A 57,671-nucleotide genomic window follows, 5' to 3' on the forward strand; every position below is an offset into this window, starting at 1 on the left:
GACTATCACTTATTTAAGTGATATTGGTTGTCTGGAGATTCAGGGGGCCAGTCTACACTATTTATTCTTATATGATAAAAAAAATACAACATAAAAGATATCTCATTGAAAAACAAAAAGCCATCATGTTAAAAACACAACACATATACGCCCACAAGAAAACACACAATATAAACATTGGAGCAATATTCATGAACAAATACATTACAATACCTGCATTGCTAATAATAAATATCAGCATCCCTACTGCCAATGCTGACAGCATTTCCTTATCATTAGCTAATGATGATGCTGGCTTCTTTCAATCTACGCTCAACAAGATTTATAGCCATAAAGATGAAAAACGCGACGATTATACACAGGGGCTTTTCATTGGCTATAGCCATAATGTTACAGAGTCAGGTCAGCTATCGTTTCATCTTGCACAAGATATTTATTCTCCATCCGGTACAAATAAAAGGCACCCAATAGCTGTAACCGGGGACAGAGCCTTTAGTGCATATCTTCATACGGGAGTTGAATGGAGCGATGTCATTACAAACTGGTTTCGCTATCGTTTTGGTACGGATTTTGGCGTAGTAGGACCTGATGCCGGTGGACAAAAAGTTCAGAATAAAGCACATACAATTATTCATGCTGAAAAATATCAAGCCTGGGATGATCAAATTGAAAATCGCTACGGTTATACAGTTAAAGGTATGGTATCTCTTACACCCAATATTGAATTAATGGGTACAAACATTGGAGTTTACCCTGAACTATCAGCAGTAAGTGGTAACTTGTTTCAGTATATTGGATATGGAGCAACATTTGCCATTGGAAATGATAAAATATTTAACTCAGACAATGGTTTTGGCCTGCTTGCGAACAGGGGATTAATCCACTCATCCGGGAATAGTGGATTAATATACAAAGTATTTGCCGGTATTGAACGACGCGAAGTCGATCGCAACTATACTTTGCAAGGAAAAACACTTCAAACAAGGAGTGAAACTGTTTCGCTAAACAGAACTGTTGATGAATATCGTGTCGGCACAACAGTAGGTTATTCTCCGGTTGCTTTAACCTTGTCGTTAAATCGTGTATCACCAGAGTTTAAAACGGGTAAAGATTACTCTTACATTAATGGCGCAATCACTTTCATTTTCTGATTGTCAACCTACCACCGCCCCTTCCATAATTTCATTATGTGACTCTGAGGGTGCTTTCTGGCATATACAGAGATATTACTCAGAGTCAATTTTATCAGGCACACCGTAAAGCCCACCATTCCTGACATCCTCACCCATCTTCGCACTTCATTACTCTAGTGGGGTAGATATCAGGAGAATATTTTTACAAAAGATTATTAAGAATATCGACAACATCGTCAAAAAGACCAGTCCAGAAGAGTTAGTAAGCTTATAAGTATATTTTCAGATGGAACAACTGGATGTATTTTCTAACATAATCCATCCTCCCCAATAAATTCCAGACTGGCGGCGTTGATAAACTCACAACTGCATATTTTCACAGGTCAAGCATGGGTCATTAAGCCTGTCTCTGATAGACCTACTGCTTTTGCGCAAAGCAGTAGAGCTGAGGTTTGCTTATGACCCCAACGCATGAGAATATAGCTGGTAGGTGCTGCTAACACCCACCAGCCCCGCCCATTACCCCAAATTAAAGAGTCTTCTCTGCGTAAGGCGTCTATAACAACCGAACTGATAATCTGCGAGAGCCGCCATAACAAGCTGGGTCAGTATAAACCGGCTGCGTTCGCGTGAAAGGTAAGTATTCTGCGCAATTTCCCGACATCGCCGGCCGGTGGAGCTTAATTCATTAAACACCACTTTGTCAGCTTCAGTCATATCCTGCTGTTTTAGCATGTCTTTTCCCTTTTCCTATTAACGTGGCACACTAATAAGTCTTGTCTGAAAAGCCAGCAAGATAAAAGCACTATTCACGACCACCAGCGTCTTTACCGTACTACACCAAGCCTACGGGCACAAAAAACCGCTCAATGGCGGGAAATAAAAATTCTTTGTTACTCAGGAAATTTTAACGCACTCTGATTTCATTAATTTCAAAGTCATCAATATGCCCTCTATTAAGTATGACGAACTTCATACTCACACTCCTGTACGATTTCGATAACACCAGACGTTCATCATAGCGTGCAATAACGTAATACCAGACATTCTCATAGTGGAGCGCCTGATATTCCTGGTTAAACTGGGGTTTGTACCAACCGGCAATAAGAGAGAATATCCAGAAATAAATCATAAATCCGACCATCATGAATTCAATCCGGTGATGACGAATAAAAGACACTTCCGAAATACATTTGTCTGAGATAAGCCTCCTGCCTGACCTGACAAGAAGTGTGATTATTAAAACTGTAATAACACATAAAGCCAGTGCATCTGACGCAAGGTGCTGATGAATTACCGAAAACTCCAAAACAGGCGGAACAAAAAGCAGCAATATTGCCAGAAAAAGCCTGATAAAACTCAAATTCTGTATATTATTTTTTTGTTTTATGCCTAAAAAGAAAACAATACCAACTCCCCATCCAACAAGAAATATAACGATAACTGTAACAGCATAAAACAAACTGCGGGCCACATCATCAACGCCAGCCCCAACAACTCACCATGGAAATCCATAGTAAAAGGAAGTACCCCATCCATAGAAATAAGCACTTCCCCACCCAAGACACAGGCAGAAGCTATTGCAGCAGGAGCGAACAGCCGTCTTGCCAGGCAACAAATGGAACAAATGCTCAGCCTGCAGGAGAAAATTATTAATGATACCGGTGGTTCATCAACCATTTCCGTTTTTCTGAATAGTTACAGAAAAATTCAACAGGAAAGATATGAAAACGGAGAGATCACTCAACACACTGAAACAGAAAGCGCCCCCTCTCAGGGTATTTGATGAACGTTTTGGCACCAGGCCATTAGATGCCATAACCGTAAAAGATGTGGTATCGGTGCTGGAAGATTACAAGGCAAAAGGACATAACAGAATGGGACAAATTTTCAGGAAAGTACTGATCGATGTTTTCCGGGAGGCTCAGCAAATTGGCGATGTCCCGCCAGGCTTTAACCCTGCAGAATCGGCAAAAAAACCACAGGTACGGATATCAAGGCAACGACTGACCTTTGATGAGTGGATGATGATCTATAATGCAGCGGAAAAGGATGGTTACTTTTTACAACGCGGTATGCAACTGGCTCTGATGACGGAGCAGCATCTTTCCGATATTTGCAAAATGCAGTTTTCGGATATCAGAGATGGCTACCTCCATGTCGAGCAACAAAAAACAGGAGCCCGGATCGCCATCCCTCTTGCCCTGCGTTGCGACAAATTAAGTCTTACTCTGGGTGATGTGGTGTCATCCTGTCGTGACTGCGTTCTAAGTCCGTGGTTATTACATCATCATCACGCTAAAGGGACAGGTAAACATGGCGGGATGGTTAAGCCAGCAACGTTAACAATTGCATTTAAAAAAGCCAGGGATTCTGTGGATTACAACTGCCGTGCTAATGGCACCCCACCCTCTTTCCATGAGCAGAGCTCTCTATCAGAACGATTGTTCAGAGAACAGGGAATTGATACCAAAATTTTGCTGGACCATTCGAATCAAAAAATGACCGATATTTACAACAACGCACGCGGTAAGGAATGGAAAAAACTGGTCATTTGATGACCAGTTTTGCAGAGGAGTTTTGCAGAGGTTTTGCAGAGAAAATTAAAAACGATATCCTGCTGAGAACATAAACACCCACGGATCGAGGCGTACGCTATCGTGTTGCTGTGCACCGCCCAGCTTATAATTGGCGGTAGTATCGATATCCATGTACCAGACTGACATGTTAACCAACCAGTCACGGTTAATCAGATAATCAACCCCCACCTGCCCGGCTGCTCCCCAGGAATCTTTCAGACTGAGATCGGAAAGCCCGGCCTCTTTGCCATGATCGTTAAATCCATTATCAAAGAACGTGGTGTAGTTAATACCGGCACCAACGTAAGGACGGAATTTGCTGCTGGCATCACCAAAATACCACTGCGCCATCAGTGTTGGCGGCAGATGATGGACTGTTGCAATATCACCGGTCGCGCGAGTACCAATTTTATGGCGGAAAGGCGTCGCTGCCAGTAATTCAACACCGATATTGTCAGTCGCCATATACGTAAACGTCAGGCCCAACTGAGTGTTATTAGTCACACTAAACCCACCCAAACTTCCTAATGTACCACCAGCGCCTTCTGTCGGACGCACAGTCGCAGAACCTGCACGCATAAAAAACTCGCCTGCTTCATGCGCAAAGGCCGTGCCAGAGAGAAGAGTTGTTACTGCCAAAGCCGCCACTGTTAATTTTTTCATATCCGCTCCGTCGTTATGGTTATAAAAACGTGACAAATATACCTACATTGGAGTAACAAATGATCCTACACAGATCACACTACATTCTCTAAATCACCATTTATTGATCTGGATTAATTTAGAAGTTGCATCAAAAATCCTGGTTAACGTGATTTAAATCAATTTTTATATATTTTCGCTGCGCAAATATTAACGCGCTCGCCACTTGCTCCTGTCTGCACACATAAATGCCAACAATTACCTCCGCTTTACAAAGATATGCTTTTCCATACATGACCTGATGCTGCCACTGAGAGGCTAACCAGGGTACAATTGCCCGCTAATTAACACCTGCATAAAACTCAAGGAGAGTGCATGTCTATCACGGCGCAGTCCGTATACCGTGACACCGGAAATTTCTTCCGTAATCAATTTATGACCATTCTGTTGGTATCGTTGCTTTGTGCATTTATCACAGTGGTGTTAGGACATGTTTTCTCACCCAGTGACGCTCAACTTGCGCAGCTCAATGACGGTGTACCCGTTAGTGGCGGCGGTGGGTTGTTCGACCTGGTACAAAATATGTCCCCGGAACAACAGCAGATTTTGCTGCGTGCGTCTGCCGCTTCTACCTTTTCAGGATTAATCGGTAACGCCATTCTTGCGGGCGGCGTATTATTAATGATCCAGCTAGTGTCCGCCGGTCAGCGGGTCAGCGCATTACGGGCAATTGGCGCGAGCGCTCCGGTATTACCGAAGCTATTCTTGCTAATCCTCCTGACGACATTGATTGTGCAAATAGGCATCATGCTGGTGGTCGTTCCTGGTATCATCATGGCCATCCTGCTGGCGTTGGCTCCCGTGATGCTGGTCCAGGATAAAATGGGCATTTTCGCCTCCATGCGCAGCAGTATGCGGCTGACATGGGCGAATATGCGTCTGGTGGCACCTGCGGTATTGAGCTGGTTACTGGCAAAAACTCTGTTGTTGCTGTTTGCCTCTTCGTTTGCCGCATTAACCCCAGAAATTGGCGCTGTACTGGCGAACACCTTGAGCAACCTGATTTCAGCCGTATTGCTCATCTATCTGTTCCGTCTGTACATGTTGATTCGCCAATAACCCTAAGCATTTGATTACGGAATCGTAAAATGAAGCAGTTTCTTGATTTTCTACCGCTGGTTGTCTTCTTCGCGTTCTATAAGATTTATGACATCTATGCGGCAACTGCGGCGCTGATCGTCGCCACAGCGATTGTGCTTATTTATAGCTGGGTTCGCTTTCGTAAGGTTGAGAAGATGGCCCTGATCACCTTTGTTCTGGTGGTCGTCTTCGGCGGTCTGACGCTTTTCTTCCACAATGATGAGTTTATTAAATGGAAGGTCACCGTTATTTACGCACTGTTTGCCGGTGCCCTGTTGGTTAGCCAATGGGTAATGAAAAAGCCGCTGATTCAACGTATGTTGGGTAAAGAGCTTACCCTGCCGCAGCCAGTATGGTCGAAGTTGAATCTGGCCTGGGCAGTCTTTTTTATCCTTTGCGGGCTGGCAAACATCTATATCGCTTTCTGGCTGCCACAAAATATTTGGGTCAACTTCAAAGTGTTCGGTCTGACCGCCCTCACCTTAATCTTCACGCTGTTAAGCGGTATCTATATCTACCGCCACATGCCACAGGAAGATAAATCATAACCAGACAGCCAGTCCTTCGGGGCTGGCGCTGTATCTCCTCTGTTCTCCTCAGGAAAATCATAGTAGCATCGCGCCTGTGATTTTCCTTTTTAGTCGGTTTTACCATGTCAACAACACATAACGTCCCCCAGGGCGATCTGGTTTTACGAACTTTAGCCATGCCTGCCGATACCAATGCCAATGGCGATATTTTTGGTGGTTGGTTGATGTCGCAGATGGATATTGGTGGTGCCATTCTGGCAAAAGAAATTGCACATGGTCGCGTCGTGACCGTTCGCGTGGAAGGCATGACTTTTCTGCGACCTGTAGCAGTCGGTGATGTGGTGTGCTGCTATGCGCGCTGTGTCAAGAAAGGGACAACATCTGTCAGCATTAATATTGAAGTGTGGGTGAAAAAGGTAGCGTCTGAACCACTTGGGCAACGCTATAAAGCGACGGAAGCATTATTTAAGTATGTCGCGGTTGATCCTGAAGGAAAGCCTCGCGCCTTACCTGTCGAGTAATAGTCAAAAGCCTCCGGTCGGAGGCTTTTGACTTTTTGCTTACTGAATTTCGGTGGTGCCGTTAATTTTAAACAGAATATTTACCACAATCCCACTTCCTGGCTTACCCGACTCGTAGCGCCATCTACGCATCGCGTTTTTCACTTCGCGCTCAAACATGTTCGCGGGTTTGGCAGAAAGAATTTGTACGTTATCCACGCGACCATCCGGTGTAACGTCAAACTTAACTTTAACCTGCCCTTCAATGCGCAATGCCTGCGCGCGCGCTGGATACTGCGGCTGATTACGGCTTAATGCGCGTGGTCCTGAAGCCACACTTGTAACCGGCTTGCTAGTTGCAGCCGTTGCCGTACTTGATGTCGGGCGTGCGGGTGCCGTATTTTCAAACGGTGATGCCGGACGCGACTCCGCTGGTTTAACATCGCGCTTTGGCTGTTCCTGCACCTTTTTCACTGGCTTCGGTTTTGGCTTAGGTTTCGGCTTCGGCTTTTCAATGACCACCGGCGCTTCTTTTGGCGGTTCTGGTAATGGTTCAGGTTCCGGCTCTGGCTCCGCCACCGGCTCTGGTGGCGGTTGAACAGCTTGTGGCGGTTCAAGATCGGCTGGCGCAACCATGGTGACAGAAATCGGCTGCGCGGGCGCAGGTAGTTCAATAACCTGATGTACCGAGGTATAGAGTAGACCCGCCACGACAGCACCGTGAATGCAGACTGAAAGTAACGTCGGCCAGGGGAAGCGGCGAGGTAAATCAAGGGTCATTGAAGTCATAATCATTTCAGTAGAAAAACCAGGCCTCGATTTTAAATGCAAATAGCAATCATATTCAATAACGCAAAACGATCAGGATCAGTGAAAACGCAATTTTTGGCGTAATTAGCCTGACTTTATCCAGACTCTTAACAAAGACATCATCTTTCCGTTGCAGATCTTCGCCCTTTCAAATAACGTACTTTACAACTTTTCCGAACAAGGAGTTGTGCCCGTGTTGTATGTAATTTACGCTCAAGACAAAGCCGATAGTCTCGAAAAACGCCTTTCCGTTCGTCCGGCACATTTAGCGCGTTTGCAGTTACTGCATGATGAAGGTCGTTTGCTGACTGCGGGACCCATGCCAGCAGTTGATAGCAATGATCCTGGTGCCGCTGGTTTTACCGGTTCGACGGTGATTGCTGAATTTGAATCTCTGGAAGCAGCGCAAGCCTGGGCCGATGCCGATCCTTACGTGGCGGCCGGAGTGTATGAACAAGTTTCAGTAAAGCCCTTTAAGAAAGTGTTCTGAATAGAGGCTCCACATCTTAGAACACGGTTTTAGCAACCGTGTTCTTGTTTGGCCTTTCCTTGTAGGTATGCCATCGCAGCCACCATCACAAACAGATAATAACTTTATCTGTATTTCTTTATACGATGTCAGCATATTCAGGAAAAATGCCCCTCCCGGACAAGGTATTGCTCAATCAAATCCTTTGATTACTGCGGATAAAGTCATCTACTATTGTTTAACATATTCACGCGTCGCATGTATGTTCACATTATGTACGCGCAGAGATAATTAAACAAAATTGTGGTTACAGAGGTATCAGTGAGTCACTGGGCTACATTCAGGCAAACAGCAGTAAATTTATGGGTGACCCTGCGGCACGATATTATCGCGCTAGCCGTCTTTTTAAATGGATTGCTTATTTTTAAAACAATCTATGGTATGTCGGTCAATCTGCTCGATATTTTCCATATCCAGGCATTTTCGGAACTTGATCTCTCCTTGCTGGCCAATGCGCCGCTGTTTATGCTCGGCGTCTTTCTTGTTCTGAATTCGATCGGCTTGTTATTTCGGGCAAAACTGGCATGGGCAATCAGTATTATTTTGTTGTTAATAACACTGATTTACACCCTTCATTTTTATCCCTGGCTGAAATTCAGCATCGGTTTTTGCATCTTTACGCTGGTAATTTTACTGGTGCTGCGCAAAGACTTCTCACACAGTAGTGCCGCAGCCGGGACAATTTTTGCTTTTATTAGTTTTACGACGTTACTGTTTTACTCCACCTACGGCGCGCTGTATTTAAGTGAGGGTTTCAATCCACGAATAGAGAGCCTGATGACTGCCTTCTATTTTTCGATAGAAACTATGTCAACCGTGGGCTATGGCGATATCGTCCCCGTTTCTGAATCGGCACGCCTGTTTACTATTTCCGTCATTATTTCTGGCATTACCGTTTTCGCCACCTCCATGACCTCTATTTTTGGTCCCCTTATCCGAGGAGGATTCAATAAACTTGTGAAAGGAAACAAGCATACGATGAATCGTAAAGATCACTTTATTGTTTGCGGTCACTCCATTCTGGCAATCAACACGATTCTACAACTGAATCAACGCGGACAAAACGTAACTGTTATCAGTAACTTGCCAGAAGATGACATCAAACAACTTGAGCAACGCTTAGGCGACAATGCTGATGTTATTCCCGGTGACAGCAATGACAGTTCGGTATTAAAGAAAGCGGGAATCGATCACTGTCGGGCTATTCTGGCGCTCAGTGATAACGATGCAGATAACGCTTTTGTCGTCCTGTCAGCCAAAGATATGAGCAAAGATGTCAAAACAGTGCTTGCGGTCAGTGATAGCAAAAACCTGAACAAAATTAAAATGGTACATCCGGACATCATTCTTTCGCCGCAGCTTTTTGGCAGCGAAATTCTGGCGCGGGTTTTAAATGGTGAAGAGATTAATAATGATATGCTCGTCTCAATGTTGCTGAACTCCGGGCATGGTATTTTCAGCGATGACGATGAAACGAAAACTGGCAGTAATGAATCGGCACAAAAATAGATTATAAAGGCCGAAGGCAAACTTATCGGGCACCGCGATGGTGCCCGGAACATTCAGATATTGTAGATCGCAAACAATAACGAGTTACGCTGTTTGTTTAGAATGCACTTCCTGATGCTGTGGATACGCATATTTCGGCGAGACTGCCCCTCAAGCCAACGCGATTTACGCCGGCTAGCCTGACGCTGCATACGCCAGCGTCCCACTTCCGTTCTACTCCGCTTCATGTTAACTACTCTATGCAATAACAGAGTGGTCATTATACCCTCGCCCCCGACGCTGACCAGTGCTTTTCCCGCGTTTTTATTTGCCAGATGAATCCATATGCGTAAACTCATAACAATGCGCTTTCAAAAGGATTTCTAATCTATGACAACCGTTTATACGTTGGTGAGTTGGTTGGCCATTCTGGGATACTGGTTGCTCATTGCAGGCGTAACATTACGCATTCTGATGAAACGACGTGCAGTTCCCTCCGCCATGGCCTGGCTGTTGATCATTTATATTCTGCCGCTGGTCGGAATTATTGCCTATCTTGCAGTCGGCGAACTCCACTTAGGTAAACGCCGTGCCGAACGCGCCAGAGCGATGTGGCCTTCTACCGCTAAATGGCTTAACGATCTTAAAGCCTGTAAACATATCTTCGCGGAAGAAAACAGCAGTGTCGCCGGGCCGTTATTCAAGCTCTGCGAGCGTCGTCAGGGGATCGCCGGGGTCAAAGGAAATCAGCTACAACTGATGACCGAATCTGATGATGTAATGCAGGCGTTAATCCGCGACATCCAGCTCGCCCGGCATAATATTGAGATGGTGTTTTATATCTGGCAACCCGGCGGTATGGCGGATCAGGTAGCTGAGTCATTGATGGCAGCAGCCCGACGCGGTATTCATTGCCGACTGATGCTCGATTCCGCCGGTAGCGTCGCGTTCTTCCGCAGTCCGTGGCCAGAACTGATGCGTAATGCAGGTATCGAAGTGGTCGAGTCCCTAAAAGTTAATCTGATGCGCGTATTTTTACGCCGTATGGATCTGCGCCAGCACCGCAAGATGATCATGATCGATAACTACATTGCCTATACCGGCAGTATGAATATGGTCGATCCGCGCTTCTTCAAACAGGATGCGGGCGTAGGACAATGGATTGACCTGATGGCGCGTATGGAAGGCCCCATCGCCACCGCGATGGGGATTATTTATTCCTGCGACTGGGAGATTGAAACCGGGAAACGTATTCTGCCGCCGCCACCAGATGTCAATATTATGCCGTTTGAGCAGGCCAGCGGTCATACGATCCATACCATTGCTTCTGGCCCCGGCTTCCCGGAAGACCTGATTCACCAGGCCCTACTCACCGCTGCATATTCGGCGCGCGAATATTTAATTATGACGACACCCTACTTCGTGCCCAGCGATGATTTGCTTCACGCTATTTGCACGGCAGCGCAACGTGGTGTTGATGTCAGTATTATCCTGCCACGTAAAAATGACTCAATGCTGGTTGGCTGGGCCAGCCGCGCGTTCTTTACTGAACTACTGGCTGCAGGGGTTAAAATTTATCAGTTTGAAGGCGGATTACTGCATACCAAGAGCGTGCTGGTCGATGGCGAGTTAAGTCTGGTGGGCACCGTTAACCTCGATATGCGTAGTCTTTGGCTGAACTTTGAAATCACGCTGGCGATCGACGATAAAGGTTTTGGTGCTGACCTCGCCGCCGTTCAGGACGATTATATTTCGCGTTCACGTTTACTTGATGCGCGATTGTGGGCGAAACGACCACTCTGGCAGCGCGTTGCCGAGCGACTGTTTTACTTCTTCAGCCCGTTGCTGTAAAACGTGGCCAACAGATGTTAAACGGGTAGTGACTATGGATATGGATTTAAACAATCGCCTGACCGAAGATGAAACACTTGAACAGGCCTATGATATTTTTCTCGAACTGGCCGCAGATAATCTCGATCCGGCTGATGTTCTGCTGTTCAATCTTCAGTTTGAAGAGCGCGGCGGTGCGGAGTTATTCGACCCGGCAGAAGACTGGCAGGAGCATGTTGATTTCGACTTGAACCCGGACTTTTTTGCCGAAGTGGTGATTGGCCTGGCGGACAGTGAAGATGGTGAAATCAACGATATTTTCGCCCGTATCCTGTTATGCCGCGAAAAAGATCACAAACTTTGCCATATTATCTGGCGAGAATAAATAATCGCTTTTGGCGTGATAAAGGGCTGACAGTTGTCAGCCCTTTTTGTTTTAAAGCGGATCGACTTTCAGGCAAGAAACGGCATGTCTGAAACTCCCCTCCAGCACAGGTCGCGTTTTGGCACACTCAGGACCGGCAATCGGGCAGCGGGTACGGAAAACACAACCAGAAGGTGGGTTGATCGGCGACGGTAATTCCCCTTCCAGTAACTGAATAGATTTATTCTTTTCCAGATCCGGGTCAGGAATGGGCACTGCCGACATCAATGCTTTGGTATAAGGATGCAGCGGATTATGGTAGACCTCATCATACGTCCCCAGTTCTACCGCATGTCCGAGATACATCACCAGCACGCGATCGGAAATGTGTTTTACCACTGCCAGATCGTGGGCGATAAAGATTAATGACAATCCCATCTCACGTTGCAACTGCTGGAGCAGGTTGACTACCTGCGCCTGAATTGACACGTCCAGCGCCGACACCGGCTCATCGCAGATAATCAGCTTCGGTTCAAGAATAAGTGCACGAGCAATCCCGATACGCTGGCACTGCCCGCCGGAGAACTCATGCGGATAGCGGTTAATCAGATTGGGTAGCAAGCCAACTTTCATCATCATCGCCTTCACGCGCTCACGAACTTCCTGACGTGACATTTTCGGATGATAGGTGCGCAGCGGTTCTGCGATGATCTCGCCGATGGTCATACGTGGATTCAGCGACGCCAGCGGATCCTGAAAAATCATCTGGATATCACTACGAACGGCACGCCATTCATCGGGCTTCATCCCCAACAACTCTTTGCCTAACCAGGCAACACGACCGTCAGTAGCCTTGACCAAACCGATGATGGCACGAGCAAAGGTGGACTTACCGCATCCCGATTCCCCTACCACACCTAATGTTTCCCCTTCATACAGGCGAAGCGTGACACCATCGACCGCTTTCAGCGTTTTTGCCGGTTGCCAGAACCACTGTTTGCCATCTTTGATCTCAAAGTGCACTTTCAGGTCAGCGATTTCGAGGAGGACTTTTCTTCCTTCGGTTACAGCATTCATAACAGCTCCTCCACCGGTTTAAAGCAGGCACGCAGACGACCAGGCGTAAACTCTTCCAGCGGCGGCGCACTACTACAAATTTCCATCGCATACGGACAACGTGGCTGGAACGGGCAACCTTTCGGTAATCGTAGTAGGTTTGGCGGATTACCCGGGATGGTCAACATGGTTTCACCTTCCGCATCAAGGCGCGGCACCGCATTCAGCAAACCGATAGAATAAGGATGAACGGGTTGATAAAAGACATCGCGCGCATTGCCATATTCCATCGTGCGCCCGGCGTACATCACCAGCACTTTGTCACAGATCCCCGCCACGACACCAAGATCGTGAGTGATCATAATGATGGCGGTATTAAATTCCCGCTTCAGTTCATTCAATAGCGTCATGATCTGCGCCTGTACGGTCACGTCCAGCGCGGTTGTCGGCTCATCGGCAATCAGCAGTTTAGGCCGACACAGCAACGCCATCGCAATCATGACGCGCTGACGCATCCCACCAGAAAATTCATGCGGGAACATCTTCATGCGCTTACGCGCTTCTGGCATTTTTACTGCATCAAGCATCCGCACCGACTCTTCAAACGCTTCAGCCTTGCTCATGCTTTTATGCAGCATCAGCACTTCCATCAACTGCTCACCGACGCGCATATAAGGATTTAATGAGGTCATCGGATCCTGAAAAATCATCGAGATTTGTTCAGCGAGCAGCTTGTTGAGTTCTCGCTCTGGAAGATTGAGGATTTCTCGCCCATTGAACGTTGCCGAGCCGCCAATATGTCCGTTGGCAGCCAGCAGCCCCATTAAGGCAAACGCGGTTTGCGATTTACCCGAACCAGATTCACCAACGATACCCAGAGTTTCCCCGGCACGCAGGGAAAAATTCAAATCATTGACCGCCGTGACGTCGCCATCCGGGGTACTAAAGGTGACACGCAAATCTTTCACGTTCAGCAGTGCGTCAGCCTGTTGTTGTGCGAGCGGCACAGTTGCAGTTTCAATTACGCTCATGGCTGCACTCCTTAACGATCTTTCGGGTCGAGGGCATCACGCAAGCCATCGCCGATAAAGTTGAAACAAAACAGCGTCACCACGAGAAATCCCGCAGGGAACAGCAGTAACCACGGAGAGACCTCCATTGAGTTCGCGCCATCACTCAGCAATGCGCCCCAGCTGCTTAACGGCTCTTGTGTACCCAGCCCCAGGAAGCTTAAAAAGGATTCAAAGAGGATCATGCTGGGCACCAGTAGCGATGCGTAGACCACCACCACGCCGAGCACGTTGGGCACAATATGGCGAATTACAATGCCGGGCGTAGATACACCGCCAACTTGTGCCGCCTCAATAAACTCTTTGCGCTTCAGACTCAGGGTTTGCCCACGCACAATACGCGCCATATCCAGCCAGGAAACCATGCCAATCGCCACGAAAATCAGCAGGATGTTTTGGCCGAAAAAGGTCACCAGCAAAATGACGAAGAACATGAATGGGAAGGAGTTGAGGATTTCCAGCAGACGCATCATTACCGAATCCACTTTGCCGCCAAGATAACCGGAAAGTGAACCATAAAGTGTACCTACGACCACTGCCACCAGCGCCGCAGCGACACCGACCATGAGTGAGATTCGTCCGCCAATCGCAACGCGCACCAGCAGGTCGCGACCAGATGAGTCAGTACCGAAGTAGTGACCAGATTCCATATCCGGGGCGCTGGACATCATTGCCCAGTCGGTATCGTCATAAGCAAATTGCGAAAGCATCGGTGCCAGGATAACAAACAGCGCAATCAGCACCAGTACAATCAGACTGGCGACCGCCGCACGGTTATGCATAAAACGTCGGCGTGCGTCCTGCCACAAGCTGCGCCCTTCGACCTCCAGCTTTTCACTGAAATTTTCCAGCGTCTCGCTGTTTTTCTTACTTAACATCATCGCGAGCTCCAGTATCAGTAACGGATTTTCGGGTCGATAACCGCATATAGCACATCGACAATGGCATTAAACAAAATGGTTAATGCACCAACCAGAATGGTCAGGCTTAATACCAATGAATAGTCACGGTTCAACGCACCATTCACAAACAATTGCCCGATCCCTGGTAAACCATAAATGGTTTCGATAACCATAGAACCGGTAATAATGCCGACAAATGCGGGCCCCATATATGAGAGTACGGGTAACAGAGCAGGTTTTAATGCGTGGCGAAGGATGATCCTGCGCATAGGTAAACCTTTCGCGCGGGCAGTACGAATAAAGTTGGAATGTAAAACTTCAATCATCGAACCACGGGTAATACGCGCAATACTGGCGATATAGGCAAGAGACAACGCCACCATCGGCAGTATCATGAATTTCAGCGCCCCGCCATTCCAGCCACCGCCTGGTAGCCAATGCAATATGATCGCAAATATCATGACTAATAACGGCGCAACCACAAAACTGGGGATAACTACCCCGGTCATTGCCAGCCCCATCACGGTATAGTCCAATTTGGTGTTTTGTTTTAATGCGGCAATAACGCCAGCACTAACACCCAGCACTACCGCAAGTATAAACGCGGCTGCCCCCAATTTTGCAGAAACAGGGAAGCTGGATGCGACCAGGTCATTGACCGAATAATCTTTATATTTAAAAGACGGACCGAAATCACCATGCGCCAGTTGTTTCAGGTAGCTGAAATACTGTGTCATGATCGGATCATTAAGATGATATTTCGCTTCGATATTGGCCATCACTTCTGGCGGTAATGTACGTTCGCCGGTAAAAGGACTTCCCGGCGCCAGACGCATCATAAAGAACGAAATAGTAATAAGAATAAATAGCGTCGGAATCGCTTCCAGACAGCGACGTAGAATAAATTTTAACATTGCCCTACCTTCTGGCCTGTGCCTTCTGTAATGCGATAAAAATCAGACACCGTGGAGCAAGTTCCCCTGCCCCACGTATTGCCATTAGTGCTTCACAATGTACATATTTCTGGTGTAGGTATTATCCAGCGGATCTTTGCCGGTATAACCCCCAACCCACGGTTTCACCAGACGCGCGTTCACGTAGTAATAAACCGGAACAATGGCCGAATCTTTATCCAGCTGCTGTTCTGCTTTGGTGTACAGTGCAGTGCGTTGCGCCTCGTCAGTCGCTTTCAGCGTTTCCGCCATAATACTGTCAAAGGCCGGGCTCTTATAATGCGCGGTATTCATCGAGCTGTTCGACAGCATGGTGTTCAGGAAGGAAGTTGGTTCGTTGTAGTCAGCACACCAGCCTGCACGAGCCACATCAAAAGTTCCCTGGTGACGGGTATCGAGGAAGGTTTTCCACTCCTGGTTAACCAGTTTGACGTTTACACCAATGTTTTTCTTCCACAGTGAAGAGGCAGCAATCGCCAGCTTTTTATGCAGATCGGACGTGTTATATAGCAGGTTAATGGTCAACGGTTTGTCTGCGGTATAGCCCGCTTCAGCCAGCAGCTTTTTCGCTTCTTCGTTACGTTTTTCCTGGCTCCAGCCAAACCATTCCGGCTGAGTTAATTTTGCACCATCTGTGTAAGGAGGAGTGTAACCATAGGCTGGCATATCGCCCTGTGCTTTCACTTTATTAACAATGATTTCGCGATCCATACCCAGTTTCAGTGCGGTACGCACACGCACGTCGTTGAATGGCGGTTTCTGGTTGTTAATTTCGTAATAGTAGGTGCACAGATACGGATCGACGTGAACTTCGTTCGGGATCTCTTTTTTCAGCTTCTGGAACAGCTCGATCGGCATATTGTTATAGGTCATATCAATTTCGCCGCTGCGATAGCGGTTAACATCGGTGACTTCAGAAGCAATGGGCAAATAGGTGACCTGGTTAATGACGGTTTTCGCGTTGTTCCAGTAGGTCGGGCTGCGTTCAAGAACGATACGTTCGTTAACGACCCAATCTTTTAAGGTATAGGCGCCATTGGTGACAATATTTCCTGGCTGGGTCCATTTCTCGCCGAATTTCTCAATAGCGGCTTTTGGCACCGGAGAAGTCGATGGGTGAACCAGTAATTTATAGAAATACGGAACAGGCTCACTTAATGTGACTTCTAAAGTGTGGTCATCGACGGCTTTCACGCCGAGATCGGTAATCGGTTTTTTTCCTTCGAGAATTTCATCAATACCGGCGATATGCCCATATTGTAGATAACTGGCATAGGGAGAAGCGGTGTTCGGATCAACAGAACGTTGCCAGCTGTATACAAAGTCCTGCGCAGTGACTGGCGTGCCGTCGGACCATTTCGCATCTTTACGCAGATGGAATGTCCAGACTTTGGCATCTTTATTATCCCAGGACTCAGCGACGCCAGGCGCCGGATGACCATCGAGATCGCTGACCAGCAAGCCTTCAAACAGGTCGCGACTGATATTAGACTCCGGAACCCCTTCAATTTTGTGCGGATCTAATGACTGAACTTCAGAACCATTGTTACGCACCAGCGTTTGTTTTTCTGCAAGCTGAACACCAGCGGGTACATCAGCCGCCAGCGCAACATTCCCTGCCATAAGCGCAGCCAGAACGCCTGCTGCTACTAAACTTCTCTTGGTGATGTTGGTCATTGTTTTTTGGACTCCCTCATTATAATTACTGGCTTTAACCAGCATGTGTAATCCCGGGTTGGGACCCTGGACAGATTCGGAGACTTTCTGCTGCCAGGTTGATATATCGTTACGCTTTGCTATCACCGACTTTATTTATTCTGGTGATTCGAACGACCACCTTACGTCGGTTCCTACTGTGTCTCCCCTGTCGAGACACATTTATTCTTTAATGCAGCAATTTTTATTGTTAATTATTCTCATTACCAAAAAAATCGCCTGACGGTTGGCCGGAAAGTATCAAATGCGCTTCTTGCCCGCCAATACATTTTGCAAAATTGTTAAGTAATTCTCTTTTGCTGACCGCGCCAATATCTAAAGACCTCATCAGGCTGCCAATAAAATCATTTAAAAACAATGATATAAAACCGCAGAAAGCAAGTCTGTTTTTCCTTGTTGCCGTCACGACAGAGAAATACACAATAATTTAACAACAGACCATTATTTAGCACATTCCTCTGCCAAACGCAGTGGAATTACTAATATCATTTCAATTATTCTTCAGCAAGACCCAGGATTATGATGTCGCGAAAATAACATGATGAGGAGGATGGCGGGGTAAGGATATTCTTATAACTAGCTGTAATATGAGGAAAAATATTTATCTATTTCGTTTGCTTTTGATAACTGCGCTGGGCAAAAGTAAAAATAATGACGAAAAAACGGAGCACCATGGCTCCATTTCGTATGAAAGAAATTAATTGAGCAGACCAGGGAAAATCCCTTTGATTCCATTAACGATAAATTCAATCCCTAATGCCATCAGCAGCAACCCCATAATACGAGTAATCACGTTTATACCGGTCTGGCGCAGAACTCGCACCAGCCAGGGCGCCATGCGGAATAAGCCCCAGCAACATAAAGCAAACAATGCAATTGCCACAAAAAAGCCGAACAGATAACCAATGCTGTGATAACGCGTTCCCCAAACGATAGTTGAACTGATCGCCCCTGGCCCCGCCATCAAAGGCAATGCGAGCGGTACAACGCCGATGCTTTCTCGAATTGCGGTTTCTGATTTCTCTTGTTTGTTCTGTTTATCCTCACCAAGCTTACCGCTGATCATCGACATCGCAATTGTAACCACCAGTATGCCGCCCGCGATGCGGAACGAATCAATCGATATTCCAAAAAGTTGCAGAATCGTGTCGCCGAGAAAAAGCGAGATCCACAAGATAATCGCTACCGACAGGTTGGCAGTCAGATTTGTTTTGTTTCTCGCTGCCGCAGTCTGATAGCTGGTCATACTGATAAACACGGGGATAATCCCAACCGGGTTAACCAGCGCAAATAACCCGATGAAAAATTTAAAGTAAACGGGAAAATCAAAGAGTGTCTGAATCACGGTTAGCTCCGAAGCAAAAGCCGGATAATGTTAGCCATAAACAAAGGTAAAAAAATACGCGCTGACAATACGCCTTTTGGCAGCATTTTTCACCTCCTAACCGCTTAAAATTACTATCATTCATTATTGTTATCTAGTCGTGCAAAACATGCTAATGTAGCCAACAATAAATACTACAATTTATTAACTATTAGCTTTTATAGCTAAAAGCGGAGCTGAAAGGTGTCAGCTTTGCGGAATTTTGATCTAGATCACGTAATCAGTACCCAGAAGTGAGTAATCTTGCTTACGCCACCTGGAAGTGACGCATTAGAGATTAGTCTCTCTAATGTTTAAACTCTTTTAGTAAATCACAGTGAGTGTGAGCGCGAGTAAGCTTTTGATTTTCATAGGTTAAGCAAATCATCACCACACTGACTATACTCTCGTATTCGAGCAGATGATTTACTAAAAAAGTTTAACATTATCAGGAGAGCATTATGGCTGTTACTAATGTCGCTGAACTTAACGCACTCGTAGAGCGTGTAAAAAAAGCCCAGCGTGAATATGCCAGTTTCACTCAAGAGCAAGTTGATAAAATCTTCCGCGCCGCCGCTCTGGCTGCCGCAGATGCTCGAATCCCACTCGCGAAAATGGCCGTTGCCGAATCCGGCATGGGTATCGTCGAAGATAAAGTAATTAAAAACCACTTTGCTTCTGAATATATCTACAACGCCTATAAAGATGAAAAAACCTGCGGTGTTCTGTCTGAAGACGACACTTTCGGTACTATCACTATCGCTGAACCAATCGGTATTATCTGCGGTATCGTTCCAACGACTAACCCGACTTCAACGGCAATCTTCAAATCGCTGATCAGCCTGAAGACCCGCAACGCCATCATCTTCTCTCCGCATCCGCGTGCAAAAGATGCAACCAACAAAGCTGCTGATATCGTTCTGCAGGCTGCTATCGCTGCTGGTGCACCGAAAGATCTGATTGGCTGGATCGATCAACCTTCTGTTGAACTGTCCAACGCGCTGATGCACCACCCTGACATTAACCTGATTCTCGCGACCGGTGGTCCGGGCATGGTTAAAGCAGCATACAGCTCCGGTAAACCGGCAATCGGTGTAGGTGCTGGTAACACTCCGGTTGTTATCGATGAAACCGCAGATATCAAACGTGCAGTTGCATCCGTACTGATGTCCAAAACCTTCGACAACGGCGTAATCTGTGCTTCTGAACAGTCTGTTGTTGTTGTTGACTCTGTTTATGACGCTGTACGTGAACGTTTCGCTACCCACGGCGGTTACATGCTGCAGGGTAAAGAGCTGAAAGCCGTTCAGGACGTTATCCTGAAAAACGGCGCACTGAACGCAGCTATCGTTGGTCAACCGGCTTATAAAATTGCTGAACTGGCGGGCTTCTCTGTACCAGAAAACACTAAGATTCTGATCGGTGAAGTGACCGTTGTTGATGAAAGCGAACCGTTCGCACATGAAAAACTGTCCCCGACTCTGGCAATGTACCGTGCAAAAGATTTCGAAGACGCGGTAGAGAAAGCAGAGAAACTGGTTGCCATGGGCGGTATCGGTCATACCTCTTGCCTGTACACCGACCAGGATAACCAACCGGCACGCGTTGCCTACTTCGGTCAGAAAATGAAAACTGCCCGTATCCTGATCAACACCCCGGCTTCTCAGGGTGGTATCGGTGACCTGTATAACTTCAAACTCGCACCTTCCCTGACTCTGGGTTGTGGTTCCTGGGGTGGTAACTCCATCTCTGAAAACGTTGGTCCAAAACACTTGATCAACAAGAAAACCGTTGCTAAGCGAGCTGAAAACATGTTGTGGCACAAACTTCCGAAATCTATCTACTTCCGCCGTGGCTCACTGCCAATCGCGCTGGATGAAGTGATTACTGATGGCCACAAACGTGCGCTCATCGTGACTGACCGCTTCCTGTTCAACAACGGTTATGCTGACCAGATTACTTCTGTACTGAAAGCTGCCGGCGTTGAAACTGAAGTCTTCTTTGAAGTTGAAGCTGACCCGACACTGAGCATCGTTCGTAAAGGTGCCGAACTGGCGAACTCCTTCAAGCCAGACGTGATCATCGCGCTGGGTGGTGGTTCCCCGATGGACGCCGCGAAAATCATGTGGGTTATGTACGAACATCCAGAAACTCACTTCGAAGAACTGGCGCTGCGCTTTATGGATATCCGTAAACGCATCTACAAGTTCCCGAAAATGGGCGTGAAAGCGAAAATGATCGCCGTCACCACCACTTCCGGCACAGGTTCTGAAGTGACTCCGTTTGCGGTTGTAACCGACGACGCAACAGGTCAGAAATATCCGCTGGCAGACTATGCACTGACCCCGGATATGGCGATTGTTGACGCCAACCTGGTTATGGATATGCCGAAGTCTCTGTGTGCTTTCGGTGGTCTGGACGCAGTCACTCACGCCATGGAAGCTTATGTTTCTGTACTGGCATCTGAGTTCTCTGACGGTCAGGCTCTGCAGGCACTGAAACTGCTGAAAGAATATCTGCCAGCGTCCTACCACGAAGGGTATAAAAATCCGGTAGCGCGTGAACGTGTTCACAGTGCGGCAACTATCGCGGGTATCGCGTTTGCGAACGCCTTCCTGGGTGTATGTCACTCAATGGCGCACAAACTGGGTTCCCAGTTCCATATTCCGCACGGTCTGGCCAACGCCCTGCTGATTTGTAACGTTATCCGCTACAACGCGAATGACAACCCGACCAAGCAGACTGCATTCAGCCAGTACGATCGTCCGCAGGCTCGTCGTCGTTATGCTGAAATCGCAGACCATCTGGGTCTGAGCGCACCGGGTGACCGTACTGCTGCGAAGATCGAGAAACTGCTGGCATGGCTGGAAACGCTGAAAGCAGAACTGGGTATTCCGAAATCTATCCGTGAGGCTGGCGTTCAGGAAGCTGACTTCCTGGCGAACGTAGATAAACTGTCTGAAGACGCATTCGATGACCAGTGCACCGGCGCTAACCCGCGTTACCCGCTGATCTCCGAGCTGAAACAGATTCTGCTGGATACCTACTATGGTCGTGATTACGTAGAAGGAGCACCGGCGGCAGCAAAGGAAGCAGCTCCAGCTAAAGCAGAGAAAAAAGCGAAGAAATCCGCTTAATCAGTAACTCTGTACATCCTCATAAACGGTCCCTTTTGGGGCCGTTTTTTTGTTTTCGCCACACGCTATGCAAAGTCAAATAACCCAACAGCATTAGTATTCTCATATATATACTGTTATCTAATGCGCACAAACCGCGATAACCTGAAAATGACTCAACATCGTAGATGACGAAGCACTAAATCGTTCTGTTACGTTTTTAGCGATGGTTAGGAGTAGAGAAAGGATTATGACTCGGAAGAAGTTAGTAAAACGAACTGACAGGATAAAAGCCTCGATTCATCCTGTCAGTAAAGAAAATCTTATTAATCGTGTTGATGTCTTTCTTGAATAGCCGTCAAAGAACCGACTTCTAACGCTTCTTTATAGTGTTTACGACAAACCGAGACATAACGCTCATTACCACCAATAACTACCTGTTCGCCTTCGTTATAAGGCCTACCCTCTTGATCAAGACGTAGCACCATGCTTGCTTTACGACCACAAAAGCAGATAGTTTTTAATTCGACCAGTTTGTCTGACCATGCCAGTAAGTATTGACTGCCGGTAAATAATTCACCGCGAAAATCTGTACGTAAACCATAACAAAGAACGGGTATATCGAGTTGATCGACAACCTCCGATAATTCATATACTTGTTGTCTGGTTAAAAACTGGCATTCATCAACCAGTACACAATGAATTGCCTGTTGTTCATGTTCCGCACGAATCTCATCAAATAATGATGAATTTTGGTTAAATAATTTTGCCGGTGATGACAAACCTATACGCGAGCTGACTTTCCCTGCCCCGAAACGATCGTCAATTTCCGCCGTATATACGACGGTCCGCATACCGCGTTCCTGGTAATTGTATGAAGATTGCAACAATGCCGTAGACTTACCCGCGTTCATTGCGGAATAGTAGAAATATAGCTGTGCCATCAGCCACAGGCCCTCAATGATATGAAATAAAGTTGGCTGAAGTTTATCATAATTCGCCAGTTTTACAGCCCAACAGTACACGCAGAAGAGCGTATATACATCATTCCTTAAGAAGGATGACATAATCCTTCAGAGCTATCATTGCGTCTGTTTTTGCTTGTTATAACTGCGTAAATGACTCCTGGTAACTATTCACAATCTTTAACTTGTTGCACAAGTAATAACCCTCTGTTGACCTCCAGGATACGGCAATACGAAGTCCCTGCACTTATTGCGACTGTTCTTCTTTTCATCATTCTCTTAATAGAGGATTTTTCGTAAACATGACTAATACCGAAGAGTAAAAGACGTCAGCGCGTGTTAATCCCTACATAAAATGTGACATGAATCAGGAAGTTTTAACCTTAGGTGATGCGAAATCATCGGTGCAAATAGGGCTATATGCCGCATCTTTTCTGGCTAATTTTATGAAAAGATATTTATTGGCGGCACAAAATAAAGAACAATTTTGAATTCCTTACATTCCTGGCTATTGCACAACTGAATTTAAGGCTCTATTATTACCTCAACAAACCACCCCAATATAAGTTTGAGATTACTACAATGAGCGAAGCACTTAAAATTCTGAACAACATCCGTACTCTTCGTGCGCAAGCAAGAGAATGTACACTTGAAACGCTGGAAGAAATGCTGGAAAAATTAGAAGTAGTTGTTAACGAGCGTCGCGAAGAAGAAAGTGCGGCTGCTGCTGAAGTTGAAGAACGCACTCGTAAACTGCAACAATATCGTGAAATGCTGATCGCTGACGGTATTGACCCGAACGAACTGCTGAATAGCATGGCGGCTGTTAAATCCGGCACCAAAGCTAAACGCGCACAGCGTCCAGCTAAATATAGCTACGTTGACGAGAACGGCGAAACCAAAACCTGGACTGGCCAGGGTCGTACTCCGGCTGTAATCAAAAAAGCAATGGATGAGCAAGGTAAATCCCTCGACGATTTCCTGATCAAGTAATAATCTTTTTTAGATTACGCTCGCTTAAAATCCCGCCATTGGCGGGATTTTTTATTGTCCGTTTTAAGACTATCCAATAAGAATAAGCTATAAAAAAACGGCATTGATAACTCAATGCCGTTTCGTAGAAAACACCGCTATTGGTGTTACTTCTTAATGCCCATCTCTTCTTCAAGCCAGGCTTTAAATTCAGCACCCAGCGAGTTGTGACGAATACCGTATTCAACGAAAGCCTGCATGTAACCTAATTTATTACCGCAGTCATGGCTCTTCCCTTTCATGTGATAGGCTTCAACCGTTTCTTTTTCGATCAGCATATCAATAGCATCGGTAAGTTGAATTTCATCGCCTGCTCCCGGAGGAGTTTTTGCCAGCAGCGGCCAAATATCGGCGCTAAGTACGTAACGACCCACAATAGCGAGATTGGACGGTGCAACATCTGCTTTCGGTTTTTCTACTACACCGACCATCGGCACACTTTCACCTGGCGCTAAGTCCACGCCTTTGCAATCCACAACACCATATGCAGTCACATCAGCAACAGGCTCAACCATGATCTGGCTATGGCCAGTTTCATCAAAGCGGCGGATCATCTCTGCGAGGTTATCCTGCGACAAATCAGATTCATATTCATCCAGAATAACATCAGGCAAAATAACAGCCACAGGTTCATCACCAACTACCGGGTGAGCACACAATACTGCGTGCCCTAAACCTTTCGCCAGCCCCTGACGAACTTGCATAATAGTTACGTGCGGAGGGCAAATAGACTGCACTTCATCAAGCAGCTGGCGTTTTACACGTTTTTCCAGCATTGCTTCCAGTTCAAAACTGGTATCAAAGTGGTTTTCAATAGAGTTTTTCGATGAGTGAGTAACCAGCACAATTTCAGTAATACCAGCCGCAATACATTCATTCACGACGTATTGAATTAATGGCTTATCGACAAGCGGTAGCATCTCTTTCGGGATAGCTTTCGTCGCCGGCAACATCCTGGTTCCTAATCCCGCTACGGGGATAACGGCTTTTTTGACTTTCGTGTTAATGGCAGCCATTTAAATTCTCCTGGACTGTTCGTGTATTGAACGTGTTCATATTTCTGTATCACATCCCAGTATATCAGTACCCTGGCGACGCCTGGTTCCGAAAAGGAAGCGAGTTAACATAATTAAGACAATTACTTATACGAATGGCGACGATAGTACCACCAGCCGACATTAGCGGGTAATGCAATTTTATCCCAAATTATCGTTTGCTCAATTCGCAGACAACATCAAGCGTAGCCTTCCACCAGCGCCCCAAATTTGGCATTGCCAGGCATCACATCTCTGACTCAATTGATTCAAATAAGTGTTGCCTAATGTTCCTAACGGAACGCCATTACTGATTTGAATCTGGTGTTCACCCGCATTCAACGTCGCATTCAAGCCTGCGGATACCAGAATGAGATTTTTTAATTCACGATGATAATAGCCGACTAATAGAGGAAATTGACCGGGCAGATTGGCCTGGCGTAGTAAATGGTTTACCTGCTTCAATAACGCGCCTAACTCAGGCAAAGGTTGATTCTGGTGCGCAAGCTGTTCTTGTAATAAGCCATTAAACAACGCACGTAATAACAAGGCGGCAAGGACGCCATTATGTCCAGCACGGGTTACATCAAGGCAATAAAAAGCCAGATCGTTTTCCGAAAGTGCTGCAATATCAAGTACCAGCCCAGGTTTATCAACAGCAACGAGTTGGCGATAATTAACCCGGCAATGGGAAATCTCCTGCTGAACCGGTGGTTGTAATTCTTGCAATAATTTCGCGGCAGCTGTCGGATTATCGACCATTGCATCCCAATCGCGAAAAAGCCTTTCTTCTTCCTCAACCCTGGAGTTAAACATGCTGGGATACAGGCAAGCAAAAACCATCTCACGTAAGCGATTAAGGTCTTTAACTGGTTTCAGCAAAACATCTTCCACACCCAGCCGTAATGCTTTCGCAATATCTGCCATATTTTCCGTAGCAGAAATCACCAGAACCGGGGTTTGGTCTCCCCGGTTGCGTATATGTTCCAGCAGTTTTAAGCCATTCATTCTTGGCATTGCAATATCACATATCATCAGATCGGGTGTTAAACCGCCCAGTAGCTCAAGGGCATCCACCCCATCAGCCGCCAGTACTGTTGTTGCTCCCAATGAGGAAAACCATGAATCCAGAAGCGAGCGAAAGACTGGCTCATCTTCAACTATGAGAATCTGTTTTCCGACCAATGGCTGCGTCATGTTCTCTCCCCTGACTGGCTTTATTCAATAGTGACATGCTATTGCCATCAGTGCCTGTCAGAATTAACTTAAGTGTAGATAAAAAATCAGGTCAAAACGTTGGTTCGAACCAGCGGTAAAAGTTCATCCATTTTCTTCTCTACCGCTAATTGTCCTGCCGCAATGGCAGCATTTGCACGATGAAAATCCAGAGTGGATATCTGCGGGCATAAAGGTTGAATCAGAATATCAGGCGGATCCCCAGCCATACGGTTTCGTTTAAGACGGTTTTCCAGCACCTGGATAGACGTGGTCATAATCTCTGTTGCGGTTGGCGCAGTCACTGCCCGACGTGCCGTTATACTGCTTAATCGTTCTTTCAAACGCGCATGCCACGGGAGAGGATCGTCGTTCTCGCCATTATCTTCACTGACATTAAATGAAAGGAGATCTTGTTGCATTAAATGAGCATCGTGCTGCAGATCGACCGCAATCACAATATCAGCGCCCATCGCACGCGTGAGGGAAATAGGAATCGGATTAACAACTGCGCCATCAACCAGCCAATAGCCGTTATGAGCGACCGGCGCCATTAGGCCGGGGATGCTGCATGATGCACGAATAGCAAGATGGAGGTCGCCTTCGGTAAACCAGAGTTCTCGCCCCGTGCTTAAATTAGTGGCAACCGCAGCGAAACGGCGTGAACAATTTTCGATCTCTGTTTCCGGCATTATTTCGCGGTACTGGTTGAACACACGCTCACCGCGCAACAATCCACCACGCTGCCAGGAAAGATCCATCAGCCGTAAAACATCCCAATAGCTAAAAGAGGTAACCCACTGTTCAAGCGCGGTCAGGCGATCGCATGCAAAAGCAGCGCCCACCAGCGAACCGATTGAACATCCAGCGACGATATCTATTTCAATGCCCATTTTTTTAAGCGCGTTAATGACGCCAATATGCGACCATCCTCGCGCCGCGCCAGATCCTAGCGCCAGCCCTATTTTTATCTTTCTCATTGTTCCTGAAGGCTTCCCCTGGAATGCAGCCGTAGCCACATCGCTACTGCTCGGTTAACATAGTGCTACGCAGGCGATTAATACGCCGTTATTGTTTCCAGGGAGATTATTTGTGTCTGAGCTTTGTCCCTGTGGTAGTGCTGTCGAGTATAGCCTATGTTGCCACCGTTATGTGTCTGGTGAAAAGGTCGCACCTGATCCAGAACATCTCATGCGTTCGCGTTACTGCGCTTTTGTGATGCAGGACGCAGATTATTTAATTAAGACCTGGCATCCGTCCTGTGGCGCAGCGGCGTTACGTGCCGAATTGATTGCCGGATTTGCGCATACCGAATGGTTAGGGCTGACCGTATTTGAGCGTTCATATCACGAAGGAGATAACGTAGGTTATGTTAGCTTCGTCGCCCGATTTGCCGAACAGGGTAAAACAGGAGCGATAATTGAACGTTCGCGATTTTTGAAAGAAAACGGTCAGTGGTACTATATTGACGGTACACGTCCGCAGTTTGGCCGCAACGATCCCTGCCCTTGTGGTTCAGGTAAAAAATTTAAAAAGTGCTGCGGCCAATAATGGTTGACGGTACGGTTTAGCAAACACTCTCAACAAGGTTTTTCCAGCAATGCACTCACTCCAACGAAAAGTTCTGCGTACTATTTGTCCGGATCAAAAAGGTCTAATCGCGCGCATTACTAATATTTGCTACAAGCACGAGTTAAATATCGTGCAGAACAATGAATTTGTTGATCATCGTACCGGACGCTTTTTTATGCGCACGGAACTGGAAGGCATTTTTAATGATTCGACCCTGCTGGCGGATCTCGATAGCGCATTGCCGGAAGGCTCTGTGCGCGAACTAAATCCCGCCGGTCGTCGCCGGATAGTCATTCTGGTCACTAAAGAAGCGCATTGCCTTGGCGATCTGCTGATGAAAGCCAATTACGGTGGACTGGATGTGGAAATCGCGGCAGTCATCGGCAACCACGATACCTTGCGTTCGCTGGTTGAACGTTTTGATATTCCATTTGAACTGGTCAGCCATGAAGGATTAAGTCGCAACGAGCACGATCAAAAGATGGCGGATGCCATTGATGCTTATCAGCCTGATTACGTTGTGCTGGCGAAGTATATGCGCGTATTAACGCCGGAATTTGTAGCGCGCTTCCCGAATAAAATTATCAATATTCACCACTCATTCCTGCCGGCGTTTATTGGGGCACGTCCATATCATCAGGCCTATGAACGCGGCGTGAAGATAATTGGCGCAACGGCACACTATGTAAATGACAATCTGGATGAAGGTCCAATCATTATGCAGGACGTTATTCATGTGGATCACACTTATACAGCCGAAGATATGATGCGTGCAGGTCGTGACGTCGAGAAAAACGTATTAAGCCGCGCCCTTTACCAGGTTTTGGCGCAACGTGTGTTTGTTTACGGTAACCGGACGATTATTCTTTAATCGCCAGCAAAAGAACTGGTTACCTTTAATCCGTTACGGATGAAAATTACGCAACCAGTTCATTTTTCTCAACGTAACGCTTTACAGCGGCGTGTCATTTGGTATGATGCGCCCCGCTTCCCAATGAGGGAGCAGGCCAGTAAAAAGCATTACCCCGTGGTGGGGTTCCCGAGCGGCCAAAGGGAGCAGACTGTAAATCTGCCGTCATCGACTTCGAAGGTTCGAATCCTTCCCCCACCACCATTATTCACCACAGCGATGTGGTAACTTCGGTGAGATTGTTAATCTTTGCACTCATCGAGGAAGGGTGAGAACCTTCGATTAAGGTTCGACTCGAGCGAAAGCGAGAGAACGTTGCCGCAGGCAACGGCCCGAAGGGTGAGGAGCGAAGCGACGAATAATCCTTCCCCCACCACCATCTTCAGCATTACCTACAATTTGATTTTCCCCTGGTGGGGTTCCCGAGCGGCCAAAGGGAGCAGACTGTAAATCTGCCGTCATCGACTTCGAAGGTTCGAATCCTTCCCCCACCACCATTATTCACCACAGCGATGTGGTAACTTCGGTGAGATTGTTAATCTTTGCACTCATCGAGGAAGGGTGAGAACCTTCGATTAAGGTTCGACTCGAGCGAAAGCGAGAGAACGTTGCCGCAGGCAACGGCCCGAAGGGTGAGGAGCGAAGCGACGAATAATCCTTCCCCCACCACCATTACTTCCTGAAAATACTCTTCTAAACCAATTTACTAACCATTTATTTCTTGTTGTCACACAGAATTCGTCATGCCTGTTTTTAGGTCTGCACACTTTTACACAAAACAAAAAACCCCGCCGAAGCAGGGTCTATGTGAACTAAATTTCGCTTAGTGGCGAGCACGCACCAGCTGATACTTACGCGTCAGATACTCCACCGGTACGCTCCAGATGTGTACCAGACGCGAGAACGGGAACAGCAGGAATAACGTCATCCCCAGCACCAGGTGCAAACGGAAGATAAACGCCACGCCATCAAGGTGCTGAGAAGCGCCACCGTGGAAGGTCACTACCGACTGCGCCCAGCCAACCAGTTTCATCATCTCGCTACCGTCCATATGCTGAGCGGAGAACGGAATGGTCAGCAGGCCCAGCGCGCACTGGATAACGAGCAGCGACAGGATCAAGATATCCGCTCCGGTAGTCGTTGCACGCACGCGTGGGCTGAACAGGCGGCGTTTCAGCAACAGTACACCGCCAATCAGACACAGCACGCCGCTGGCACCACCAGCAAACATCGCCATTTTCTGTTTCACTTCAATTGGCAGCCAGGCTTCATACATCCAGTGCGGCGTCAGCATACCGAAGAAGTGACCGACAAAAATCCCCAGAATCCCGATATGGAACAGGTTAGACGCCAGGTTCATCCCTTTGCGATCCAGCATCTGGCTGGACGCCGCGCGCCAGGTGTACTGCCCGTAGTCATAGCGCAGCCAGCTACCAATCAGGAAGACCGCCCCGGCAATGTACGGGTAGATATCAAAGAAGAACATATTCAGGAATTGCATTAGTGCTGTCCTCCGGTGGTGATATTCAGATATTGCGGCGCGACGGCACCGGCAAAGCGACGCTGATGAGCAGTGATTGCCGAATCACCGCAGCCTTTGTCAGCAAAGAATTTAACCTGCTCTTCTTCCCAGACAGCATCCAGCGCCTGCGGCGTATCATCGCGCGCTTCATCGGCAATTTTTTCCGCCACTTTGTCGCTGTCTATAGCGGTATTCGCCAGTTTCAGCAGCAGATCAAACAGCACTGCATAACGGCTTTCACGCTGTTGCAGACGAGCACTTAGCAACGCCAGAATCGGCGCGATATCTTTCAAACCTTCCACGGCTTCGCTTTGCGGCAGCTGCGCCAGGTACTCCAGATACAACGGCAGATGATCCGGCAGTTCACGACTGTTTAACTGCAAGCCGTGTTGCTCATACTGCGCCAGCAAATCCACCATCGCCTGACCACGATCGCGGGATTCGCCGTGCACATGTTCAAACAGTAACAGCGACGTGGCGCGACCACGGTCGAACAGTTCGCTGTACTGCGCCTGAGCGTCCAGCGGATCCATCGCGGTTAAATCGCGCAGGAAAATGCCCAGCGCATGGGCATCCTCTTTCGACAGATTTTCCGACGCAGCAATCGCCTCAAACATCTCTTGTTGATGCTGCCATAAGGCAGCATCAGGATATTCAAGGAGACGCGATACAATCACGAGTTCGATCATGGATGCGGCTCCGTTTTGCTGGTCACGTCGATGGCATCGATACGACGGCTGTTGAACAGATTGAATTTGGTATCTGAACCGTGGCAGCCGTCACCAAAGGTAAAGCCGCAACCATTTTTCTCCGGGAAGGCTTCCCGCGCCAGTTCACGATGGCTGCTCGGCACCACAAAGCGATCTTCGTAGTTTGCAATCGCCAGATAACGGTACATCTCCTGTGCCTGGGCTTCGGTCAGGCCGACCTCTTCCAGCGCACGGGTATCAACTTTACCGTCAACGGTTTCAGCTCGTTTGTAATGACGCATTGCCAGCATACGTTTCAACGCGAGCAGTACCGGTTGGGTATCACCGGCGGTCAGCAGATTCGCCAGGTACTGAACCGGGATACGCAGGCTTTCTACGTCTGGCAGAATGCCGTTGCTACCCAGCTCGCCCGCGTCTGCCGCAGACTGAATCGGTGACAGAGGCGGCACGTACCAGACCATCGGCAATGTGCGATATTCTGGATGCAGCGGCAGCGCCAGTTTCCATTCCATCGCCATTTTATAAACCGGCGACTGTTGTGCGGCTTCAATAACGCTCAGCGGAATACCGTCTTTAATCGCCTGCTCGATGACTTTCGGATCGTTCGGATCGAGGAACACTTCCAGCTGACGCTGGTAGAGATCTTTCTCGTTCTCGGTGCTGGCTGCACGTTCAATGGCGTCAGCATCGTACAACAGCACGCCAAGATAACGGATACGACCAACACAGGTTTCTGAGCACACCGTCGGCTGACCGGCTTCAATACGCGGATAGCAGAAGATGCACTTCTCAGATTTACCGCTCTTCCAGTTGAAGTAGATTTTTTTGTACGGGCATCCGGTGATGCACATACGCCAGCCACGGCATTTATCCTGATCGATCAGTACGATGCCATCTTCTTCACGTTTGTAGATAGCCCCGCTCGGACAGGTCGCCACACATGCCGGGTTAAGGCAGTGTTCGCACAGACGCGGCAGATACATCATGAAGGTGTTTTCGAACTGGCTATACATCGCCTTCTGGATGTTGTCGAAGTTCTTGTCTTTCGCCAGTTTGTCAAACTCGCCGCCCAGGTCATCTTCCCAGTTCGGCCCCTTTTCGATTTTCGCCATCCGTTCGCCAGTAATCAGCGAACGCGGACGGGCAATCGGCTGCGATTTGCTGCCTTCCGGCGCGGTATGCAGGTTCTGATAATCAAAATCGAACGGCTCGTAATAATCGTCGATCCCCGGCAAATGCGGGTTGGCGAAGATTTTACCCAGCAGCATCGCGCGGTTACCCATACGCGGTTGCAGTTTGCCGTTGATTTTACGGATCCAACCGCCTTTGTATTTTTCCTGGTTTTCCCAGTCGGTAGGGAAACCCTGACCCGGTTTGGTTTCAACGTTGTTGAACCACGCGTACTCAACGCCTTCGCGGCTGGTCCAGACGTTTTTACAGGTAACTGAACAGGTGTGGCAGCCGATGCACTTATCGAGATTCAGCACCATGCCGACTTGTGAACGAATTTTCATTTTACGCTCTCCTGTACCTGGTCATTGCCTTCGCCATCTAACCAGTCAATGTTCTTCATCTTACGCACTACAACAAACTCATCGCGGTTAGAACCTACGGTGCCGTAGTAGTTAAAGCCGTATGCCAGATGGGCATAGCCGCCGATCATATGCGTCGGTTTCGGCGTGATACGGGTGACCGAGTTATGAATACCCCCACGCTGCTGCGTGATTTCCGAACCCGGCAGGTTAACGATACGTTCCTGCGCGTGGTACATCATGGTCATCCCTGCCGGAACACGCTGGCTGACAACCGCACGGGCAGTCAGCGCACCATTGCTGTTGAAGACTTCAATCCAGTCGTTGTCGGCAATTCCCAAATCTTTGGCATCGGCTTCGCTCAGCCAGACCACCGGCCCACCGCGACCTAAAGTCAGCATCAGCAGGTTGTCGCTGTAAGTGGAATGAATACCCCACTTCTGGTGTGGCGTCAGGAAGTTCAGGGCTTTTTCCGGGTTACCGTTGGATTTCTGTCCCATCACTTCTTTCACCGAACGGGTATCGATCGGCGGACGATAAACCAGCAGGCTTTCACCAAAATCACGCATCCACTGATGATCCTGATACAGCTGCTGACGACCAGAGAGCGTACGCCACGGGATCAGCTCGTGAACGTTGGTGTAACCGGCGTTGTAAGAAACGTGTTCATCTTCCAGACCAGACCAGGTCGGGCTGGAGATAATTTTGCGCGGCTGTGCCTGAATATCGCGGAAGCGGATTTTCTCGTCTTCTTTATTCAGCGCCAGATGCGTATGGTCGCGACCGGTAAACTCGCTCAGTGCCGCCCAGGCTTTCACGGCTACCTGACCGTTGGTTTCCGGTGCCAGCGTCAGGATCATCTCTGCCGCATCAATTGCGGTGTTGAGCATCGGCTGGCCTTTCGCCGGACCTTCAGCCTTGGTGTAGTTGAGCTTACGCAGCAGATCCATCTCGCTCTGGGTGTTCCAGGCAATCCCTTTACCGCCGTTACCGATTTTCTCCATCAGTGGGCCGATAGAGGTAAAGCGTTCGTAAGTGGCCGGATAATCGCGCTCAACCACCATAATGTGCGGTGCGGTTTTACCTGGGATCAGGTCGCATTCGCCTTTTTTCCAGTCTTTCACATCCAGCGGCTGCGCCAGTTCGGCGGCGGAGTCGTGCTGAATTGGCAGCGTAACGATGTCGGTTTCTTTACCCAGATGACCAACGCACACTTCGGAGAATTTCTTCGCGATGGCTTTGTAGATTTCCCAGTCGCTTTTCGCTTCCCAGGCCGGATCGACCGCCGCAGACAGCGGGTGAATAAACGGATGCATATCCGAAGTATTCATGTCGTCTTTTTCGTACCAGGTCGCCGTCGGCAAAATGATGTCGGAATAGAGACAAGTGCTCGACAGACGGAAGTCCAGCGTCACCACCAGATCCAGCTTGCCTTCCAGACCGTTATCCTGCCAGTCCACTTCTTCCGGCTTCACGCCGCCCTGCTGCCCCAGATCTTTACCCTGGATACCGTGTTCCGTCCCCAGCAGATACTTGAGCATAAACTCATGACCTTTACCGGAAGAGCCCAGCAGGTTAGAACGCCAGATGAACAGGTTACGCGGATGGTTCTTGCCGTTTTCCGGTTGTTCCGCAGCAAAACGGATTGAACCCTCTTTCAGGGATTTCACCGTATAGTCCACCGGATTCATGCCCGCTTTTTCTGCTTCGCGAGCAATAGTCAGCGGGTTAGTGCCTAGCTGCGGCGCAGACGGCAGCCAGCCCATACGTTCCGCACGCACGTTGAAGTCGATCAAGTGTCCGGTATAGCGGGATTTATCCGCCATCGGCGACAGCAACTCTTCTGCGGTCACGGTTTCATAACGCCACTGGCTGGAGTGGTTATAAAAGTAAGAGGTGCTGTTCATGTGACGCGCCGGACGCTGCCAGTCAAGGGCAAACGCCAGCGGCTGCCAGCCGGTTTGCGGACGCAGTTTTTCCTGACCCACGTAGTGTGCCCAGCCACCGCCGCTCTGACCGACACAGCCGCAGAAAATCAGCATGTTGATCAGACCGCGATAGTTCATATCGAGGTGATACCAGTGGTTCAGACCGGCACCGACGATAATCATCGAACGACCGTGAGTTTTATCAGCGTTGTCGGCAAATTCACGGGCAATACGGATAATCTGGCTACGAGAAACACCGGTGATCTGCTCAGCCCACGCAGGGGTGTAGGCTTTCACGTCGTCATAGCTGGTCGCGCAGTTAACGTCGTTCAGACCACGCTCCAGGCCGTAGTTTGCCAGCGTCAAATCATAAACGGTGGTCACCAGTGCAGTGCTGCCATCAGCCAGTTGCAGGCGTTTTACCGGCAGCTTGTGCAGCAGAATGTTTTCCAGCTCCACTTTATTGAAGTGTTCCGTGCCGTCGCCGCCAAAGTACGGGAAGCCCACTTCAGCGATCTCATCCTGACTACCCAGCAGACTCAGTTGCAGTTCGGTTTCTTCACCAGTTTTGCCGTCGCGCTGTTCAAGATTCCATTTGCCCTTCTCGCCCCAACGGAAACCGATCGAACCGTTCGGCGCAACCATTTCACCTTGCGTATTAAAGGCTACGGTTTTCCATTCCGGGTTGTTTTCCTGACCCAGCGCATCAACCAGATCGGCGGCGCGCAGCATACGACCCGCAGCGTAATAACCGTCGCGCTCTTCCAGCATTACCAGCATCGGCATGTCGGTGTAGCGGCGCACATAATCGGTGAAATACTGGCTTGGGTTATCAAGATGGAATTCACGCAGCATCACGTGACCCATTGCCAGCGCCATTGCTGCGTCGGTGCCCTGTTTCGGTGCCAGCCACAGATCGCACAGTTTGGCGATTTCAGCGTAGTCCGGCGTGACGGCAACAGTTTTGGTGCCTTTGTAACGCACTTCAGTAAAGAAGTGAGCATCCGGGGTACGCGTCTGCGGGACGTTTGAACCCCAAGCGATGATGTAGCTGGAGTTGTACCAGTCAGCAGATTCCGGTACGTCAGTTTGCTCGCCCCAGGTTTGCGGAGACGCAGGAGGCAGGTCGCAGTACCAGTCGTAGAAGCTTAAGCAAGTACCGCCAAGCAGCGAGAGATAGCGAGCACCTGATGCGTAAGAAACCATCGACATTGCCGGAATTGGCGAGAAGCCGGCGACACGGTCCGGGCCGTAGTTTTTGATGGTGTAAACGTTAGATGCGGCGATCAGTTCGTTCACTTCCTGCCAGGAAGAACGAACAAAACCACCGCGTCCACGCGCCTGTTTAAAGCTTTTCGCTTTATCGGCGTCTTCGATAATAGAAGCCCATGCCTCAACCGGATCGCTATGCTGCGCCTTCGCTTCACGCCACATTTTCATCAGGCGTTTACGCATCATTGGGTATTTCAGGCGATTGGCGCTATAGAGATACCAGGAGTAGCTGGCACCGCGCGGACAGCCGCGAGGTTCATGGTTTGGCAGATCCGGACGAGTACGCGGATAGTCAGTCTGCTGGGTTTCCCAGGTCACCAGACCGTTTTTAACGTAGATTTTCCAGCTGCAGGAGCCGGTGCAGTTTACCCCGTGGGTAGAGCGGACGATTTTGTCATGCTGCCAACGCTGGCGATATCCATCCTCCCAGTCACGGTTGGTATTGAGAAGCTGGCCATGCCCATCGGCAAAGGTATCACCCTTCTGTTTGAAGTAGCGAAACCGGTCCAGGAATTTACTCATCGGTTTTCTCCTGTGGGAGCCTGTCGGCTCTCTGATAAATCGACATTGCTAATGTTTAAAACGAAGGTAACGCTCTGAAACGGCGTGGGAATTGATAACGATCAAGAGTGGTGGGGATGAAAAATAAAGTAAATTCCTAATATACCCCTTTGGGATAATTAATATTTATTACACAACTTATTGTAAATTAATGGTTTTCACATCCATCACCATTTAAACACTTCGGATTTTTATACAGATGGGTATTAAGGAGTATCCCCCATGGATGACATATTAATGGCGCTTAATTGACGCCGTTGAAATAATTATCCTCTTAAAGTATGTTGTAACTAAATGAGAAATAAAAAAAGCGCGACATTACGCCGCGCAAAGGATAATCAAATATTACGATTTATTTTTTAGAATGCCGACCGTATACCGCCCAGGTAATTACCACGCAGGCGATATAGAAAATCAAAAATACTTTCATTGCACCGACTGGCGACCCTGTTAATGCCAGTGAGCTACCGAACGCTTTCGGGATAAAGAAGCCACCAATAGCGCCAATCGCGGAGATGAAGCCCAGCGCCGCCGCAGTGTCGGTTGCTGCTTCACGCATGGCACGTTCGTCAGAACCGCCTTCTGCTTTCACGCGATCCATCGTCAGTTTACGGAAGATCACGGAAATCATCTGGAAGGTGGAACCACTACCCAGCCCCGCCGTCAGGAACAGCGCCAGGAAGACTACAAAGAACGCCATGAAGTTTCCGCCTTGCCCGTCAGTCGGTAAGGTGAGGAACAGCAGACCACTGAAAATCGCCATCAGCACGAAGTTCACCAGCGTTACACGAGTACCGCCGAGACGGTCAGATAATGCTCCCCCCGCAGAACGCGCCAGTGCGCCAATAAACGGTCCGAAGAAGGCGTAGTGCAGGATCTGTACATCCGGAAACTGCGTTTTAGACAGCATGGCAAAACCCGCAGAGAAGCCGATGAAGGAACCGAAGGTTGCCAGATACAGCAGGCTCATAATCCACAGATGACCCCGTTTGAGTACCGGCAACTGCTCCTTGATAGAGGCTTTCGAGGTAGCAAGGTCGTTCATGCCAAACCACGCTGCAATGGTGAAGATGGCGAGGAACGGCACCCATACCCAGGACGCGTTAGCCAGATACAATTCGGTGCCATCCGGCTGTGTTACGCCCTGGCTGCCAAATGCAGCAAAAATTGACAGTGATACCACCAGCGGAGCAACCAGCTGCATGACGCTAACGCCCATGTTGCCCAGACCACCGTTCAGCCCCAGCGCGCCACCCTGCTTCTGCTTCGGAAAAAAGAAGCTGATGTTTGCCATACTGGAGGCGAAGTTCGCGCCAGCAAAGCCGCACAGCAGAGAAATGATGATGAATACGCTGTATGGCGTAGTGGTATCCTGCACGGCAAAACCCAGCCAGACGCAAGGAATAATCAGAATACCGGTGCTGAACGCCGTCCAGCGACGACCGCCGAAGATTGGAACCATAAAGGAGTATGGCACACGCAATAATGCGCCAGAAACCGAAGGTAGTGCAGTCAAAAGAAACAGCTGATCGGTCGTAAAATTAAAGCCGACTTTCGGCAAATTCACCGCGACGGCACTGAATAACATCCATACACAAAACGCCAGTAGCAGACAGGGAACGGAAATCCACAGATTGCGGCTGGCTATACGCTGGCCGCGCTGTTGCCAGAACGCAGGATCTTCCGGTCGCCAATCAGTAATGACAGCTCCAGTAGCCCTTTCGGGGGCGGATGAGTGACTCATAGACACCTCTGATACTCGTTTCGATGTCTGCCACCTTAGTGTCTGTAGCCAAAGGTAATTTGATGTAAATCAAACGATAAGATAACTTTATCTATCATTGATATTTATCATTACCCATAGTGAGTACAGAGATTTCATAAAAATTATGAGATTTTTCACAGTACTGTAAAATCCCTACTCTTACTGATGTAAATCGACTAACCACACGGCAAATAAGGAGTAACTCTTTCCGGGTATGGGTATACTTCAGCCAATAGCCGAGAATAACGCCATTCCAGAATGTATCGTTACATTCATTAAGGTTATTGCTCATTCAAAGCCTGAAGGAAGAGGTTTACATGCTTAAACGTTGTCTCTCTCCGCTCACCCTGGTTAATCAGGTTGCGCTTATTGTTTTGCTTTCTACCGCTATTGGACTGGCGGGGATGGCGGTTTCTGGCTGGCTGGTACAAGGCGTTCAGGGCAGCGCCCATGCTATTAACAAAGCGGGATCGCTGCGTATGCAAACTTATCGGCTACTGGCGGCAGTGCCATTAAGCGAGAAAGACAAGCCCTTAATCAAGGAGATGGAACAAACGGCATTTAGCACCGAATTAACTCGAGCAGCAGAACGAGACGGGCAACTGGCGCAATTGCAGGGTTTGCAGGATTACTGGCGCCATGAGCTGATTCCTGCGCTACTACACGCACAAAGCCGCGAAACGGTGTCGGCTGACGTCAGCCAGTTTGTTGCCGGGCTTGATCAGTTGGTATCTGGTTTTGACCGCACCACGGAAATGCGTATTGAGACGGTTGTACTGGTCCATCGGGTGATGGCTGTGTTTATGGCACTTCTACTGGTATTTACCATCATATGGCTGCGGGCACGGCTGCTACAGCCGTGGCGGCAATTACTGGCGATGGCGAGTGCCGTCAGCCATCGCGATTTTACCCAGCGGGCGAATATCAGCGGGCGCAACGAAATGGCGATGCTCGGAACGGCACTGAACAATATGTCTGCGGAACTGGCGGAGAGTTATGCCGTACTTGAGCATCGGGTACAGGAGAAAACCGCCGGGCTGGAGCATAAAAATCAAATACTCTCGTTTTTGTGGCAGGCTAATCGTCGTTTGCATTCTCGCGCCCCGCTGTGTGAACGCCTGTCACCTGTACTCAACGGATTGCAAAATTTAACCCTGCTGCGTGATATCGAACTACGGGTATATGACACTGAAGATGAAGAGAATCATCAGGAGTTCACCTGCCAGCCGGATATGACCTGCGACGACAAAGGTTGCCAGCTCTGCCCGCGCGGGGTATTACCCGTCGGCGATCGCGGCACGACCCTGAAATGGCGACTGGCGGATTCTCATATGCAGTACGGCATTTTGCTGGCGACCCTGCCTCAGGGCCGCCACCTGAGCCATGATCAACAGCAACTGGTGGATACACTGGTTGAGCAATTAACCGCCACTCTGGCGCTGGATCGCCATCAGGAACGCCAGCAGCAGTTGATCGTGATGGAAGAGCGTGCCACCATTGCGCGCGAACTACATGATTCTATTGCCCAATCTCTCTCTTGTATGAAGATGCAGGTGAGTTGTTTACAGATGCAAGGCGACGCACTGCCAGAAAGCAGCCGCGAATTGTTAAGCCAAATCCGTAACGAACTGAATGCGTCGTGGGCGCAGTTGCGTGAGTTGCTCACCACATTCCGTTTGCAGCTCACCGAACCGGGATTACGCCCGGCACTGGAGGCGAGTTGTGAAGAGTACAGCGCCAAATTTGGCTTCCCGGTGAAGCTGGATTACCAGTTGCCACCGCGTCTGGTGCCCTCGCATCAGGCAATCCATCTATTGCAAATTGCCCGTGAGGCATTAAGTAACGCCCTCAAACATTCGCAAGCGAGCGAGGTCGTTGTAACGGTGGCGCAAAACGATAATCAGGTCAAACTGACCGTCCAGGATAACGGCTGCGGGGTGCCTGAAAATGCCATCCGCAGCAATCACTACGGCATGATAATTATGCGTGACCGAGCGCAAAGTCTGCGTGGCGACTGCCGCGTCCGCCGTCGTGAATCAGGTGGCACCGAAGTGGTGGTCACCTTTATTCCCGAAAAAACTTTCACAGACGTCCAAGGAGATACCCATGAGTAATCAGGAACCGGCTACTATCCTGCTGATCGACGATCACCCGATGCTGCGAACTGGCGTAAAACAGCTTATCAGCATGGCCCCCGATATCACTGTGGTTGGCGAAGCGAGCAATGGCGAGCAGGGTATTTTACTTGCGGAATCTCTCGATCCTGATCTGATTCTGCTTGATCTGAATATGCCCGGTATGAACGGTCTGGAAACGCTGGATAAACTGCGCGAAAAATCTTTATCCGGCCGCATTGTGGTATTCAGCGTCTCGAACCATGAAGAAGACGTCGTCACCGCGCTGAAACGCGGCGCAGATGGCTATCTGTTAAAAGATATGGAGCCGGAAGATCTGTTGAAAGCGTTACACCAGGCTGCTGCTGGCGAAATGGTACTAAGCGAGGCATTAACCCCTGTTCTGGCCGCCAGCCTGCGTGCTAACCGCGCCACGACTGAACGCGACGTCAACCAGTTAACTCCGCGCGAGCGCGATATTCTGAAACTGATTGCTCAGGGCTTACCGAATAAGATGATCGCCCGCCGCCTGGACATCACTGAAAGCACGGTCAAAGTGCACGTGAAGCACATGCTGAAAAAAATGAAGCTAAAATCTCGTGTGGAAGCCGCAGTATGGGTGCATCAGGAACGTATTTTCTGATTATGGTTCCCAGCGCAGTTCGTCCTTTGCCATTGCATCGAAAGGTTCGGCAAGCGTTAGCGTGATCTCATTGGAGGAGACACGCTGTCCCTGATTATCTTCCACCACCACCGACAAGCGCCATCGATTGGTCGCCTCTTCTCCACTTTGCCAGTCCGGCACGATCAGCGTCCAGCCATCCGCGCTGTTGGCTGTGGCTCCCGATGTCAGACTTAACATCTGCGTATCGCCCTGCCAGATCAATTGTCGAATACCGTAACGACTGTGGATTTGTAATTTCAGCGGCACCGTTTCACCAGGTTTAAGATCCCAGGGGGGCGTCGCCAGAAATACCGTTAAGGTTTTACGCTGATGATACTCAATGACCGGCAGATTATTCCGCTGCGGATTGTCATAGCGACTGCCGCGCAACGACTGACTCTCAGCAACTTCGCTAGCAGAAAGTTGTTTGTTTAGTGGCACCCCAAAGCGGTAGTTAATATTCAGCCCGAGATTATTTTGGCTTTCTCCACTTTCGCCTTGTTTATGCTGGGCGGTCATAGTGACGAGTGGTACAGGGGTGTAATTAAGCCCCAGACTCATGGCGACAGGATTATGATAACCCGTACCAGAATTAAACAGATCGACACGCTGACCAAAATATTGTTCGAGGCTGACACTGGTGTTGAGATGCTGGTAAAACGGCATTCGCATCCGGGCAGTCAAATCATAACCACGCGCCATACGCTGCTCGAGCGAGGCAGTCTGTTCATGCCATGAGGCAAAAGGCTGATAATAATTTGCCGACAGACGCAGATATTCTCCCCATGCTTCAGCGCCAACCCCTGCCCGCTGAAGATTTTCATCTAACAAGTTGTCATAAAACGTGTTGTATCCCATCAACCATGTGCCATGCCTCCAGCGTTGACCAACGCCAAGGTTACTTACCAGGCCATCGTCCTGCTGGGTGAGTCCAAGTTGGCTCCATGTGAGATAACGCTCGTTATCCTGCAACGGTACAAACCAGCTCCCCCGGCTGCCGGTGAAATGCCCTTCGTTATCCACTTTGACGTCAACACTGGCGTTCCCCCACGGCGAAAGCCACGATTCCACATGCTGATTAACCTGCTGACTGAGCGCATCACGAACTTTTCCCAGCGCAAAGGCTTTTGCCTGCTCACCTGTATCCTGACCGTTATCGGTCATACTGGTTTCACCAAAATCTTTCACGATTTCGGCGAAGTGTTTTTCACCGTCATGATTTTCCGGTGCCATTCCTAAGTCCGGCAGACCATCCTTATCGTTATCAAAAGGATTTGCCGATTGCTGCTCAACGGATGGCTGTGCGCTGGCTATACCGCCTGCCAGCAGCAAGAGTAAATAAAGTGGGGTAACACGAGAGACGATACGGCTCAAAACGTCAGTAATTTCCGGTAAAAATGAACACCCATTACTTTATAGAATAACGATTACTGGTAACTTTTCGCGTACTTTCTTATGCTTTATGGAAAATCCTAAAAATGTGGCAAATTGGTCAGACAGCGTAAAAGCAGTAAGATAGAAGTCGGAAATCTAATTATCTGAATACAGGAGTGAGTAATGCAAAAAATCGTGATCGTTGCCAATGGCGCGCCCTACGGGAGCGAATCCTTATTTAACAGCCTGCGGCTGGCCATTGCGCTACGGGAGCAGGAGAGCAACCTGGATCTACGTCTGTTCCTGATGTCTGATGCGGTAACTGCCGGATTACGCGGACAAAAACCGGGGGAAGGCTACAATATTCAGCAAATGCTCGAGATCCTCACTGCGCAAAATGTGCCTGTAAAATTGTGCAAAACCTGCACCGATGGTCGCGGTATCAGCCCACTTCCGCTGATTGATGGAGTTGAAATTGGCACACTGGTCGAGCTGGCGCAATGGACGCTGGTTGCCGATAAAGTGCTCACATTTTAATTACAGTATGGGGCGCTTAAGGTTACAGAAACGCCCCGCTGTGATGACTGTTTCATCAGGCAAAACCGGGCCGCAAGACACCATCCGGGAAATTCTCCGCCAGCAGTTTTTTCACCGACACCAGTAAATCATTCAGCCCGTCATCCTGCATCCCCAGTTTGTTGAGCTCTTGTTCCAGAGAAAATAAATACTGTGCATTGGTTCCAAGTGGACCACTCGCCGCAGCAATCAACGGAGCAATCACCTGAGCTCGGGTATCAGATTCATATTCAGGATGGCGCGGATCCATAATAAACACCAGCGCATTGACTGTGCGCCCGTCGTCAAGATCAAGCTGGCACCAGGTTGGCAGATAGCAGCCGGTAATCATCTCCCGTTTCCACAGCAGGGTCAGTTCCTGCTCCAGCGTCTCTTCCGGCAAGCGATACGCCACTCCCGTGGTGCGACCGCCCTCTTTCAGGGCAAGCATCCTTCCCGGCTGGTGTGCAGTCCCCCTTCCGGCTGTCAGGCGCAGACAGAACGCCCGATGCCAGCCAACCAGCGTACCGGTACAGGACTCGATAAACTCCAGCGCCGGATTCCACATCAACGATCCATAACCGAAGATCCACACCGCCCCCTCATCAGGACGACAAGCCAGCGTAGCTGCCAGCGAGGCTCCCCGCTGTTCTGCCGACCATAAGAGTGATTCTTCAATAGTGCCAAATGCCGTTTTACAATCGGCATTCATCAAGAAATCCCGAGTTATCACCTTATACCTCCGCCACTGCATACTTCCCTGCGACAACTTTTTGGTGTCTTCCGGACATTTTTACTGCTCATTTTGGAACCATTACCGGGACAATATGCAATCTGCAGACCACTTGCAAGGCGGCGCCGCACGAATAGCTTTAACTCATCACCGGGAGTTATAACTTTTTATGCCATTTATCATCACTCCCTTTGGCATATTCATGTTTCACTGCTGCCCAGGCCACTTTATGCGCTGTCTCCTCCCGACTGGCATCATCACGCCGATCTTCTTTATCTTTATATTGATCCCAGGCGCTGTTGAATGCCTCTTTATAGATATCCTGGGCATGGGACGGTAGAACGTGTTTTACATTTTCCGGCAGATCGCTTTTTGTTTTATACGGCACTGTTGACTCCTTTTTTAAAGGTGAACTTTAAGTGTGGTCAACAATATCCACGCTTGCCAGCATATAAGACTTTTCACATCAGACTCTTCTTAAGAGGTGCTAATACAAACGTTGTCTAAACACGTTGATTATTTTTATACCCCAAAGAGTAAAAAAGCGACAGCGGGGTAAAATTTCGTAAAATGTTACCGATATCCAGACACTTTCTGTTATTTTTTCTGCCTATTTATTACATTTTCGACAAATTCATCTGCAAAGGATAACCATAATGACAAATGCTCACGAGGCGGTAAAAACCCGCCACAAGGAGACCTCACTTATTTTCCCGGTTCTGGCGCTGGTAGTGCTGTTCCTTTGGGGAAACAGTCAAACACTACCAGTGGTCATAGGCATCAATCTTCTTGCGCTTATTGGTATTTTAAGCAGCGCCTTTAGTGTTGTGCGTCATGCGGACGTATTAGCCCATCGACTGGGGGAACCTTATGGTTCTCTTATTCTTAGCCTTTCCGTGGTTATTCTTGAAGTCAGCCTGATATCAGCCTTAATGGCGACCGGCGATGCGGCGCCGACGTTAATGCGAGATACGCTCTATTCAATCATTATGATTGTTACCGGTGGACTGGTTGGTTTTTCATTACTGTTGGGCGGGCGCAAATTTGCCACCCAATATATGAATCTGTTTGGTATTAAACAGTATTTAATCGCTCTGTTTCCATTGGCAATTATTGTGCTGGTATTCCCGATGGCTCTGCCTGCGGCGAATTTTTCAACCGGTCAGGCGTTGCTGGTGGCATTAATTTCCGCAGCAATGTACGGCGTATTTTTGCTAATTCAGACCAAAACGCATCAGAGTCTGTTTGTCTATGAACATGAAGATGACAGTGATGATGACGATCCGCACCATGGCAAACCCTCTGCCCATAGCAGCCTGTGGCATGCCGTCTGGTTGATTATCCATTTAATTGCAGTGATAGCGGTTACCAAAATGAACGCAAGTCCGCTGGAAACACTGCTCACCAGCATGAATGCCCCGGTGGCCTTTACCGGTTTCCTGGTGGCGCTATTGATTCTTTCGCCGGAAGGTTTAGGGGCGTTAAAAGCGGTATTAAACAACCAGGTCCAGCGCGCGATGAATCTGTTCTTTGGTTCGGTTTTAGCGACAATTTCGCTTACCGTACCTGTCGTCACGCTGATCGCCTTTATGACAGGCAATGAATTGCAGTTTGCGCTTGGTGCGCCAGAAATGGTGGTGATGGTAGCCTCTTTGGTGCTGTGCCATATCTCCTTCTCCACCGGACGTACTAACGTGCTCAACGGCGCTGCACATCTGGCACTCTTTGCCGCCTATTTGATGACAATATTTGCCTGACATTAATATCTCCCCTGGCGACGGAAGCTGGGGGAGATAATAAAAATACCTGCCCGGTTCCTTTCTTCAGTTATTCTGAACAATTCGTCAGACATCATTGCGAGCCTGTACCACAACATGCAAGAAAGCACTGCAACAGTTGATGAAAAGCTGGAATGAACTCTTCATTACGAACGTTTCAGTGGTGAAGTAAAGAAGACTTGAGACGTAGTATCCACACCAAGCCGGGATTATCCGGTGAGGCGCAATGTTGTGGGGGCTTTATCCCTGGCGGCATTGGTTGCTGGAAAGAGAAAACCCCCGCACGTTGAGAGGTAAAACCTGACAACAGAACGGGGGCTAATCTTGAACCATCAACAATTCAAGAATAGCCGCAAAATGTTGTCATTACAACAAGGCGGCTATATGACGCTCGCGCAGTTTGCCACGATTTTCTGGCACGACCTGGCAGCACCGATCCTGGCGGGAATTATTACCGCAGCGATTGTCGGCTGGTGGCGTAACCGGAAATAAGGTGAATACGGGCGTCAGGCTGCCGTGATGGCAATATGCGCCCGAAACCGGCCGCAGGGGTAACAGCCTGCGGCCTTTTTTGTCTTTATCTCTTTCAGAAGTAGACACCGTCAACCCAACCTGGAAGCATCAACCAGAGCATTCATGAAACAACTGCAACAGCTGATAAAAAGCCGGAATGCATACTGCATTACGAACATTCCTGGGGTGAAGTGAAGAACACTTGAGATATAGAATCCACACCAAGCCGGCGTTATCCGGTGAGGCGCAATGTTGTGGGGGCTTTATCCCTGGCGGCATTGGTTGCTGGAAAGAGAAAACCCCCGCACGTTGAGAGGTAAAACCTGACAACAGAACGGGGGCTAATCTTGAACCATCAACAATTCAAGAATAGCCGCAAAATGTTGTCATTACAACAAGGCGGCTATATGACGCTCGCGCAGTTTGCCACGATTTTCTGGCACGACCTGGCAGCACCGATCCTGGCGGGAATTATTACCGCAGCGATTGTCGGCTGGTGGCGTAACCGGAAATAAGGTGAATACGGGCGTCAGGCTGCCGTGATGGCAATATGCGCCCGAAACCGGCCGCAGGGGTAACAGCCTGCGGCCTTTTTTGTCTCCGTCAACCATGAAAAAAGCCTTACCGCAGAACGATAAGGCTTTTGTTTTCAAGCAAAAAATTACTTGCTGGTATCCAGTTCTTCGAAACCTTTCACCAGATCATCAATCGCTTTCATCTGCTTGAGGAACGGTTCCAGTTTAGCCAGCGGCAGCGCAGATGGGCCATCGCATTTTGCGTGTTCCGGGTCCGGATGCGCTTCAATAAACAGCCCCGCCAGACCTACCGCCATACCAGCACGTGCCAGCTCAGCCACCTGAGCACGACGACCACCGGAAGCGGCACCAAACGGATCGCGGCATTGCAGTGCGTGGGTCACGTCGAAAATCACCGGCGAGTTGCCAGAAACTTTCTTCATAATGCTGAAGCCCAGCATATCGACAACCAGGTTGTCATAGCCAAAGTTAGCGCCGCGATCGCAAAGAATCACTTTATCGTTGCCGCCTTCTTTGAATTTATCAACGATGTTACCCATCTGACCCGGGCTGACAAACTGCGGTTTCTTGACGTTAATTACCGCACCGGTTTTCGCCATGGCTTCCACCAGGTCAGTCTGACGAGCGAGAAATGCCGGTAACTGGATCACATCCACAACATCAGCAACTGGCTGTGCCTGGCTTGGTTCGTGAACGTCGGTGATAATTTTCACGCCAAAAGTTTGCTTCAATTCCTGGAAGATTTTCATCCCTTCTTCCAGGCCCGGTCCACGATAAGAGTGGATAGAGGAGCGGTTGGCTTTGTCAAAAGAGGCTTTGAACACGTAAGGGATACCCAGTTTCTGGGTCACGGTTACGTAGTGTTCGCAAATGCGCATCGCCAGATCGCGAGATTCCAGCACGTTCATACCGCCAAACAGCACGAACGGCAGGTCATTTGCTACGTTGATGTCGCCAATGCTAACCACTTTTTGTTTCATAGGATCGCCTTAATCTTAAGTAAAATGTCGATTAATTAATGCAGCACAATATGTTTATGCGCGATGTTATTAATTTGCGCACGGATCATTTCGCTGATCGGGTCTTCCGGACACTGTTCAACGAAATAACTTAAATCATTTAACGCAACGTGTTCGCAATCCAGTTGCGCGTAAATCAACCCACGATCGCGAATTTCATACGGATCTTCTGGGTTGAACTGTAATAAGGCCTCGCTGGTGCGTAATGCCAGTTCCATCTGATTTTCTTCCATCAGCGACGCTTTCAGCGTATCCAATAGTTTGCGGATAACCTCAATGTTATCGGCTTCATCCAGGTCTTCATAAAACAGTTCCGCTGACGGGCTGATATTTCCCTTTAACCATACATCCAGCATATGTTCGCTTAACGATTCACCGTTAAAAGGGTTAATCAACCAAATTTCGCCATCCGGACATTCAATGCGCAATATAAGCTGCGTCGGGAATATCACCGGCATCAGCGGCAAATCAAGACGATTAGCGACCCACACCAAAACGGCGCCTAATGATACCGCACTGCCCTGCCGATTTTTTAACACCTGATCCAACCATAATGCATCGGAAAGACGATAAACACCGCGTGAGGCTTTAAATCCCCATTCGCCGTAAAACAACGCGATCAATTTTTCCAGCTGCTCTTCTAAAGGCAGAAGCTGGCTAATTTCTTCCTTCGCCAGATTAACGAGACGCTCCAGTTCGTCGTATACATCTTGCGAGGGAAAATCGCGGCGGATTGCTTCGCAAGCCAGGATCATGCCTTCGCACAGCGGCGCTTTATTAAATTCGAAATCAGCTAACGATCTCATGACTTACCCCAGTAACGGTACTTTTGTGGTGGCGAGTTTAATGATGATGTACAGCACCACCAGCGCCAGCGGGAAGGCAATAATGCGCACCTGCTGACTGTGCACCCGACGATAATCGAGAGCAATAAAACCCAAAACGATATAAATGATAACTCCAAACAGCTTTTCAGTCAGCCATTGTGCCTGCCCGGAAAATGGCAGGATGTGCGCTTTAGCCATTAGCGCAACGCCGCTTAACAATAACACCGTGTCGATAACCGGCGGCGTAATGCGCGTCCAGCGAGCAAATGCCTGAGGATGCTCCTGATAACGTAGCCAGAAACGTAAGGTTAGTAGCCCAACAGAAAACGCGATGCTAATGAGATGAACGCTAAGCAGCGTAGTAAAACTTGTCATCGATAATAGCGACCAAGCGTCACGCGCTCGTTATCACCGTAGTCCCGGCAGGTTTCGACATTACGATAACCCGCCTGCATAAATGCCTGTCGAACCACTTCGCCCTGCTGCCAGCCATGCTCCAGAAGCAGAAATCCGCCAGATGTCAGTGCGTTACGAGACTTTTCGATGATGTGAACGATATCCGCCATACCGCTGTCTGCCGCAACCAACGCCGACAGCGGCTCAAAGCGGACATCGCCTTGTTGAAGATGGGGGTCCTGCTCGTCGATATATGGCGGATTGCTGACAATCATCGCAAACTGCTGCTCGCCAAGCGCACTAAACCAGTCGCTTTGCAGGATATGGATATTTTTAATCGCCAGATGCTGCGCATTACGCTTCGCAAGGGCAACAGCATCCGGCATTCGGTCAACGGCGGTTACCTCACAATCTGGACGCTCGCTGGCCAGCGCCAGCGCAATTGCCCCGGTGCCCGTACCGAGATCGAGAATACGACAAGACTGTTCAGGCAACCGAGCCAGAGCCTGTTCCACCAGACATTCGGTGTCAGGACGGGGAATTAAGGTCGCTGGCGAAACAAATAACGGCAACGACCAAAATTCACGCACACCGGTTAAATGAGCAATAGGTTCACCCGCACGACGACGCGCCAGCAGTACGTCGAGTTGCTCACACTGCGCATCAGTCAGCAGTGTTTCGCCAAAAGCGAGAATGAAGGTGCGTCCCTTGCCGGTAACATGCTCCAGCAAGATTTCAGCATCGCGACGCGGACTTTCGCTCGCCTGAAGTTGGGTTATTGCGTCACGCAACCAGTGTTGATATTCCATTATTCTTGCTCGGACAACGCCGCCAGTTGGTCAGCCTGATGTTCCTGGACGATCGGCTCAATCAGCATATCCAGCTTCCCTTCCATCACTTCATCCAGACGGTAGAGCGTCAGGTTGATACGGTGGTCGGTGACGCGCCCCTGCGGGAAATTGTAGGTACGGTTACGGTCGCTGCGATCGCCACTGCCCAGCAGGTTACGACGGGTAGACGCCTCCGCCTGCTGGCGTTTTGCCATTTCTGCTGCGTGGATGCGAGCACCAAGTACAGAAAGAGCTTTAGCTTTGTTTTTATGTTGTGAACGTTCGTCCTGACATTCAACAACAATACCGGTTGGTAAGTGGGTAATACGGATTGCCGAATCGGTGGTGTTAACGTGCTGCCCGCCTGCCCCTGAAGAGCGGAAAGTATCAATGCGCAAATCTGCCGGGTTGATATCCGGCAGTTCCGCGTCAGGCAGTTCTGGCATTACAGCAACGGTACAAGCAGAAGTATGAATACGCCCCTGAGATTCAGTGGCCGGAACACGCTGCACGCGATGACCGCCGGATTCAAATTTCAAACGACCATATACACCATCACCACTGATTTTGGCGATGATCTCTTTATAGCCACCATGCTCGCCCTCGCTGGCGCTCATGATTTCCACGCGCCAGCGACGGGCTTCTGCGTAACGGCTGTACATACGGAACAGATCGCCGGCAAATAATGCGGCTTCATCACCACCGGTTCCGGCACGCACTTCGAGGAAGGCGTTGCGTTCGTCATCAGGATCTTTTGGCAGCAAGAGAACCTGAAGTTGTTGTTCCAGTTGCTCGCTTTTTTCTTTAGCTTCGCGCAGTTCATCCTGCGCCATTTCACGCATTTCAGGATCGTCGAGCATCATCTGTGCGGTTTCGATATCTTCCTGAACCTGTTGCCAGTCGGTGAAACAGCGCGAAACATCACTTAACTGCGCATATTCACGAGATAATGCGCGAAAACGTTCCTGGTCAGCGATGGTTTGCGCATCACCCAGCAGCGCCTGAACTTCTTCATGGCGTTCATGCAGGGCTTCCAGTTTGGCAACGATAGAAGGCTTCATAGGCGTAAATGCACCCTGTAAAAAAGAAAATGATGTACTGCTACTCCAGCCCGAGGCTGTCGCGCAGAATATTCAGGCGTTCGTTATCCCCGTCACGGGCGGCCTGTTGAAGTGATTTCGTTGGCGCATGGATCAGGCGGTTAGTCAGTTTCCATGCCAGATCCTGCATAATGGCTTGCGCGTCTCCGCCCTGCTCAAGGGCTGCTAACGCTTTGGCGGTTAACTCATCGCGAACCTGCTCTGCCTGACTGCGATACTCGCGAATGGTTTCGCTGGCGCTTTGTGCGCGTAACCAGGACATAAACTCGCTGGTTTCCTGAGCGACGATAGTTTCCGCCTCAACTGCTGCAGCTTTACGCTGCGCCAGGTTATGCGAAATAATGCTTTGCAGATCGTCAACGCTATAAAGATAAGCATTCGCCAGTTTGCCGACTTCCGGCTCAACATCGCGCGGAACGGCAATATCCACCAACAGCATCGGTTGGTTGCGACGGCTTTTTAATGCGCGCTCCACCATACCTTTACCGATGATCGGTAACGGGCTTGCAGTGGAACTAATGATGATATCGGCTTCACGCAGACGTTCGTCGATATCGCTCAATGCAATCACTTCCGCACCGACTTCATCTGCCAGAATTTGGGCACGTTCACGAGTACGGTTGGCGATAATCATCTTCTGAACTTTGTGTTCGCGCAGGTGACGCGCCACCAGCTCGATGGTTTCACCCGCACCAACCAGCAAAACCGTTACCGTTGAGAGCGATTCAAAGATCTGCCGCGCCAGCGTACAAGCCGCAAAAGCGACAGATACGGCACTGGCGCCAATATCCGTTTCAGTGCGGACGCGTTTTGCTACAGAGAAAGATTTCTGGAACATGCGTTCCAGCTCGCTCGCCTTCATATGGCCTTTTTGCGAATCAGCAAATGCTTTTTTCACCTGACCGAGGATTTGCGGCTCACCAAGGACGAGTGAATCAAGCCCACTGGCAACACGCATCAGATGGCTGACCGCGTCGTTATCCAGATGCCAGTAGAGGCTATTACGCAGATCTTCTTCGTTGAGATTGTGGTAATCGCACAACCAGCGAATGAGCGCCTCTTGCAGGTTATCCTGCTCTTCAACGCTAAGATAAAGTTCCGTGCGGTTACACGTCGACAGCACCACGCCGCCCTGCACCATCGGCTGCGCGAGCAGGCTGTCAAGCGCCTGATCGAGCTTGTCCGGCGAAAACGATACACGTTCTCGTAGCGATACAGGTGCCGTTTTATGGTTAATACCGAGTGCTAAAAGGGTCATGTCTGCGGGAAATAATACCAACGTTGATATGGTTAGTCTGCTCGCATCATACAGGATGCGTGGGATCAATAAAAGAGAGCGCCCCCTTTTGGAGTAATTGCCAAAAGCCGTTAGATTCTGGCAATTAAGACAACTTGAACATAGACGATAGCGGACGGTAACGCTAGCATTAAGGGTTATAACTGCAACGTATCTCAAGGACTTGTCATCACTATGCCCCTGCCCGATTTTCGTCTTATCCGCCTGCTACCGCTGGCTGCCCTCGTGCTCACTGCCTGTTCCGTTACCACGCCAAAAGGCCCCGGCAAAAGCCCGGATTCCCCGCAGTGGCGTCAGCATCAGCAAGACGTTCGTAACCTCAATCAATATCAGACACGCGGTGCATTTGCGTATATTTCCGACCAGCAGAAAGTGTATGCCCGCTTCTTCTGGCAGCAAACTGGCCAGGATCGCTACCGTCTGCTGCTGACTAACCCATTGGGAAGCACCGAACTGGAGCTGAATGCTCAGCCGGGTAACGTGCAGCTCGTAGATAACAAAGGTCAACGTTACACCGCCGATGACGCCGAAGAGATGATTGGCAAATTGACAGGAATGCCGATTCCGCTCAACAGCTTGCGTCAGTGGATTTTAGGTTTGCCCGGTGATGCGACCGACTACAAACTGGACGATCAGTACCGCCTGAGCGAAATCACCTACAGCCAGAACGGCAAAAACTGGAAAGTCGTATACGGTGGTTATGACACCAAAACGCAACCTGCGATGCCAGCCAATATGGAACTCACCGACGGTGGTCAGCGCATCAAGTTAAAAATGGATAACTGGATAGTGAAATAATGCGGACACAGTGGCCCTCTCCGGCAAAACTTAATCTGTTCTTATACATTACCGGTCAGCGTGCGGATGGTTACCACACGCTGCAAACGCTGTTTCAGTTTCTTGATTACGGCGACACCATCAGCATTGAACTTCGTGACGATGGGGATATTCGCCTGTTAACACCCGTTGAAGGCGTGGAACACGAAGATAATCTGATCGTTCGCGCAGCACGGTTGTTGATGAAAACAGCAGCAAACAGCGGGCGTCTTCCGGCGGGAAGCGGTGCAGATATCAGCATTGACAAACAATTACCGATGGGCGGCGGCCTGGGCGGTGGTTCATCGAATGCCGCGACTGTTCTGGTGGCGCTGAATCATCTCTGGCAATGCGGCCTGAGCATCGATGAGCTAGCGGAAATGGGTCTGACGCTGGGCGCAGATGTTCCTGTATTTGTCCGTGGTCATGCCGCTTTTGCTGAGGGAGTGGGTGAAATATTAACGCCAGTGAATCCGCCAGAGAAATGGTATCTGGTGGCGCACCCTGGTGTAAGTATTCCGACACCGGTGATTTTTAAAGATCCCGAACTCCCACGCAATACGCCAAAAAGGTCAATTGATACGTTGCTAAAATGTGAATTCGGCAATGATTGCGAGGTTATCGCAAGAAAACGTTTTCGCGAGGTTGATGCGGTGCTTTCCTGGCTGTTAGAATACGCCCCGTCGCGCCTGACTGGGACAGGGGCCTGTGTCTTTGCTGAATTTGATACAGAGTCTGAAGCCCGCCAGGTGCTAGAGCAAGCCCCGGAATGGCTCAATGGCTTTGTGGCGAAAGGCGTCAACCTTTCCCCATTGCACAGAGCCATGCTTTAAGCCGGGCAAGCTGAGTTTCGGTGACAACGTCACCTTGTTCCAGACGTTGCATCGCGCTCTTTAATACACCGCCTGGAAAGAATATTGCCTGGCCCGCACAGTTTTCGGCAGATTCTTTCCACCAATGGACGCATGCCTGAGGTTCTTCTCGTGCCTGATATGAAGCTTTTTGCTGGTAACGCCACCCCGGAACTAGCACAACGTATTGCCAACCGCCTGTACACTTCACTCGGCGACGCCGCTGTAGGTCGCTTTAGCGACGGCGAAGTCAGCGTACAAATCAATGAAAATGTACGCGGTGGTGATATTTTCATCATCCAGTCCACTTGTGCCCCTACTAACGACAACCTGATGGAATTAGTCGTTATGGTTGATGCCCTGCGTCGTGCTTCCGCAGGTCGTATCACCGCTGTTATCCCCTACTTTGGCTATGCGCGCCAGGACCGTCGCGTCCGTTCCGCTCGTGTACCAATCACTGCGAAAGTGGTTGCAGACTTCCTCTCCAGCGTCGGTGTTGACCGTGTGCTGACGGTGGATCTGCACGCTGAACAGATTCAGGGTTTCTTCGACGTTCCGGTTGATAACGTATTTGGTAGCCCGATCCTGCTGGAAGACATGCTGCAGCTGAATCTGGATAACCCGATTGTGGTTTCCCCGGACATCGGCGGCGTTGTGCGTGCCCGCGCTATCGCTAAGCTGCTGAACGATACCGATATGGCAATCATCGATAAACGTCGTCCGCGTGCGAACGTTTCCCAGGTGATGCATATCATCGGTGACGTTGCAGGTCGTGACTGCGTACTGGTCGATGATATGATCGACACTGGCGGTACGCTGTGTAAAGCTGCTGAAGCTCTGAAAGAACGTGGTGCTAAACGTGTATTTGCGTACGCGACTCACCCGATCTTCTCTGGCAACGCGGCGAACAACCTGCGTAACTCTGTAATTGATGAAGTCGTTGTCTGCGATACCATTCCGCTGAGCGATGAAATCAAATCACTGCCGAACGTGCGTACTCTGACCCTGTCAGGTATGCTGGCCGAAGCGATTCGTCGTATCAGCAACGAAGAATCGATCTCTGCTATGTTCGAACATTAATCGAACCCGGCTCAAAGACCCGCTGCGGCGGGTTTTTTTGTCTGTAATATCCATTTGTATGACCTATGCCTCCTTCACCTGCCATTTAGTTGACAGATGATGCGCTCACGGATGAAACATTATTGTGAACAAAATATTCTTCTCACATGTGATGCCTTTCCGCGCTCTGATCGACGCTTGCTGGAAAGAAAAATACACTGCCGCACGGTTTACCCGTGACCTGATTGCCGGGATTACCGTCGGGATTATCGCTATTCCGCTGGCGATGGCGTTGGCAATTGGTAGTGGCGTAGCTCCGCAGTACGGTTTATATACCGCTGCTGTTGCAGGGATTGTCATTGCTCTGACGGGTGGGTCGCGTTTTAGCGTTTCCGGTCCGACTGCGGCATTTGTGGTAATTCTCTATCCTGTTTCGCAACAGTTTGGACTGGCAGGCCTGCTGGTTGCGACGTTGTTGTCGGGGATCTTTTTGATCCTGATGGGGCTGGCGCGCTTCGGTCGCCTGATTGAGTATATTCCGGTTTCCGTTACCTTAGGCTTCACTTCGGGTATCGGGATCACCATCGGTACGATGCAGATTAAAGATTTTCTCGGTCTGCAAATGGCACATGTCCCGGAACATTATCTGCAAAAAGTTGGCGCATTATTTATGGCGCTACCGACCATTAACGTGGGCGATGCCGCAATTGGTATTGTAACGCTTGGGATACTGATTTTCTGGCCGCGTCTGGGCATTCGTTTACCAGGTCATCTTCCGGCCTTGCTGGCTGGTTGTGCGGTGATGGGCATTGTTAACCTGCTCGGTGGACATGTTGCTACCATCGGCTCGCAATTCCACTACGTCCTCGCCGATGGTTCTCAGGGTAATGGTATTCCGCAACTGCTGCCGCAACTGGTACTGCCGTGGGATCTACCTAATTCAGAATTCACGCTGACCTGGGACTCCATACGCACACTGCTGCCTGCGGCATTCTCAATGGCAATGCTCGGCGCAATCGAATCTCTGCTCTGCGCTGTGGTACTGGATGGTATGACCGGGACTAAACACAAAGCGAACAGCGAGCTGGTCGGTCAGGGTCTGGGGAATATCATTGCCCCGTTCTTTGGTGGTATTACCGCTACAGCCGCGATCGCGCGTTCTGCCGCTAACGTCCGTGCCGGTGCAACCTCGCCCATCTCGGCGGTGATCCACTCGATTCTGGTTATTCTCGCCCTGCTGGTACTGGCACCGCTGCTCTCCTGGCTGCCGCTTTCCGCCATGGCTGCCCTGCTGTTAATGGTGGCATGGAACATGAGTGAAGCACACAAAGTGGTCGACTTGCTGCGCCATGCGCCGAAAGATGACATCATCGTCATGCTGCTTTGCATGTCGCTGACCGTGCTGTTTGATATGGTTATTGCCATCAGTGTGGGTATCGTACTGGCATCGCTGCTGTTTATGCGTCGCATCGCCCGTATGACTCGTCTGGCACCTGTGGCGGTAGATGTTCCTGACGATGTACTGGTTCTGAGAGTTATTGGTCCGCTGTTTTTCGCTGCGGCTGAAGGCTTATTCACCGATCTTGAATCGCGTCTGGAAGGCAAAAGAATTGTTATTCTGAAGTGGGATGCAGTTCCGGTGCTTGATGCCGGTGGCCTTGATGCGTTCCAGCGTTTTGTGAAGCGCCTGCCTGAAGGGTGTGAACTGCGGGTGTGTAACGTGGAATTCCAGCCACTGCGCACCATGGCTCGTTCTGGTATTCAACCGATCCCTGGACGCCTGGCGTTCTTCCCGAATCGCAGCGCAGCAATGGCTGATCTGTAAGAAAGGCATTAAATTGACCAGTCAGCGCAAACTGACTGGTCAGCAAACTACATTATGCGTTAGCTATGACGACGATTATCGTTACGGCGGCAACGTTTGTCATAGTGGCGAACCCACCAGTAACGGTCACACACCTGTTCATGCCCGCCAACACGGGCACCCGCCAGCCAGAGAATGGCACCGACGAAAATACTCAGCACTGCACCATGTGCGAAATACTGGGGCATATTAAACTGTGGTAACTGGTTGAGGATTGAATACCCCACGCCGACCACCATGACCACCAGACCCAACCCCATGAGCACGTTACCGAGTAACGAAGCGTTTTTGCGTTTCATATGTCACCTCCGGAACTTTCTGGGTTGTAACAGGGAATACCCCTCTTCCTTATGTGTAAAGTATAGACAACACCCTGTAGGTTATGTGCGGGCGTGATCACAATTACAACCCTTATTTCAACAAAACTTTACAAATAACCGCCTGAACACCCTGACTTTCTAATAGTTCGCAGAGGCAATTATTGTGTTGTCTGCGTATAAGGTGCTGTTTTTTGTCAAGCGAGGCCACAACCAGTAAACTACGCGCCAGTTATGCACTCACTCAGGACAAAAAACGTGACGATTAAATTGATTGTCGGCCTGGCGAATCCCGGCGCTGAATACGCCGCAACGCGACACAATGCTGGCGCCTGGTTCGTTGACTTACTGGCGGAGCGTTTGCGCGCCCCCCTGCGCGAAGAAGCTAAATTTTTTGGTTATACCTCGCGAGTTACCGTTGGAGGCGAAGATGTCCGCCTGTTAGTCCCGACCACATTTATGAATCTCAGCGGCAAAGCCGTCGCGGCGATGGCCAGTTTTTTCCGCATTAACCCGGACGAAATTCTGGTCGCCCACGACGAACTGGATCTGCCCCCTGGCGTCGCCAAATTTAAGTTGGGCGGCGGCCATGGTGGTCACAATGGACTGAAAGATATCATCAGTAAATTGGGTAATAACCCTAACTTTCACCGTTTACGCATTGGAATCGGTCATCCGGGCGATAAAAACAAAGTTGTCGGGTTTGTGTTAGGCAAACCTCCTGTTAGTGAACAGAAGTTAATTGATGAAGCCATCGACGAAGCGGCACGTTGTACTGAAATGTGGTTTACAGATGGCTTGACCAAAGCAACGAACCGATTGCACGCCTTTAAAGCGCAATAAGTCGTTGTCTGCGGCATTTTTGCCGCGTGCCGTGTATAATAGGCAGAGTTATTTCCATTTCTACAATCTGTTTACGATAACAGGTTGATTATTAAGATATTAAGGTGATTTAAATCATGGGATTCAAATGCGGTATCGTCGGTTTGCCCAACGTCGGGAAATCTACCCTGTTCAACGCGCTGACCAAAGCCGGTATTGAAGCGGCCAACTTTCCATTCTGCACCATCGAGCCGAACACAGGCGTTGTGCCAATGCCCGATCCGCGTCTGGATCAACTGGCTGAAATCGTAAAACCGCAGCGTACGCTTCCCACGACCATGGAGTTTGTCGATATCGCTGGCCTGGTAAAAGGCGCATCGAAAGGCGAAGGTCTGGGTAACCAGTTCCTGACCAACATCCGTGAAACCGAAGCGATCGGTCACGTTGTTCGCTGCTTTGAAAATGAC

General features: G+C 49.2%; 53 protein-coding genes, 2 tRNA genes, 2 other RNA genes and 2 pseudogenes (1 of these 59 running past the window's edge). 29 read left to right on the top strand and 30 right to left on the bottom strand.

All coding sequences use genetic code 11. From position 1 onward, the window contains the following. Positions 1-191 precede the first annotated feature (191 nt). Complete coding sequence (locus BEG40_RS12675) at positions 192-1,151, top strand: lipid A deacylase LpxR family protein (RefSeq protein WP_105285541.1); 960 nt, start codon at positions 192-194, stop codon at positions 1,149-1,151. Positions 1,152-1,652: 501 nt separating this feature from the next. Here the strand turns inward: BEG40_RS12675 and BEG40_RS12685 are convergent. Both BEG40_RS12685 and BEG40_RS12690 read right to left on the bottom strand, forming a co-directional pair. After that, a complete protein-coding gene (locus tag BEG40_RS12685; RefSeq protein WP_105285509.1) occupies positions 1,653-1,868 on the bottom strand; it encodes a TrmB family transcriptional regulator in 216 nt (71 codons plus the stop codon). 172 nt (positions 1,869-2,040) lie between these two features. After that, positions 2,041-2,751, bottom strand: a pseudogene (locus BEG40_RS12690) (STM1630 family protein). Here BEG40_RS12690 and BEG40_RS21925 point away from each other — a divergent pair. Beyond that, positions 2,704-3,691, top strand: a pseudogene (locus BEG40_RS21925) (tyrosine-type recombinase/integrase); the annotation flags it as partial. The pseudogenes BEG40_RS12690 and BEG40_RS21925 overlap by 48 nt on opposite strands. A 45-nt stretch (positions 3,692-3,736) precedes the next feature. Here the strand turns inward: BEG40_RS21925 and ompW are convergent. Further along, positions 3,737-4,375 carry an outer membrane protein OmpW gene (ompW, locus tag BEG40_RS12705; protein ID WP_000737249.1) on the bottom strand — a complete coding sequence of 213 codons (639 nt, stop codon included), beginning with the start codon at positions 4,373-4,375 and terminating at the stop codon, positions 3,737-3,739. Positions 4,376-4,729: 354 nt separating this feature from the next. On the opposite strand from ompW, the gene BEG40_RS12710 reads away from it, so the two are divergent. The 3 genes from BEG40_RS12710 (at position 4,730) to yciA (ending at position 6,545) form a co-directional block, all read left to right on the top strand. Beyond that, on the top strand, positions 4,730-5,473 hold the full coding sequence (locus BEG40_RS12710) for a YciC family protein (protein ID WP_000028527.1): 744 nt from the start codon (positions 4,730-4,732) through the stop codon (positions 5,471-5,473). Between the two features lie 29 nt (positions 5,474-5,502). Then, the gene (locus BEG40_RS12715) at positions 5,503-6,042 is read left to right on the top strand and encodes a septation protein A (protein ID WP_000808667.1); all 540 of its coding nucleotides are present in this window, start codon (positions 5,503-5,505) and stop codon (positions 6,040-6,042) included. A 104-nt stretch (positions 6,043-6,146) separates the two neighbouring features. Then, the gene (gene yciA, locus BEG40_RS12720) at positions 6,147-6,545 is read left to right on the top strand and encodes an acyl-CoA thioester hydrolase YciA (protein WP_000108155.1); all 399 of its coding nucleotides are present in this window, start codon (positions 6,147-6,149) and stop codon (positions 6,543-6,545) included. A gap of 39 nt (positions 6,546-6,584) precedes the next feature. On the opposite strand, the gene tonB is transcribed toward yciA, so the two are convergent. Further along, the gene (gene tonB, locus BEG40_RS12725; RefSeq protein ID WP_105285543.1) at positions 6,585-7,304 is read right to left on the bottom strand and encodes a TonB system transport protein TonB; all 720 of its coding nucleotides are present in this window, start codon (positions 7,302-7,304) and stop codon (positions 6,585-6,587) included. Positions 7,305-7,527: 223 nt separating this feature from the next. Between tonB and BEG40_RS12730 the strand changes: the two genes are divergently transcribed. Beyond that, positions 7,528-7,824, top strand: a complete 297-nt coding sequence (locus BEG40_RS12730; RefSeq protein ID WP_000967596.1) for a YciI family protein — start codon at positions 7,528-7,530, stop codon at positions 7,822-7,824. A 300-nt stretch (positions 7,825-8,124) separates the two neighbouring features. Then, positions 8,125-9,372, top strand: coding sequence for a voltage-gated potassium channel protein (gene kch, locus BEG40_RS12735; RefSeq protein WP_010350461.1), 1,248 nt, complete (start codon positions 8,125-8,127; stop codon positions 9,370-9,372). Between the two features lie 53 nt (positions 9,373-9,425). On the opposite strand, the gene BEG40_RS21750 is transcribed toward kch, so the two are convergent. After that, complete coding sequence (locus BEG40_RS21750; protein WP_001309467.1) at positions 9,426-9,599, bottom strand: YciY family protein; 174 nt, start codon at positions 9,597-9,599, stop codon at positions 9,426-9,428. A 142-nt stretch (positions 9,600-9,741) separates the two neighbouring features. Here BEG40_RS21750 and cls point away from each other — a divergent pair, with 142 nt between their 5' ends. Then, a complete protein-coding gene (gene cls, locus BEG40_RS12745; RefSeq protein WP_000214525.1) occupies positions 9,742-11,202 on the top strand; it encodes a cardiolipin synthase in 1,461 nt (486 codons plus the stop codon). 34 nt (positions 11,203-11,236) lie between these two features. Beyond that, positions 11,237-11,566, top strand: coding sequence for an HI1450 family dsDNA-mimic protein (locus tag BEG40_RS12750; protein WP_000366958.1), 330 nt, complete (start codon positions 11,237-11,239; stop codon positions 11,564-11,566). A 51-nt stretch (positions 11,567-11,617) separates the two neighbouring features. On the opposite strand, the gene oppF is transcribed toward BEG40_RS12750, so the two are convergent. From oppF to ychE, 6 genes are all read right to left on the bottom strand, one after another. Further along, positions 11,618-12,622, bottom strand: a complete 1,005-nt coding sequence (gene oppF, locus BEG40_RS12755; RefSeq protein WP_000994883.1) for a murein tripeptide/oligopeptide ABC transporter ATP-binding protein OppF — start codon at positions 12,620-12,622, stop codon at positions 11,618-11,620. After that, positions 12,619-13,632, bottom strand: coding sequence for a murein tripeptide/oligopeptide ABC transporter ATP-binding protein OppD (oppD, locus tag BEG40_RS12760; RefSeq protein WP_105285511.1), 1,014 nt, complete (start codon positions 13,630-13,632; stop codon positions 12,619-12,621). The genes oppF and oppD overlap by 4 nt, the downstream gene beginning before the upstream one ends. Before the next feature lie 11 nt (positions 13,633-13,643). Further along, positions 13,644-14,552: an oligopeptide ABC transporter permease OppC gene (gene oppC, locus BEG40_RS12765; RefSeq protein ID WP_000979659.1), complete on the bottom strand. Its 909-nt coding sequence runs from the start codon at positions 14,550-14,552 to the stop codon at positions 13,644-13,646. A gap of 14 nt (positions 14,553-14,566) precedes the next feature. Then, the gene (oppB, locus tag BEG40_RS12770; RefSeq protein WP_105285512.1) at positions 14,567-15,487 is read right to left on the bottom strand and encodes an oligopeptide ABC transporter permease OppB; all 921 of its coding nucleotides are present in this window, start codon (positions 15,485-15,487) and stop codon (positions 14,567-14,569) included. 84 nt (positions 15,488-15,571) lie between these two features. Continuing rightward, on the bottom strand, positions 15,572-17,203 hold the full coding sequence (oppA, locus tag BEG40_RS12775) for an oligopeptide ABC transporter substrate-binding protein OppA (protein WP_105285544.1): 1,632 nt from the start codon (positions 17,201-17,203) through the stop codon (positions 15,572-15,574). A gap of 736 nt (positions 17,204-17,939) precedes the next feature. Continuing rightward, positions 17,940-18,587 (bottom strand): NAAT family transporter YchE, encoded by a 648-nt coding sequence (ychE, locus tag BEG40_RS12785; RefSeq protein ID WP_000616769.1) that lies wholly within the window; start codon positions 18,585-18,587, stop codon positions 17,940-17,942. A gap of 479 nt (positions 18,588-19,066) precedes the next feature. Between ychE and adhE the strand changes: the two genes are divergently transcribed. Further along, a complete protein-coding gene (gene adhE, locus BEG40_RS12790; RefSeq protein ID WP_105285513.1) occupies positions 19,067-21,742 on the top strand; it encodes a bifunctional acetaldehyde-CoA/alcohol dehydrogenase in 2,676 nt (891 codons plus the stop codon). A 305-nt stretch (positions 21,743-22,047) separates the two neighbouring features. On the opposite strand, the gene tdk is transcribed toward adhE, so the two are convergent. Further along, positions 22,048-22,665 carry a thymidine kinase gene (gene tdk / locus BEG40_RS12795; RefSeq protein WP_016158403.1) on the bottom strand — a complete coding sequence of 206 codons (618 nt, stop codon included), beginning with the start codon at positions 22,663-22,665 and terminating at the stop codon, positions 22,048-22,050. A 603-nt stretch (positions 22,666-23,268) separates the two neighbouring features. On the opposite strand from tdk, the gene hns reads away from it, so the two are divergent. Further along, entirely contained in the window at positions 23,269-23,679 is a 411-nt protein-coding gene (hns, locus tag BEG40_RS12800; RefSeq protein ID WP_001287384.1) for a histone-like nucleoid-structuring protein H-NS, read from the top strand. A gap of 146 nt (positions 23,680-23,825) precedes the next feature. Here the strand turns inward: hns and galU are convergent, their stop codons facing one another. The 3 genes from galU to rssA form a co-directional block, all read right to left on the bottom strand. Next, a complete protein-coding gene (gene galU, locus BEG40_RS12805) occupies positions 23,826-24,734 on the bottom strand; it encodes a UTP--glucose-1-phosphate uridylyltransferase GalU (protein ID WP_000718987.1) in 909 nt (302 codons plus the stop codon). 201 nt (positions 24,735-24,935) lie between these two features. Beyond that, positions 24,936-25,949: a two-component system response regulator RssB gene (rssB, locus tag BEG40_RS12810; RefSeq protein WP_000193440.1), complete on the bottom strand. Its 1,014-nt coding sequence runs from the start codon at positions 25,947-25,949 to the stop codon at positions 24,936-24,938. A gap of 86 nt (positions 25,950-26,035) precedes the next feature. Next, entirely contained in the window at positions 26,036-26,947 is a 912-nt protein-coding gene (gene rssA / locus BEG40_RS12815) for a patatin-like phospholipase RssA (protein WP_010350469.1), read from the bottom strand. A 112-nt stretch (positions 26,948-27,059) separates the two neighbouring features. Between rssA and BEG40_RS12820 the strand changes: the two genes are divergently transcribed. The 6 genes from BEG40_RS12820 to BEG40_RS12845 all read left to right on the top strand — a co-directional run bounded on the left by BEG40_RS12820 (position 27,060) and on the right by BEG40_RS12845 (position 29,121). Continuing rightward, a complete protein-coding gene (locus tag BEG40_RS12820) occupies positions 27,060-27,518 on the top strand; it encodes a YchJ family protein (RefSeq protein WP_016158404.1) in 459 nt (152 codons plus the stop codon). Positions 27,519-27,567: 49 nt separating this feature from the next. Next, entirely contained in the window at positions 27,568-28,410 is an 843-nt protein-coding gene (gene purU, locus BEG40_RS12825) for a formyltetrahydrofolate deformylase (RefSeq protein WP_000555850.1), read from the top strand. 158 nt (positions 28,411-28,568) lie between these two features. After that, positions 28,569-28,653, top strand: a tRNA-Tyr gene (locus BEG40_RS12830). 43 nt (positions 28,654-28,696) lie between these two features. Further along, a non-coding RNA gene (locus BEG40_RS12835) (RtT sRNA) lies at positions 28,697-28,828 on the top strand. A 33-nt stretch (positions 28,829-28,861) separates the two neighbouring features. After that, positions 28,862-28,946 (top strand) — tRNA-Tyr (locus BEG40_RS12840). 43 nt (positions 28,947-28,989) lie between these two features. Beyond that, positions 28,990-29,121, top strand: a non-coding RNA gene (locus BEG40_RS12845) — RtT sRNA. A gap of 151 nt (positions 29,122-29,272) precedes the next feature. On the opposite strand, the gene narI is transcribed toward BEG40_RS12845, so the two are convergent. From narI to narK, 5 genes are all read right to left on the bottom strand, one after another. Beyond that, positions 29,273-29,950 carry a respiratory nitrate reductase subunit gamma gene (gene narI, locus BEG40_RS12850; protein ID WP_001160110.1) on the bottom strand — a complete coding sequence of 226 codons (678 nt, stop codon included), beginning with the start codon at positions 29,948-29,950 and terminating at the stop codon, positions 29,273-29,275. Continuing rightward, entirely contained in the window at positions 29,950-30,660 is a 711-nt protein-coding gene (gene narJ / locus BEG40_RS12855) for a nitrate reductase molybdenum cofactor assembly chaperone (protein WP_000571678.1), read from the bottom strand. The genes narI and narJ overlap by 1 nt, the downstream gene beginning before the upstream one ends. Further along, positions 30,657-32,195, bottom strand: a complete 1,539-nt coding sequence (gene narH, locus BEG40_RS12860; protein WP_000702663.1) for a nitrate reductase subunit beta — start codon at positions 32,193-32,195, stop codon at positions 30,657-30,659. Before narH ends, narJ begins: the two co-directional genes overlap by 4 nt. Continuing rightward, entirely contained in the window at positions 32,192-35,935 is a 3,744-nt protein-coding gene (locus BEG40_RS12865) for a nitrate reductase subunit alpha (protein WP_000032863.1), read from the bottom strand. Before BEG40_RS12865 ends, narH begins: the two co-directional genes overlap by 4 nt. A 391-nt stretch (positions 35,936-36,326) precedes the next feature. After that, on the bottom strand, positions 36,327-37,718 hold the full coding sequence (gene narK / locus BEG40_RS12870; protein WP_000019814.1) for a nitrate transporter NarK: 1,392 nt from the start codon (positions 37,716-37,718) through the stop codon (positions 36,327-36,329). Positions 37,719-38,056: 338 nt separating this feature from the next. Between narK and narX the strand changes: the two genes are divergently transcribed. Then, positions 38,057-39,853, top strand: coding sequence for a nitrate/nitrite two-component system sensor histidine kinase NarX (narX, locus tag BEG40_RS12880; RefSeq protein ID WP_000918093.1), 1,797 nt, complete (start codon positions 38,057-38,059; stop codon positions 39,851-39,853). Beyond that, on the top strand, positions 39,846-40,496 hold the full coding sequence (gene narL, locus BEG40_RS12885; protein WP_000070495.1) for a two-component system response regulator NarL: 651 nt from the start codon (positions 39,846-39,848) through the stop codon (positions 40,494-40,496). The genes narX and narL overlap by 8 nt, the downstream gene beginning before the upstream one ends. On the opposite strand, the gene BEG40_RS12890 is transcribed toward narL, so the two are convergent. After that, positions 40,497-41,891, bottom strand: coding sequence for a YchO/YchP family invasin (locus tag BEG40_RS12890; protein WP_105285514.1), 1,395 nt, complete (start codon positions 41,889-41,891; stop codon positions 40,497-40,499). It lies immediately after the preceding gene. Positions 41,892-42,074: 183 nt separating this feature from the next. On the opposite strand from BEG40_RS12890, the gene ychN reads away from it, so the two are divergent. After that, positions 42,075-42,428 (top strand): DsrE/F sulfur relay family protein YchN, encoded by a 354-nt coding sequence (ychN, locus tag BEG40_RS12895; RefSeq protein WP_001169665.1) that lies wholly within the window; start codon positions 42,075-42,077, stop codon positions 42,426-42,428. A 55-nt stretch (positions 42,429-42,483) separates the two neighbouring features. On the opposite strand, the gene chaC is transcribed toward ychN, so the two are convergent. Together chaC and chaB are read right to left on the bottom strand one after the other, a co-directional pair. Further along, complete coding sequence (gene chaC, locus BEG40_RS12900) at positions 42,484-43,179, bottom strand: glutathione-specific gamma-glutamylcyclotransferase (RefSeq protein ID WP_105285515.1); 696 nt, start codon at positions 43,177-43,179, stop codon at positions 42,484-42,486. A 157-nt stretch (positions 43,180-43,336) separates the two neighbouring features. Next, a complete protein-coding gene (chaB, locus tag BEG40_RS12905) occupies positions 43,337-43,567 on the bottom strand; it encodes a putative cation transport regulator ChaB (protein ID WP_001146436.1) in 231 nt (76 codons plus the stop codon). 268 nt (positions 43,568-43,835) lie between these two features. Between chaB and chaA the strand changes: the two genes are divergently transcribed. The 3 genes from chaA (at position 43,836) to BEG40_RS12925 (ending at position 45,985) form a co-directional block, all read left to right on the top strand. After that, positions 43,836-44,936: a sodium-potassium/proton antiporter ChaA gene (gene chaA / locus BEG40_RS12910; RefSeq protein ID WP_105285516.1), complete on the top strand. Its 1,101-nt coding sequence runs from the start codon at positions 43,836-43,838 to the stop codon at positions 44,934-44,936. A gap of 405 nt (positions 44,937-45,341) precedes the next feature. Next, complete coding sequence (locus tag BEG40_RS12915) at positions 45,342-45,449, top strand: type I toxin-antitoxin system toxin Ldr family protein (protein WP_105285545.1); 108 nt, start codon at positions 45,342-45,344, stop codon at positions 45,447-45,449. A gap of 428 nt (positions 45,450-45,877) precedes the next feature. Continuing rightward, the gene (locus BEG40_RS12925; protein ID WP_105285545.1) at positions 45,878-45,985 is read left to right on the top strand and encodes a type I toxin-antitoxin system toxin Ldr family protein; all 108 of its coding nucleotides are present in this window, start codon (positions 45,878-45,880) and stop codon (positions 45,983-45,985) included. A 146-nt stretch (positions 45,986-46,131) separates the two neighbouring features. On the opposite strand, the gene kdsA is transcribed toward BEG40_RS12925, so the two are convergent. Genes kdsA through hemA form a run of 6 tightly spaced genes read right to left on the bottom strand, consistent with a single transcriptional unit; the run spans position 46,132 to position 51,436 of the window. Further along, positions 46,132-46,986 carry a 3-deoxy-8-phosphooctulonate synthase gene (gene kdsA / locus BEG40_RS12930; protein ID WP_000811058.1) on the bottom strand — a complete coding sequence of 285 codons (855 nt, stop codon included), beginning with the start codon at positions 46,984-46,986 and terminating at the stop codon, positions 46,132-46,134. 35 nt (positions 46,987-47,021) lie between these two features. Next, positions 47,022-47,831, bottom strand: coding sequence for an invasion regulator SirB1 (gene sirB1, locus BEG40_RS12935; RefSeq protein ID WP_001257033.1), 810 nt, complete (start codon positions 47,829-47,831; stop codon positions 47,022-47,024). Positions 47,832-47,834: 3 nt separating this feature from the next. Beyond that, on the bottom strand, positions 47,835-48,227 hold the full coding sequence (gene sirB2 / locus BEG40_RS12940; RefSeq protein ID WP_105285519.1) for an invasion regulator SirB2: 393 nt from the start codon (positions 48,225-48,227) through the stop codon (positions 47,835-47,837). Beyond that, entirely contained in the window at positions 48,224-49,057 is an 834-nt protein-coding gene (prmC, locus tag BEG40_RS12945) for a peptide chain release factor N(5)-glutamine methyltransferase (RefSeq protein ID WP_000456437.1), read from the bottom strand. Before prmC ends, sirB2 begins: the two co-directional genes overlap by 4 nt. After that, complete coding sequence (gene prfA, locus BEG40_RS12950) at positions 49,057-50,139, bottom strand: peptide chain release factor 1 (RefSeq protein ID WP_000804729.1); 1,083 nt, start codon at positions 50,137-50,139, stop codon at positions 49,057-49,059. The genes prmC and prfA overlap by 1 nt, the downstream gene beginning before the upstream one ends. A gap of 40 nt (positions 50,140-50,179) precedes the next feature. Next, a complete protein-coding gene (gene hemA / locus BEG40_RS12955) occupies positions 50,180-51,436 on the bottom strand; it encodes a glutamyl-tRNA reductase (protein WP_021550889.1) in 1,257 nt (418 codons plus the stop codon). A 213-nt stretch (positions 51,437-51,649) separates the two neighbouring features. Between hemA and lolB the strand changes: the two genes are divergently transcribed. The 4 genes from lolB to dauA all read left to right on the top strand — a co-directional run bounded on the left by lolB (position 51,650) and on the right by dauA (position 56,026). Continuing rightward, on the top strand, positions 51,650-52,273 hold the full coding sequence (gene lolB, locus BEG40_RS12960; RefSeq protein WP_001130692.1) for a lipoprotein insertase outer membrane protein LolB: 624 nt from the start codon (positions 51,650-51,652) through the stop codon (positions 52,271-52,273). After that, positions 52,273-53,124 carry a 4-(cytidine 5'-diphospho)-2-C-methyl-D-erythritol kinase gene (gene ispE / locus BEG40_RS12965; RefSeq protein ID WP_001260349.1) on the top strand — a complete coding sequence of 284 codons (852 nt, stop codon included), beginning with the start codon at positions 52,273-52,275 and terminating at the stop codon, positions 53,122-53,124. The genes lolB and ispE overlap by 1 nt, the downstream gene beginning before the upstream one ends. Before the next feature lie 150 nt (positions 53,125-53,274). After that, positions 53,275-54,222: a ribose-phosphate diphosphokinase gene (gene prs / locus BEG40_RS12975; RefSeq protein WP_001298109.1), complete on the top strand. Its 948-nt coding sequence runs from the start codon at positions 53,275-53,277 to the stop codon at positions 54,220-54,222. A gap of 124 nt (positions 54,223-54,346) precedes the next feature. After that, a complete protein-coding gene (dauA, locus tag BEG40_RS12985) occupies positions 54,347-56,026 on the top strand; it encodes a C4-dicarboxylic acid transporter DauA (RefSeq protein ID WP_001033163.1) in 1,680 nt (559 codons plus the stop codon). Positions 56,027-56,085: 59 nt separating this feature from the next. Here dauA and ychH read toward each other — a convergent pair whose 3' ends face one another. Further along, on the bottom strand, positions 56,086-56,364 hold the full coding sequence (ychH, locus tag BEG40_RS12990) for a stress-induced protein YchH (RefSeq protein ID WP_000823884.1): 279 nt from the start codon (positions 56,362-56,364) through the stop codon (positions 56,086-56,088). 276 nt (positions 56,365-56,640) lie between these two features. Between ychH and pth the strand changes: the two genes are divergently transcribed. Beyond that, positions 56,641-57,225, top strand: a complete 585-nt coding sequence (gene pth / locus BEG40_RS12995) for an aminoacyl-tRNA hydrolase (RefSeq protein WP_000152950.1) — start codon at positions 56,641-56,643, stop codon at positions 57,223-57,225. 116 nt (positions 57,226-57,341) lie between these two features. Beyond that, positions 57,342-57,671, top strand: the 5' portion of a protein-coding gene (ychF, locus tag BEG40_RS13000) for a redox-regulated ATPase YchF (RefSeq protein WP_000505865.1). It continues 762 nt past the right edge of the window; only the first 330 of its 1,092 coding nucleotides appear in the window; it begins with the start codon at positions 57,342-57,344; its stop codon lies off the right edge, out of view.

Origin of the sequence: Escherichia sp. MOD1-EC5495 (assembly GCF_002965965.1) — a bacterium.
GTDB lineage: Bacteria > Pseudomonadota > Gammaproteobacteria > Enterobacterales > Enterobacteriaceae > Escherichia > Escherichia ruysiae.

What these genes read in the sequence shown, in the direction of transcription:
- narI (WP_001160110.1), bottom strand. Translation starts at nt 29,950, where the DNA reads ATGCAATTCCTGAATATGTTCTTCTTTGATATCTACCCGTACATTGCC.
- hemA (WP_021550889.1), bottom strand. Translation starts at nt 51,436, where the DNA reads ATGACCCTTTTAGCACTCGGTATTAACCATAAAACGGCACCTGTATCG.
- narH (WP_000702663.1), bottom strand. Translation starts at nt 32,195, where the DNA reads ATGAAAATTCGTTCACAAGTCGGCATGGTGCTGAATCTCGATAAGTGC.
- oppA (WP_105285544.1), bottom strand. Translation starts at nt 17,203, where the DNA reads ATGACCAACATCACCAAGAGAAGTTTAGTAGCAGCAGGCGTTCTGGCT.
- narK (WP_000019814.1), bottom strand. Translation starts at nt 37,718, where the DNA reads ATGAGTCACTCATCCGCCCCCGAAAGGGCTACTGGAGCTGTCATTACT.
- BEG40_RS12675 (WP_105285541.1), top strand. Translation starts at nt 192, where the DNA reads ATGAACAAATACATTACAATACCTGCATTGCTAATAATAAATATCAGC.
- yciA (WP_000108155.1), top strand. Translation starts at nt 6,147, where the DNA reads ATGTCAACAACACATAACGTCCCCCAGGGCGATCTGGTTTTACGAACT.
- BEG40_RS21750 (WP_001309467.1), bottom strand. Translation starts at nt 9,599, where the DNA reads ATGAAGCGGAGTAGAACGGAAGTGGGACGCTGGCGTATGCAGCGTCAG.
- oppF (WP_000994883.1), bottom strand. Translation starts at nt 12,622, where the DNA reads ATGAATGCTGTAACCGAAGGAAGAAAAGTCCTCCTCGAAATCGCTGAC.
- tdk (WP_016158403.1), bottom strand. Translation starts at nt 22,665, where the DNA reads ATGGCACAGCTATATTTCTACTATTCCGCAATGAACGCGGGTAAGTCT.
- cls (WP_000214525.1), top strand. Translation starts at nt 9,742, where the DNA reads ATGACAACCGTTTATACGTTGGTGAGTTGGTTGGCCATTCTGGGATAC.
- BEG40_RS12925 (WP_105285545.1), top strand. Translation starts at nt 45,878, where the DNA reads ATGACGCTCGCGCAGTTTGCCACGATTTTCTGGCACGACCTGGCAGCA.
- tonB (WP_105285543.1), bottom strand. Translation starts at nt 7,304, where the DNA reads ATGACCCTTGATTTACCTCGCCGCTTCCCCTGGCCGACGTTACTTTCA.
- prmC (WP_000456437.1), bottom strand. Translation starts at nt 49,057, where the DNA reads ATGGAATATCAACACTGGTTGCGTGACGCAATAACCCAACTTCAGGCG.
- BEG40_RS12915 (WP_105285545.1), top strand. Translation starts at nt 45,342, where the DNA reads ATGACGCTCGCGCAGTTTGCCACGATTTTCTGGCACGACCTGGCAGCA.
- ychH (WP_000823884.1), bottom strand. Translation starts at nt 56,364, where the DNA reads ATGAAACGCAAAAACGCTTCGTTACTCGGTAACGTGCTCATGGGGTTG.
- prfA (WP_000804729.1), bottom strand. Translation starts at nt 50,139, where the DNA reads ATGAAGCCTTCTATCGTTGCCAAACTGGAAGCCCTGCATGAACGCCAT.
- purU (WP_000555850.1), top strand. Translation starts at nt 27,568, where the DNA reads ATGCACTCACTCCAACGAAAAGTTCTGCGTACTATTTGTCCGGATCAA.
- BEG40_RS12710 (WP_000028527.1), top strand. Translation starts at nt 4,730, where the DNA reads ATGTCTATCACGGCGCAGTCCGTATACCGTGACACCGGAAATTTCTTC.
- oppC (WP_000979659.1), bottom strand. Translation starts at nt 14,552, where the DNA reads ATGATGTTAAGTAAGAAAAACAGCGAGACGCTGGAAAATTTCAGTGAA.
- oppB (WP_105285512.1), bottom strand. Translation starts at nt 15,487, where the DNA reads ATGTTAAAATTTATTCTACGTCGCTGTCTGGAAGCGATTCCGACGCTA.
- lolB (WP_001130692.1), top strand. Translation starts at nt 51,650, where the DNA reads ATGCCCCTGCCCGATTTTCGTCTTATCCGCCTGCTACCGCTGGCTGCC.
- BEG40_RS12685 (WP_105285509.1), bottom strand. Translation starts at nt 1,868, where the DNA reads ATGCTAAAACAGCAGGATATGACTGAAGCTGACAAAGTGGTGTTTAAT.
- BEG40_RS12750 (WP_000366958.1), top strand. Translation starts at nt 11,237, where the DNA reads ATGGATATGGATTTAAACAATCGCCTGACCGAAGATGAAACACTTGAA.
- ychN (WP_001169665.1), top strand. Translation starts at nt 42,075, where the DNA reads ATGCAAAAAATCGTGATCGTTGCCAATGGCGCGCCCTACGGGAGCGAA.
- rssA (WP_010350469.1), bottom strand. Translation starts at nt 26,947, where the DNA reads ATGAGAAAGATAAAAATAGGGCTGGCGCTAGGATCTGGCGCGGCGCGA.
- galU (WP_000718987.1), bottom strand. Translation starts at nt 24,734, where the DNA reads ATGGCTGCCATTAACACGAAAGTCAAAAAAGCCGTTATCCCCGTAGCG.
- ispE (WP_001260349.1), top strand. Translation starts at nt 52,273, where the DNA reads ATGCGGACACAGTGGCCCTCTCCGGCAAAACTTAATCTGTTCTTATAC.
- adhE (WP_105285513.1), top strand. Translation starts at nt 19,067, where the DNA reads ATGGCTGTTACTAATGTCGCTGAACTTAACGCACTCGTAGAGCGTGTA.
- ompW (WP_000737249.1), bottom strand. Translation starts at nt 4,375, where the DNA reads ATGAAAAAATTAACAGTGGCGGCTTTGGCAGTAACAACTCTTCTCTCT.
- sirB2 (WP_105285519.1), bottom strand. Translation starts at nt 48,227, where the DNA reads ATGACAAGTTTTACTACGCTGCTTAGCGTTCATCTCATTAGCATCGCG.
- chaA (WP_105285516.1), top strand. Translation starts at nt 43,836, where the DNA reads ATGACAAATGCTCACGAGGCGGTAAAAACCCGCCACAAGGAGACCTCA.
- sirB1 (WP_001257033.1), bottom strand. Translation starts at nt 47,831, where the DNA reads ATGAGATCGTTAGCTGATTTCGAATTTAATAAAGCGCCGCTGTGCGAA.
- BEG40_RS12865 (WP_000032863.1), bottom strand. Translation starts at nt 35,935, where the DNA reads ATGAGTAAATTCCTGGACCGGTTTCGCTACTTCAAACAGAAGGGTGAT.
- narL (WP_000070495.1), top strand. Translation starts at nt 39,846, where the DNA reads ATGAGTAATCAGGAACCGGCTACTATCCTGCTGATCGACGATCACCCG.
- kdsA (WP_000811058.1), bottom strand. Translation starts at nt 46,986, where the DNA reads ATGAAACAAAAAGTGGTTAGCATTGGCGACATCAACGTAGCAAATGAC.
- rssB (WP_000193440.1), bottom strand. Translation starts at nt 25,949, where the DNA reads ATGACGCAGCCATTGGTCGGAAAACAGATTCTCATAGTTGAAGATGAG.
- hns (WP_001287384.1), top strand. Translation starts at nt 23,269, where the DNA reads ATGAGCGAAGCACTTAAAATTCTGAACAACATCCGTACTCTTCGTGCG.
- oppD (WP_105285511.1), bottom strand. Translation starts at nt 13,632, where the DNA reads ATGAGCGTAATTGAAACTGCAACTGTGCCGCTCGCACAACAACAGGCT.
- BEG40_RS12715 (WP_000808667.1), top strand. Translation starts at nt 5,503, where the DNA reads ATGAAGCAGTTTCTTGATTTTCTACCGCTGGTTGTCTTCTTCGCGTTC.
- narX (WP_000918093.1), top strand. Translation starts at nt 38,057, where the DNA reads ATGCTTAAACGTTGTCTCTCTCCGCTCACCCTGGTTAATCAGGTTGCG.
- narJ (WP_000571678.1), bottom strand. Translation starts at nt 30,660, where the DNA reads ATGATCGAACTCGTGATTGTATCGCGTCTCCTTGAATATCCTGATGCT.